Raw genomic sequence first — 56,710 nt, 5'->3', positions numbered from 1 at the left:
GACGTCCAAGCTCTCGCGTGAGCATGCGGTCGCGCGGGTCGCGCCCGGCCTGGTCGCGATCGCCGGCGGCAAGTACACCACCTACCGGGTGATGGGCGAGGACGCCGTCGACCTCGCCGCCGAGGACATCCCGGCGCGGGTGGCGCCGTCGATCACCGAGAAGGTGCCGCTGGTCGGCGCCGACGGATACTTCGCGCTCGTCAACCAGGCGGTGCATCTCGGGCAGTTGCACGGGCTGCACCCGTACCGGATCAAGCACCTGCTCGAGCGCTACGGCTCCCTGATCGACGAGGTCCTCGAACTCGCCGCCGAGTCGCCGGAATTGCGCGAGCCGATCACCGACGCCCCCGACTACCTGCAGGTGGAGGCGGTGTACGCGGCCGCGGCGGAGGGCGCGCTGCACCTCGAGGACATCCTCGCCCGGCGCACGCGCATCTCGATCGAGTACTCGCACCGCGGCGTCGACTGCGCCGAGCAGGTGGCCCGGCTCGTAGCCCCGGTACTGGGCTGGGACGAGGCCACCATCGACCGGGAGGTCGAGACGTACCGGGCGCGGGTCGAGGCCGAGATCATGTCGCAGGCGCAACCCGACGACGCCTCCGCCGACGCGCTGCGGGCCGCGGCACCCGAGGCGCGGGCGGAGATTCTCGAGCCGGTGCCGGGCACCGTTCCTAGTGGGTCAGCACGATCTTGACGATCACGATCGCGGTGGCGGCCACGGCCAATAGCCCCGCCGCGATCAGGGTGTCGCGTGAGGGCCGTTCACCGCGGAGTCGGGCGATGACGAAGACCATCGACGCGATGCGGATCAGGATCGTCACCTCGGCGATCACCTGAGCGGTGAACGGCTCGAGCCAGCCGAAGACGGCGGTCGCCAGGACGGCTATCGGCAGAACCGCCGAGCTGAGGACCGGCACCGAGTCGCGTAGTTCGGCAAGGCGATCGGCGGTCGTCAGCTGTTTCCCGGAGCGGACCGACTTCCCGACACCCTCCGCGAAGGCGTGAGCGATGAAGGTCGACACCGCGGTTCCGGCGACGACCGCGATCGTGCGGGAATCGCTGCGGGAGACGGTCTCCGGGATCAGCGCGGCGAGAATCAGGATGTTGCCGTACACGTACGCGCTGATTCGGCTGGCGGCGTTCTCCCGGTCGAGTGGAACCGAGCGACTCAACAGGGGGCGGTGCAGCAGCGAACGTAGATCCGGTTCCATGCCCCCGAGCGTTGCACAGTCAGCCCACCGGCGGCGAATAGTGGCTGGGATCGTCGCGGTGCTCGAGCGGGGCCAGATTGCGGGCCGGCGTGTGCACCAGCGGTGCGCCCACCGGCGCGCGGCCGCTGACCCGATCGAGGCCGCCGCGGGCACGCGGATGCTTGCGGCGTCGTTCGGGGACGAGACGGAAGGCCGCGTTCACCGCCCGGCCCACCAGGCGATGGACCCACGCGTCCACCGGACCCCACCGGTAGCCCAGCAGATCCCGCACCGGTTGGTCGTACAGGCCGACGGTCAGCCACACGAATCCCTTCGACACCGGGACGCGGGCGATCCGCCACAGCGGTTCGGGCAGCCACAGCAGGAACGGGGGACGGCCGATGCCGGACAGGTCGAGCACGTCGCGGGTGGCCTTGTTGTCCTCGAGGACGTCGCGGCACATGTGGTCCCAGTACTTCTGGAAGTCCTCCCACGTCTGCGGCACCGGTCGCATGCTCACCCCGTACAGCCGGTACCACTGGATGTGTTCGGTGAACAACTGCCGCTTCTGCGCCTCGGTGACGCCGCCCATGAAGTGCTCGGCCGTGAGGACCGTGCCCATGAAGAAAGTGGCGTGCGCCCAGTAGAACGTCTCCGGATCGAGTGCGTGGTAGCGCCGGCCCCTCGCGTCGACGCCCTTGATGTTCCGGTGGTAGTCGCGGACCTCCTCGGCCGTCGCCTGCGCTCGGTCACCGTCGAACACCACACCGCCGATGGGATACAGCGAGCGGAACAGGCGTTCCCACCGTTCCTCGAAGAACCGGGAATGCTGCTCGACGCCGGCGCCGAGGCCCGGGTGCATGTTCTGCATGGACCCGGCCCACAGGCCCTGCAGCATGCCCCGCCAGTCGCCGAAGTACCGCCAGGTGAGCGAGTCCGGCCCGAGAGGGATCGGTGCGGACGTGTCCGAACGAGTCACTGCGGGCCGCCTTCCGGATGGAACTGACTACACCTGTTGTCAGATTAGGATCGGGGCGGAGGACGGTCAAGGTCTGGAGGATGGGTGGGTACGCAGCGGCGGACGTGGGCGGGCACCGGTATCGAGGAACGTCGTGCCGCCCGGCGCGCCGCGCTGTTGGCCGCCGGCGTGGAGCTTCTCGGCGCGGAGGGCGGCGCCGCGGTCGGGGTGCGGTCGGTGTGCCGGGCCGCCGCGCTCACCGAACGGTACTTCTACGAGAGCTTCACCGACCGAGACGAATTCGTTCGTGCCGTGTACGACGAGGTCGGCCGGCAGGCCCACGACGCGCTCGTGGCGGCGGTCGGGTCGGCGCGCACGCCGCGGGACCGGGCGTCGGGCGCGGTGTCCGCGTTCGTGGAGTTGATGGTCGACGACCCCGCCCGCGGCCGGGTGCTGCTGTTGGCCCCGCTGACCGAGCCGGCCCTCGGCGGGCAGGGGCTCGAACTGGCCCCGGCGTTCGTGCTGCTGGTACATGGGCAACTCTCGCGGATCGTCGATCCGGACGAGCGGCAGATGACCGCGGTGGGCCTGGTGGGCGCGTTGACGAGCCTGTTCATCGGCTACCTCGACGGCACGATCGCCGCCCCCCGCGAGCGCTTCGTCGCGCACTGCGTCGGGCTGCTGGAGGCGGCGGGTCAGCGCACCGGCTGACAGTTCGGGCAGTAGAAGATCGACCGCTCCCGCCCGGGTTCCTCGCCGAACTCGGCCGCGACGATCAGCGTGCCGCAACGCAGGCACGGTCTGCCGCCGCGCCCGTACACCCAGTCCCGCCGTCCGGGCCGTCGGTCCCCGGTGGTGACGCGGACGGGGCGGTCCCGGTTGGCCCGCAGCAGTCGATGCGCGAGGTCCACCACATCGGGGAGGCCCGGGACGCGATCGGTGGGGGTGCGCGGATCGACGCCGCGCAGGAAGCAGATCTCGTTGCGGTACACGTTGCCGATGCCGGCCATGATGCGCTGATCCAGGAGCGCCTCGCCGATCGGACGGTCCCCGGCCGCCGCCAGATTCGTGGCCGCTACCGCGGCGTCCCAATCCGGGCCGAGCAGGTCCGGTCCCAGATGCCCGACGACGGTGTCCTCGTCGGTGCGGTCGATGACCTCGGTGATACCGAGCGAGAAGCCCACGGCGACAGTGTCTTCGGTTCCCAGGATGATCCGCGCCTGATGGGTCGGACGCTTCCACCGGGCGCCCCGGGCGTACACGTGCCACGTGCCCTCCATCTTCAGATGGGTGTGGATCGTGCGGTCGCCGACGTGGGTGAGCAGGTGTTTGCCCCGGGCGACGACCGAATCGACGGTCCGGCCGGACAGATCGACGGTCGCGTAGCGCGGCACCCGGATGTCGCACTCGGTCAGCGTGTGGCCGGCGAGCGCGTCGTCGAGGCGGCGCGCGGCCTGCCAGACGGTGTCGCCCTCGGGCATCGCGTCACGCCCGCAATCGGAAGCCGCGCGGCGTCGCAGAGAAGCCCACCTCGGTGAGCAACGGCGCGAAATCGTTGCCGTGGATCGTCGCCCCGTTCACCTTCTCGACGACGACCTTGTCGATGCCGCCGTGCTTGACGGTGGCGGCGAGGGATTCGGCCGCGGTGCGCAGGGCGCCGATGTCGTCGGTGAAGGTGAGCACGGTCCGCCCACCGCGTTCGACGAACAGCACCAGGTCGCCGTCGACGAGGACCACCAGGCCGCCCGCCTTGCGTCCCGGGCGATGTCTGGGCGCGTCATCACCGGCCATCGACGGTGGCCACGGCAGCGCGGCGCCGTACGGGTTCGCCGGGTCGCACGCCGCGAGCGTGACGGCGGGCGCCGCCGCGTGCCGGCCCTCGATCGAATCGCCGTACGTGCGGAGACGGTCGACCACGTCGGGGGTGGAGAACTGTGCACCGCCGAGGGTGTCGACGAAGTAGCCGCGCCGGCACCGTCCGCCGTCCTCGAAACCGGTGAGCACCTTGTACATCGACGCGAACCCGCCGGGGACTTCCTCGGCGACCACCGAACCGCGGGTGACGACGCCGTACCGCTCGAGCAGCAGGTCGGCGGTGGCGTGCGCGCGCAGCGTCGGATCCGGTTCGGGTTCGGGCAGCAGCGACCAGCGGCCGCCCGCGGTCGGCGGACCGGTGCGGGTGGGCAGGGCGGGCCGGGACAGTCGCCGGTAGGCGTGCGCGCGCGGTGCGCGGCGCGGGGTGCGGTGACTCGGGGTGGCGCGCGAGGTGTCCGACAGCAGCGCCCGCAGCGGGGCCAGGGTGTCGTTCCCGATGTACCCGGCCCACACCAGGTCCCACAGCGCGGAGGTCAGCGCGGGGTCGTCGACGCCGCGGGACGCGGCCATGCCCGCTGCGCCGAGCGTGTCGGACAGTTGCCGGAAGAAGTAGGCGCCGCCGCCGGCGAGGGTGTCGAGGACGCTGCGATGCACCTCGGTGAGATCGATATCGGCGGGCGTGGCCAGCGTCAGCGGCGACGACTCCGCCAGGTGCAGGCTCACCCAGCCGTCCTTGCCGGAGATCTGCCCCGCCCCGGACCACAGCACCTCACCGGTCGCGGTGAGTTCGTCGAGCATCGCGGGGGAGTAGTCGCGCACCCGGGAGCCGAGGATCAGCGACTCGAGCGCGGACGCGGGAACGGGAACGCCCGCAAGCTGTTCCACGACGGTCACGACGCCGTCGAGGCCGCGCAGTGAGCCGCCGACGTGCTGCCAGCTCGGCAGGAACCGGCCCAGCGTCGCGGTGCTGACCGGCTCGACCTCCTCGCGGGCCGCCGCCAGCGAGCGTCGGCGCAGGCGCCGCAGCACCTCGGCGTCGCACCACTCGCTGCCGGACGCGCCGGGCCGGAACTCGCCCTCCACGACGCGTTTCTCGTTCGCCAACCGCGCCAGTACGTCACGGGCGACGGCGGACCCGATGCCGAAGCGCTCCGCGGCCTCCGACACGGTGAACGGCCCGTGGGTGCGGGCGTACCGGCCGAGCAGGTCGCCGAGCGGATCGTCGACGGGTTCGATGAAGGCGGCCGGGGTGCCGATCGGCAACGGCACGCCCAGACCGTCCCGCAGACGGGCCGCATCCTCGATCGCGGTCCACCACTGGCGTCCGGCGAAGGAGACGTGCAGCGCGCGCCGGTGCGTGACGAGTTCGTCGAGCCACGGCCCCGGGTCCGACGTCGACCGGGCCGTGGCCTCCTCGGTGGTGAGCGGGCCCAGTAGGCGCAGCAGGTCGGCCATGCCTTCCATGTCCCTGGCGTTGCGGTCCGATTCCAACCGCTGCAGTTCCCGTTCGGCCTTCGCGATGACGTCGGCGTCGAGCAGTTCGCGCAACTCCACGCGGCCGAGCAGTTCCGCGAGCAGCGTCGAGTCGAGCGACAGTGCGGCGGCGCGCCGTTCGGCGAGCGGGCTGTCGCCCTCGTACATGAACGCGCCCACGTAGTCGAACAGCAGCGCGTTCGCGAACGGGGACGGGGTGGCGGTCTCGACCTCGACCATCCGGATCTGCCGGCGGGCGATGCGGCCGAACAGGTCCCGCAGCGCAGGCAGGTCGTAGACGTCCTGCAGACATTCGCGCACCGTCTCGAGCAGGATCGGGAACGTCGGGAACTTGCGCGCGACGTCCAGCAGTTGCGCGGAGCGCTGCCGCTGCTGCCACAGCGGGGCCCGCTTGCCGGGGGTGCGGCGCGGCAACAGCAGTGCGCGCGCGGCACATTCACGGAAGCGGGACGCGAACAGCGCCGAGCCGCCGACCTCGTCGGTGACGATGTCCTCGATCTCGTCGCGCTCGAACGCGAACAGTTCGGCGCCGGGCGGGGTGTCCTCGGTGTCGGGGAGGCGGACGATGATGCCGTCGTCGGATGCGGTGGGGGCGGCGTCCACACCGAACCGTTCCCGCAGGCGCGCCCCGATCGCGAGGGCCCACGGCGCGTGCACCCGCAGGCCGTACGGGGAGTGCAGGACCAGGCGCCAGTCCCCGAGTTCGTCGCGGAACCGCTCCACGACGAGGGTGCGGTCGGTGGGCACACGACCGGTGGCCTGCTGCTGGTCGTCGACGAGCGCCGCGAGGTTGGTGGTGGCGTTGGTGTCCAGTCCCACCGCGACGCAGCGGGCCGTCACCTCGTCCGGGGTGCTGGAGGACAACTCGCGTAGGAAGCCGCCGAGTGCCTCGCCGAGTTCGGCGGGACGACCGAGGCCGTCGCCGTGCCAGAACGGGAGCCGTCCGGGCAGGCCGTACGCGGGGCTGACGAGGACTCGGTCGAAGGTGATCTCCTCGATCCGCCAACTGGTGGCGCCGAGCGCGAACACGTCACCCACGCGGGACTCGTAGACCATCTCCTCGTCGAGTTCGCCGACCCGGGACTGCCGCTCGCCCACCATGTAGACGGCGAACAGGCCGCGGTCGGGGATGGCGCCGCCCGACGTCACGGCCAGGCGTTGCGAGCCGGGTCGGCCGGTGAGGGTGCCGCCGTCGCGGTCCCACACCAGGCGCGGGCGCAGTTCGGCGAACTCGTCGGACGGGTAGCGGCCCGCGAGCAGGTCGAGCGTCGACTCGTAGGCCGAGCGCGGCAGGGTCGCGAAGGATCCGCTGCGCCGGACCACGTCGAACCACTGTTCCACGTCGAGCGGTTCGAGCGCGGTGGCGGCGACGGTCTGCTGCGCCAGGATGTCGAGTGGATTTGCGGGGATCTCGAGCGCCTCGATCTTCCCGGAGGTCATGCGTTCGACGGTGACGGCGCAGTGGATCAGGTCGGTGCGGTGCTTGGGGAACAGCACGCCGCGGGAGATCTCGCCCACCTGGTGTCCGGCACGGCCGACGCGCTGCAGGCCGCTCGCCACCGACGGTGGCGCCTCCACCTGCACGACGAGATCGACTGCACCCATGTCGATTCCGAGCTCGAGGCTGCTGGTGGCGACGACGCAGCGCAGGCGCCCGGACTTGAGGTCGTCCTCGATGATCGCGCGCTGGTCCTTGCTGACCGAGCCGTGGTGGGCACGCGCCAGCAGCGGATCGGCGCCGTAGTTGACCTCGGTGGGCGCGCCGATCTGCGCGGGCGGCTTGCCCTGCTTCTCGACCACCCCGCCGAGCCGTTCGGCGTAGATCTCGTTGAGCCGCGCGGTGAGCTTCTCGGCGAGTCGGCGCGAGTTCGCGAACACGATCGACGAGCGGTGCTCGAGGATCAGATCCACGATTCGCTCCTCGACGTGCGGCCAGATGGACCCGGCCTGCGGGGTGGGGGAGGCCGAGTCCGGATCCGGTTCGGCGATCCCGAGTTCCGTCATGTCCTCGACCGGCACCCGCACCGTGAGATCGAACGTCTTGGCCGCCGGCGGTGCCACGATGCGGATCGGCGCCGAACCGGCGAGGAACCGGCCCACCTCCTCGTGCGGGCGCACGGTCGCCGACAGCCCGATCCGCTGCACCGGCCGCTCGCGCAGCATGTCGAGGCGTTCGAGCGACAGCGCCAGATGCGCGCCGCGCTTGGTGCCGGCGACCGCGTGCACCTCGTCGACGATCACCGTCTCCACCCCGGCGAGGGTCTCCCGGGCCGACGACGTCAGCATCAGGAACAGCGACTCGGGTGTGGTGATGAGGATGTCGGGTGGCGTCTTGATCAGCTTGCGGCGCTCGCCCGTGGGGGTGTCGCCGGAGCGGACGCCGACCCGGATCTCCGGCGGTGCGAATCCCAGACGTTTCGCGGTCTGGGTGATGCCGACCAGCGGGGCGCGCAGGTTGCGCTCGACGTCCACGCCCAGCGCCTTGAGCGGCGAGATGTAGAGGACCTTCGTCGTGCGCTTCTCGTCGGTCTCCGCAGCCGACGCCAGCCGATCCAGCGCCCACAGGAACGCCGACAGCGTCTTGCCGGACCCGGTGGGCGCGACGACGAGCGTGTGCGCGCCGCTCGCGATCGAGTCCCACGCGCCCAGTTGCGCCGCCGTCGGGGCGTCGAAGGCACCGTCGAACCACTCCCGGGTGGGCGCGGAGAAACGGGTGAGGACGGCGTCCATGCGGTCCATCTTGCCCGGACTCACCGACACGCACCGCTGCACGGCGTCACGCCCGCACCCGTAGTAGCTTCCAGATCAAACGATCGGTCTTGCTTCGGACGGGCGGGGTGTCATGGAGACAGTGAAGTTCGTGCTCGAACTCGCGGTGGTCCTCGGGGCGATCGTGATGGGCACCCGGTCCAGCGGTGTCGCCCTCGGTCTGTGGGGCGGCGCGGGCGTCGCGGTCCTCGTCTTCGTCTTCCGGGAAGACGTCGGCACCCCACCCGTCGACGCCCTGCTGATCGTGCTGTCGGTGGTGCTGGCGTCGTCGATGATGCAGGTGGCGGGCGGCATCGACTGGATGGTGACGATCGCGGCGCGGTTGATCTCGCGGCGACCGAAGCAGATCACGCTCATCGCGCCGCTGGTGTCGTTCCTGTTCTCGGTGGGTGCCGGGACGTCGAACATCCTGTACCCGCTGCTGCCGGTGATCTACGACCTCTCGTACCGCAACGGGGTGCGGCCGTCGCGCCCGCTCTCGTTGTCCGTGGTGGCGACCGGCGTCGCGCTCGCGTGCAGTCCTGTGTCGGCGGCGATGGCGGCCATGGTGACGCTCACCGACGTCGCGCCGTACAACTTCGAGTTGGTCGACATCCTCATGGTCACACTGCCCGCCGCGATCATCGGCATCGTGCTGTCGTCGTTCGTCGTCAACAAGCTCGGCAAGGAACTGCGGGACGATCCGGAGGTCCGGGCGAGGATCGAGTCGGGTGAGCTCGAGCCCGCCGGCGTGGGCGGCGCCGGTGCGGTCAAGCTCGAATCGACGGTCCAGGGTCGCAACGCCGCGCTGATCTTCCTCACCGGTGTCTTCGCGATCGTCGTGTTCGGCCTGTTCAAGGACATCCGCCCGGTCGGGGCCGACGGCAGCCCGCTGTCGATGACCCCGATCATCGAGATGATCATGTTCGTCGTCGGCACCGTGATCCTGCTGGTGTCGCGCCCGAACGTCACCGAGGTGCCCGCGTCGACCGTGTTCCGGGCCGGCATGGTGTCGGCGATCGCGCTGTTCGGCCTGGCCTGGCTCACCGACACCTTCATCAGCGCCCACAGCGAGACGATCACGAACACGGTCGGCGACTGGGTCGATGCCGCTCCGTGGATCTTCGCCCTCGGTGTCTTCCTGGTGTGCGTGCTCACCACCAGCCAGTCGACCGCGACCCGGACCATCGTGCCGATCGGTCTCGCCTCCGGCATCGCGCCGGCCGTCCTCAGCGGCATGTGGGCCGGGGCGTTCGCGGGCATTTACCTGTTGCCCACCAACGGATCCCAGATCGCCGCCGCGAACTTCGACCTGTCCGGCACCACCAAACTCGGCACCAAGCTCGTCGACCACTCGTTCTTCGTGCCGACCCTCGTCCTCGCGGTCACCACGATCGCGGCGGGTGCCGGGATCGGGGCGCTACTGAGCTGACAACCCGTCGGACGAATCACGACGGCGCCGCACCGCGTCCGTAACGTCCGCGGTCGATTCGGCGACGTGCCTGGCAGTGCACACCGACACGACACGAGGGGTGGGAAATGGGTTCGGTCAATTCAGGTTCGACGGACATCATGCGTTGGCTGCAGGAGGGTGCCGGTGCCGGCGACCCGATCAGGGGACCGCTCTACGTCGTGGCCTTCGTCGTGGGCGGCCTGCTCAGCGTGCTGAGCGGCGGCGGCATCATCTGACCGCGGTCGTCCACGGGTGATACAGACGGTGCCGCGGTCGAGAGCGACCGCGGCACCGTCGTCCGTCAGCGGTCCCGGTACGCGTCCCAACTCGCCTTGCAGGCGTGGGCGAGGCGGTCGATTCGATCCGGATCCGCCGCCGGCCAGTCGACACCCGGCGCCATGAGTTCGGTCGTCGCGGCCTCGCCGAGGAGGAACTCGCGGCGGAACTCCGCCTGCACCGCACTGAGCGCGACACCGGCGGCCTCCGCTCGGGGGCGGAGCGCGGCGAAACGGGCTCCCGCGGTGATGATCTCCTGACTGCCGAGGTACGGCTGATTGAGCAGCACGGCCTCGGGGTTCGCCGTGAAGCCCGCGAACCCCTTCCGGTGGGCGTCGGCGAGTGCACGAATGCGGTCCGGGTCCATCGTGACCGGATCGTCCCCTCGCGGATCACCGTGGTGGTCCCCGCGATTCGAGAGCGCGACGACGTCCGGCAGCAGATCGGCCGCGGGGCGCGGCACGCTCACGGCGCCGTCGCGTCGGGTCGTGTGGTTCATCGTGTCGTGGAACGACAGCGTCGCGAAGTCGGTGCCGCGTTCGAGCGCCAGTGCCGCCATCCGGTCGACCAGGCCGTCCCGCGTACGTTCGTAGACGCCGAGACCGCGCTCGGCCACCTCGGTGAAGGTGTCGGCGAGTCGCTTCCAGCCGACGTCGTCGGTGGGCTCGAGCAGCAGCGGGTAGAAGGAGAACGTGACCGGGCGGACCGCGTCGACGCCGGTGAGGTCGGCCTTGTTGCCGCGTCCGGCCTCTCGCACACGGGCGAAGGCCTCCCGCAGCGTCGCCTCGAGATCGGCCGGACGGGCCCGGTTGGGATCGCGGATCATCCGCGGATGCGGGTTCTCCACGTACACGATCCGCGGGTCGATCTCGGCCCAGCGCCGCACGATCGGCCCGGTGGACATATCGGTGAAATCGAACTGCAGGCGCCGGGTGAACTCGGGTGCGAGGAACGGTGCCAACTCCTCGGGGATCGCGAAGCCCGAATGCGGGCAGCTCACCAGGAGATCCGCGTCGGCGACGGCCTGGTCGAGCGTTCGGTTGTCGCGGTCGGCGTAGAACGTCAGGTCGTCGGAGGTGAATTCCGTTCCGGCAGCGAGGAAAAGCGGGTCGCCAGTCATGGCTCGACGATAGCGGTTCGGGATGTGCTGGCGCGGTAAGGAAATGCGGTCGAATCGGACATCGCCGAACGCTGACCGGCGGACGACGTCCCGCGTCGTCGAAACGCTCGAGATTCGATATCGAATCCCTGTTAGGCCGTACAGACCGGCCTCCACTTCACTAGTCTAGTGGATGTTCCGGACGGTCTTTGACCAGGTCGGGGCCGTCTTCCTGCAAGGATGGGAGCTCCCCGTGAAACTCCACAAGACTGCGGCCGTATCCGTGCTGGCAATCGCGGCGCTGGGCGTCGCCAGCGGTACCGCGTACGCGGAACCCGGCGCACCGCCGACCCCCGGACCGATCAGCTACCAGACCCAGATCGGTCCGAACGGAACATCGCTCGAGACCGTCCTCGACGCGGGCACCTTCCGCGTCGCCGGCAACGCGGTCGACGTCGTCGACCCCACGGGAGCCACGGTCGGCACTATCCCGCTGACCTACCAGGTGGCCGGAACCACCGTGCCGCTCGTGCCGTCGATCGACGGCGGCAGGCTCGCCCTCACCCCGGAGATCCCGGCGCAGGGAGTCGGTGCACTGCACAACGTGGACGCCCGACAGGACGCCTACGACAACATGGTCCGTCAGATCGAGCAGGGTTGGTTCAACGGCGGTGCCATGAACGCACAGATCGGCGCCGGTGTCGGTGCGGTCGTCGGATGCGTGCTGTTCCTGTTCGTCGGCTGCATTCCGGGTGCGGCGATCGGTGGCGTCATCGGCGCAGCCACGGGGATCACGAACAACAATCCCGCGGTTCAGCCGGCCATCTTCGATTTCATCGCGACCCTCAACTGAACCCGCCTCTCGGGGCGAGTCACCGGGATCCTGCCTCCGTGTCGGGGAGAGGCGGGCTCTGGCCGAGCAGCGCGCGCAGGTTGTCGGTGACGATCCGCGCCGAGATGGTGGGATCGATCGCACGCTGGATGCCCAGTCCCACACCGAGACTGAGAATGCTGCGGGCGGCGTCCTCCGGCGGGATCGGCAGCCGGGCCCCCGTCGTGGCCGTCAGTGAGTTCAGCAGCGCCAGAACCATTCCGTGGGCCATCGCCAGGGTCGAGGCCAGCGCGGTCCGGACCTCGGGATCGTTCCGGGATGCCGCGATGAACTCGAACTCGAGCATCGTCCAGCCGACGTCGCCGAGGGTTCGTTCCGCCCAGTCCTGGAAGCGCACCAGCGTCGCGTCGAGATCCGGGGTCTCGTCCAACGCCAGCAGGGTCGCGACCTCCTCGAACTTGGACGAGTGGATCAGGTCCAGGACCTCGAGACACAACTCCTTCTTGCCGCGGAAGTTGGAGTAGACCGCGCCCTTCGAGTAGCCCGCGGCCTCGGCCACCTTCTCCAGGGACGTCGCGGCGTAGCCGTCGGCGAGGAACAGGTCGCGGGCGGTCGCGAGCAACTCCGCCCGGGTGCGGGCCTGGCTCTCCGATCGAGTCAAACGTGGCATCCGGTCATTCTCTCCGAAATCTGGGGTACCGACGGTATCCGAATTCTGTTAGCTTCTGAGTATGACGTCGAGTGACACACATCTCAGTCGCGGTGTGGTGATCGGATGCGGGGGAACGCTCGGGGCGGCGTGGACCGTCGCGGCGCTGGTGGCGGTGCGCGACGCGCTCGGGTGGGACCCGCGCGGCGCCGACGTCCTGGTCGGCACGTCCGCGGGCGCCGAGTTGGTGACGATGCTCGGCGGCGGCATCGGCGTCGACGAGATCCTCGCGATGCAGCTGGGGGAGCCGACGCACCCGGTGCTGTCCGGGCACCTGGCCGGCGCGCCGGGCCGGTTCCCGCCGCTGCCGCGCCCGCGCATCGGCTCGCCCGGACTGCCGCGCCGGGGCCTGCCTGCCGTGACGGGGCTGAGCGGGCTGCTCCCCGAGGGCGGCGGTGACGCGAGCTGGCTGGACCGGCTGGCCGCCGGGGTCGCGGACGCTCGCGGCTGGGTGCCGCACCCCGAGACCTGGTTGATTGCAATGGACTACGCCACCGGCGAGCGGGTGGCATTCGGCGCGCAGGGGGCGCCGAACGCGACGCTCTCGCAGGCGCTGCGGGCGTCGTGGGCGATACCCGGTTGGATGCCGCCCGTGGAGATCGACGGCCGACGGTTCGTCGACGGCGGCGCGGCGTCCACCGCCTCCGCGGACCTGCTCGCGGGGCGCGGACTCGACGAGGTGATCGTCCTGGCGCCCATGGCCTCCCGCGGCCGGGTCCCGGGCCGCGGTCCCGCGATACTCGAACGGATGATCCTGCGGAACTGGATGAGCACCGGACTCGACGCCGAGATCGCGGCGCTCGAGGCGTCGGGCACGCGGGTGATCCGGATCGACGCGACCGCCGACGACCTCGCGGTGATGGGCCCGAACTTCATGGACGACCGCCGCCGTCTCGCGACCCTCGAGCACGCGCTGCGCAGCACCCGGGCCGCGGCCGAACGCGCCCTGACCACGACAGGAGACCACGCATGAGCCGTCATCACGAGGTGATCGTCGTCGGCGCCGGCATCTCGGGCATCGGGGCCGTGATCCGGCTGCAGCAGATGGGGATCACCGACGTCGTCGTCCTCGAGAAGGGCGAGGCGCTGGGCGGAACGTGGCGCGACAACACCTATCCCGGGTGCGCGTGCGACGTGCCGTCGGCGCTGTACTCGTACTCGTTCGCACCCAACGGCGGCTGGAGTCGACTGTTCGCGGGCCAGAACGAGATTCGCGAGTACATCGAGCGGACCGCGGGCGCGCATCGGGTCCACGAGAGGGTCCGGTTCGGCACCGAACTGCTGCGCGCGCAGTGGGACGAGGCGACCCGGCGGTGGACGTTGGAGACCTCGAACGGCGCGTTCACTGCGAACGCCGTGATCGCGGCGGCCGGGCCGTGGAACCAACCGTTGATCCCCGACATCCCCGGACTCGACGGCTTCACCGGCGAGGTGTTCCACTCGTCGCGCTGGAACCACGACTACGACCTCACCGGCAAGCGTGTCGCCGTCGTCGGAACCGGGGCGTCGGCGGTGCAGTTCGTGCCGGAGATCGCCCCGCGCGTGGGCCGACTGGACCTGTACCAGCGGACCGCGCAGTGGGTGCTGCCCAAGCCCGACACCGCGCTGCCCGGCGCCGTCCGCTCCGTGCTCGGTGCCGTCCCGGGGGCGCTGAAGGCGTTGCGGCGCATCGAGTACGGGATCATGGAGGCGCTCGGCGTGGGCTTCCGCAACCCGTGGATCCTGCGGGTGATCCAGCAGATCGGCCGCATCCAGTTGCTTGCCCAGGTGCGCGACCCGGAACTGCGCTCGGCGCTCACGCCGGACTACACGCTCGGCTGCAAACGCCTGCTCATGTCGAACACGTACTACCCGGCGCTGGGTCTTCCCAACGTCGAGGTGCACGACAACGCGGTGCAGTCGGTGCGCGGCAACGTCGTCGTCGGTGCCGACGGCGTGGAACGCGAGGTGGACGCCATCATCTTCGGCACCGGCTTCCACATCCTCGACATGCCGATCGCCGGGCGGGTGTTCGACGGGCAGGGCCGCAGCCTCGACGACCACTGGAAGGGCAGCCCGCAGGCGTACCTCGGCACCACCGTGGCGGGGTTCCCCAACGCCTTCGTGCTGCTCGGACCGGCGCTCGGCACCGGGCACACGTCCGCGTTCATGATCCTCGAGGCGCAACTGGACTACCTGACGGCCGCGATCGCCGCAGCCCGGTCGGCGGGATGGACCCGAATGGAGCCCCGCCCCGAGGTGCAGGCCGCGTTCAACGCCGAGGTGCAGCAGGCCCTCGCCACCACCGTCTACAACGCCGGCGGCTGCCAGAGCTACTTCCTGGACGTCAACGGCCGCAACAGCTTCAACTGGCCGTGGTCGACCGGACGGATGCGGGAGCGGCTGCGGCACTTCGACGAAGCGGCGTACCTGACGTCGACGGGCACGGGGGAGAGGGTGACATCGTGACGCGGTATCCCGAGATCGCGCTCGCCGGGGCGCGGGTGCTCGTGACCGGCGCCGGACGGGGCATCGGCCGGGCCACCGCGCAGGCGTTCGCCGCCCGCGGCGCGACCGTCGCTCTCGCCGACATCGACCGGGCCGCGGTGACGGACGCCGCCGCGGGTGTGGGGACCGCGCACGTGCTCGACGTGCGGTCCCGTCCGTCGTGGGACGCGTGCGTCGCCGAGGTCGGGCCGATCGACATCCTCGTCAACAACGCCGGCGTCATGCCGGTCGGCGGCTTCCTCGACGAGTCGGACGCGACCGGCGCGATGACGCTCGACGTCAACGTGTGGGGCCCGATCCGCGGGATGCGGGCGGTGGTGCCGGGCATGATCGACCGCGGGCGCGGTCACGTCGTGAACGTCGCGTCGCTGGCCGGGAAGATCGCCATTCCCGGGCTCGCCGTCTACAACGCGAGCAAGTATGCGGCCGTGGGACTTTCGGCCGCGGCCCGGCTGGAGTTCGCCGACCACGGCGTGAGCGTGTCGACGGTCCTGCCGAGCGCGGTGCGCACCACGCTCACGTCGGGCATCCCGCTCGGGAAGGGGCTGCCCACCGTGGATCCGGCGGACATCGCCGACGCCGTCGTGCGCACCGTCCGCACCCGGCGCGCCGAGACCCCGGTGCCCGGCTACCTCGCGGCCCTCGACGTCGGACTCGCGGTGGCGCCCGAGCCGCTGGTGCGGCTGATCCGACGGGTCGTCGGCGGCGGGCGCGCGCTGACGAGCGTCGACCCCACGGCGCGGGCCGACTACGACGAGCGGTTGCGGCGCACCGAGGGGGCCTGACCTCCGGTCAGGACGGCCCGAACTCCACCCCCTGCGCGAGGGGGAGTTCGTCCGAGTAGTTGACCGTGTTGGTGGCGCGGCGCATGTACGCCTTCCAGGCGTCCGAACCGGATTCGCGTCCGCCGCCGGTCTCCTTCTCGCCGCCGAACGCGCCGCCGATCTCCGCGCCGGAGGTGCCGATGTTGACGTTCGCGATGCCGCAGTCGGAGCCGTCGGCGGCGAGGAACCGCTCGGCCTCGCGCTGGTCGGTGGTGAAGATCGCCGACGACAGCCCCTGCGGGACACCGTTGTGCAGGGCGATCGCCTCGTCGAACGTGTCGTAGGCGAGCACGTAGAGGATCGGTGCGAACGTCTCGGCCCGCACGATCGCCGTCTGCGACGGCATCCGCACGATCGCGGGCCTGACGTAGAACGACGACCCCGAGCCGACCCGGTCGCCGCCGGTCACCACCGCACCGCCGTCGGCGCGCGCGGTGTCGAGGGCGGCGTGCATCGCGTGATAGGCGGCGCCGGCGATCAACGGGCCCACCAGGACGCCGTCGTCGAACGGGTTGCCCACCGTCAGCTGCCGGTAGGCGTCGGCGATCCGGTCGGTCACGTCGTCGACGATCGAGCGGTGGACGATCAGGCGCCGCAGCGTCGTGCACCGCTGTCCCGCGGTACCGGCCGCCGCGAACACCACCGCGCGCACGGTGAGATCCAGATCCGCCGACGGGGTCACCACCGCGGCGTTGTTGCCGCCCAGCTCGAGCAGGCACCGACCGAAGCGGGCCGCGACCCGTGGCGCCACCGCCCGGCCCATCCGCACCGAACCGGTCGCGCTCACCAGCGCGACCCGGGGGTCGTCCACGAGCTGCTCGCCGACGACCGCGGTCCCGAGCACCACGTGGTGCAACCCGGCGGGGGCGCCGGACTCGGCGGCGGCCCGGCGCAGCAGCGCGTCGCACGCCATCGCGGTGAGCGGGGTGGTCTCCGACGGCTTCCACACCACCGGATCGCCGCACACCAGCGCCAGCGCGGTGTTCCACGACCACACCGCCACCGGGAAGTTGAACGCCGAGATCACCGCCACCACCCCGAGCGGATGCCACGACTCCGAGAGTCGGTGTCCGGGCCGCTCCGACGCCATCGTGCGGCCGTACAGCTGCCGCGACAGGCCCACCGCGAACTCGCAGATGTCGATCATCTCCTGCACCTCGCCGAGGGCCTCGGAGCGGATCTTGCCCGCCTCGAGCGTCACCAGGTCGGCCAGATCCGACTTGTGCTCCGCGAGCAGTTCCCCGAGCCGGCGGACCACCGCGCCGCGCCGGGGTGCGGGCACCGCGCGCCAGGCGGCGAACGCGTCGTGGGCGCGTCCGACCGCCGCGTCGATACCGGCGGACGTGCTGGGGTGCAGGAACGCCAGCACCGAGCCGTCGATCGGGGTCCGCGCCGTCAGCGGGGCCGGACCGGCATCGCCGACGATCTCGGGAAGTGTTGCGCCGCAACGGTCGAGGGCGGCCATCGCGCGTCCCGCCAGCGTGCCCGTGCCGGGAAGTGTCATGATCCGTCTCCTCCTGAGCGCTCCTGCTGCCGCCCGTACAACTCGTACGGGTCGTGCACCTCGCGTCCGATCACGTCGGCCAGGGTGCCGAGGTCGTACACCGTCCCCGCCTCGCCGGCCGCGGCCGTGGTGTCGGCGTCCAGATTCGACCGGAAGATGCCCGCCGCGGACTTCGGCAGGAAGTCCTCGTAGACGATCGGCTCGCGCACCCCGCCGTGGTAGGTGAAGTACGCCATGGCCCGTTTCTCGAGCTCGTCCTCGGACGTCGGGAACCGCTTGTCCCACAGCCCGTCCGCGTTCGACGGATCGCTGCCCTGCAGCTCGTCGTACAGCGCGCGCCCGGACGGCGTGAGCGCGACGCCGCGCGCCTCCACCTCCCCGAACCGCACCCGCAGCTCGCCGTCGGTGATCGACCCGTCCGGCTCGACGAAACTGCGCGGCTCGGCCAGCGCCCGGAACGACGTCTGCCGCAGCAGCACCGCCGGACCCGTCCAGCGCGGCGGGCCCTGGATCCGGTCGATCATCGCGATCCCGCGCGCCGACATCCGCGCGTACAGGTCGTCGATGTCGAGCACCCGCGGGGTCAGGTGGTTGATGTGCGTGCTCGACACCCCGCCGATGTCCGCGGCCACCGCCGACACCGCCTCCAGTTCCCGGTACCACGCGCGGTCGACCGGCTCGCCGGACAGCTCGAACACCGCCGTCGCGAGCGAGACGAAACGCTCGGCCTGCGCCTCGTCGAGACCGCCGTCGTCCGCCGAGCGCCGGGCCAGGGCGAGCAGCACGTCGGGGAACAGGCGGCGCCGGTGCAGGAACGACTCGAGCCGCTGCTGCAGATCGGCGTCGAAGAAGCGGCGGTCCGCGGTCGTGAGCATCGAGGTGAACACCCGGAACGGGTTGCGGGCCAGCTCGTCGGGATCGATCGGGCGGAAGGCCGTCGACACCACCGGCACCGGCGGGGTGGCCTCGCGCAGGTCGTAGAAGCCGACCGGGTACATCCCGAAACCGGCGAACAGCACCGCCACGTCGTGCATCTCCGACGGCGTGCCCACCCGGATCGCGCCGTGCCGTTCCGCGGTCACCCGGGCGATGCTGCCGAGCCGCTGCGCCGTGTCCGGATTCGCCGCCAGGAAGTCCGCATTGACCTGTTCGGTGACCTCCACCAGCGTCGTGTAGGCGGGCACCTCGCGGCCGTACATGCGAGACAGCGCCGCAGCGAATCTCGACCGTAGCTCGTGGATTTCGGCCATCGCCCCTCGATCGTACGAGCCTCGATGCCCACACGTGGGCCGGAATGCTGACGTAGCCTTTGGACATGAGCACCGCGGTCCGCCCCGCGGCCGGTGACTCGGACCTCCCGGCCGGGCGCGTGCACGACGTCCTGAGAGCACACATGCTCACGGACGGGTTCGACCTCGTCCTCGACCTCGAGACCTCCAGCGGCGCCCACGTCGTCGACCTGCGCGACGGCACCACGTACCTCGACATGTTCGGTTTCTTCGCGTCGTCGGCGCTCGGCATGAACCACCCGGCCCTCGCCGACGACGGCCCGTTCCGCCACGAACTCGCGATCGCCGCGATCAACAAGCCGAGCAACTCGGACGTCTACACCGTGCCGATGGCCCGGTTCGTCGACACGTTCGCCCGCGTGCTCGGCGACCCCGCGCTGCCGCACCTGTTCTTCGTCGACGGCGGCACGCTCGCCGTCGAGAACGCGCTCAAGGTGGCGTTCGACTGGAAGAGCCGGCGCAACGAAGCGGCGGGGCGCGATCCGGCGCTCGGCACCCGCGTGCTGCACCTGACCGAGGCGTTCCACGGCCGCAGCGGCTACACCCTCTCGCTCACCAACACCGACCCCACCAAGATCGCCCGGTTCCCCAAGTTCGAGTGGCCGCGGATCGACGCGCCGTACCTCGCCGACGGGCGGGACGTGGAACAGGCCGAGGACCGCGCCCTCACGCAGGCCCGTCGCGCGTTCGCCGAACACCCGCACGACATCGCGTGCTTCATCGCCGAGCCGATCCAGGGGGAGGGCGGCGACCACCACTTCCGGCCCGAGTTCTTCGGCCGCATGCACGAGCTGTGTGTCGCGCACGACGCCCTGCTGATCTTCGACGAGGTCCAGACCGGCTGCGGGCTCACCGGCACCGCGTGGGCGTACCAGCAGCTGGGCGTCACCCCCGACGTCGTCGCGTTCGGCAAGAAGACCCAGGTGTGCGGGATCATGGCCGGCGGCCGCGTCGACGAGGTCCACGACAACGTCTTCGCGGTCAGCTCGCGGATCAACTCGACGTGGGGCGGCAACCTCACCGACATGGTCCGCGCCCGGCGCATCCTCGAGGTCATCGAGGAGGACCGGTTGATCGACCGCGCCCGCCTGTGCGGGGCGCACCTACTCGGTCGACTCGAGGAACTCGCGGCCACCCACGAGGCCGCCACCGAGCCGCGCGGCCGCGGGCTGATGTGCGGGCTCACCCTGCCGACGCCGGAGTTCCGGGACCGGGTGGTGACCGACCTGCGGGAGCACGAACACGTGCTGTTCCTGGCGACCGGTCATCGTGGAATCCGATTCCGGCCACCGCTGACGGTCACCATCGCCGAACTCGACGGGGCCGTCGACGCGCTCGACCGGGTGCTCGCCTCGGCGCGGCCGTAGGGGATTAGGTCCCCGATAACTGGTGTTCCGGCCCACATCCGTGGTGCGCCGGGTGGGTGCGGGGTCCGGTCTCGTTACGATTGTCGAGGTCTATCGAGGAGGCAGACGAGTGCAGATCACCAGCGTCGGACACGCCGGATTCCACATCCAGACCGAAGCGGGGTCGATTCTCTGCGACCCGTGGGTGAACCCCGCATACTTCGCGTCGTGGTTCCCCTTCCCGGACAACACCGGACTCGACTGGGACGCGCTCGGCAACGTCGACTACCTGTACGTCTCGCACCTGCACAAGGATCACTTCGATCCGGAGACGCTCGCCGAGCACGTCAACAAGGACGCGACCGTGCTGCTGCCGGACTACCCGGTGCCGGATCTCGAGCGCGAACTCCGCAAGCTCGGGTTCACCAAGTTCTTCGAGACGCAGGACTCCGTCAAGCACACGGTGTCCGGCCCCAAGGGCGACCTGGACGTCATGATCGTCGCGCTGCGGGCGCCCGCCGACGGCCCGATCGGCGACTCCGGCCTGGTCGTCTCCGACGGCGAGACCGTGTGCTTCAACATGAACGACGCCCGCCCGGTCGACATGGACCCGATGCTCGAGGCGTTCGGCAAGATCGACATCCACCTGCTGCAGTACTCGGGCGCCATCTGGTACCCGATGGTCTACGACATCCCGGCCGGCACCAAGCGCAACTTCGGCAAGCAGAAGCGCCAGCGCGGCATGGACCGCTGCCGCAGCTACATCGAGCAGGTGGGCGCGACGTGGGTCGTGCCGTCCGCCGGCCCGCCGGTGTTCCTCGACGACGCGCTGCGGGACCTGAACGACGATCACGGCGACGAGGGCAACATCTTCCCCGACCAGATCGTGTTCCTCGAGCAGATGCGGATCCACGGCAACGACGGCGGCCTGCTGATGATCCCCGGCTCGACGGTGGACATCCACGGCGAGAAGGCGACGCTCGCGCACCCGATCCCGGACGCCGACGTCGAGAAGATCTTCTCCGACAAGGCCGCCTACATCGAGGACATGGCACAGCGGATGGCGCCGGTCATCGCGGCCGAGAAGGCCGCGTGGGCGCCCGCCGAGGGCGAACCGCTGCTCGCCCCGCTCAAGGCCAAGTTCGAGCCGATCATGGCGCAGTCCGACCTGATCTGCGACGGCATCGGCTACCCGGTCGGCCTCGTCATGGGTGACGAGACCGTCGTCCTCGACTTCCCGAACCGCGTCGTCCGCGAGCCGCAGGAGGGCGACGGCAAGTACCGGTACGGCTTCCGCATCGCACCCGAACTGGTGCGCACCGTCCTCCGCGACGACGAGCCGGACTGGGTCAACACGATCTTCCTGTCCACCCGCTTCGAGGCGTGGCGCGTCGGCGGCTACAACGAGTTCCTCTACACCTTCTTCAAGTGCCTCACCGACGAGCGCATCGCGTACGCCGACGGCTGGTTCGCCGAGGCCCACGACGACAGCGCCTCGATCGAGGTGGGCGGCTACGAGATCCAGCGGCGCTGCCCGCACCTCAAGGCCGACCTGAGCAAGTTCGGCGTCGTCGACGGCGCCAACCTCACGTGCAACCTGCACGGCTGGCAGTGGGACCTCGAGACCGGGCGCTGCAAGACGTCCAAGGGCCACGAACTGCGGTCGAAGAAGCTGGGCTGAGCAGGCCCGCCCCGGCGACACCAACCCGGCCGTCGAAGCACCGAATGGGTGCCTCGGCGGCCGGGTTCGTCTAATTTGGGCAGATGACCACTGCGCCTGGCACGAGCATCCCGATCCTGTCCGTCCCGAACCTGCGCGAGATCGGTGGCTACCGCACCCGCGACGGCGCGACGGTCCGCTTCGGCCGCTTCTACCGGTCGACCGATCTGAGCAAGGTCACCGTGGACGACGCCCACCGGCTCGCCGAACTGGGTCTCGTGACGGTGTTCGACCTCCGGACCGTGTCCGAGCGCGACGCCGCCCCCGACCGGGCGCCGGCGTCGGCGCGCGAGGTCCCGCTCGACGTGCTGGCCGACAAGGTGCGCGGCTCGATGGCCGCCCAGCTGCAGTCCGTGCTGGACGACCCGTCGATCCTCCAGAAGTTCCTCGGCGACCAGCACGCGATGGACTCGTTCCTGCAGACCTATCGCGACCTGATCACGCTGCCGAGCGCGCTCACGTCCTACCGCGGGATGTTCACCGACCTCGCGGCGCCGGACGCCCTGCCGGCCCTCGTGCACTGCACCACCGGTAAGGACCGCACCGGCTGGGCCACGGCGTCGTTGCTCCTCCTGCTGGGCGTCGACGAAGACGACGTGTTCCACGACTACCTGCTCACCAACGAACAGCTGCTGCCGACGTTCAAGCAGGTTTTCGACAAGTTCGCCGCCGGCGGTGGCGATCCCACGTTGCTCGAACTGGTGCTCGGGGTCCGCCCCGAATACCTTCAGACCGCGCTGGCGCAGATGCGGGAGAGCTTCGGCTCGATCGAGGGCTACTTCGCCGACGGCCTCGGCATCGACGCCGCCGGTCAGGACGCGATCCGCGGCCACCTGCTCGAAGGCTGACCGTCGGGGCGGGTGCTCAGACGGGAATTCGCAGCGGCCGGGCGAGTACCCGCGCCAGCACCAGCCCGACGACGATGCCGACGGCGTCGGCCGCCGCATCCCAGATCGAACAGCTCCGCTGGATCGGTAGCGCGCCCTGCAGCACCTCCGACACCGCCGCGAACGCCAGCAGCCACGCGGCGGTCCACGCGGCCCCGATACGGGCGTAGCGGGACGTCACGGCGAGCGCGGCGAACATCAGCGCGTGGGTGACCTTGTCGCTGTTCTCCGGCCCGCTCGGAACGGTGGATCCGGGGGAGAACAGCATCACGAGCACGACGACCGTCGCGATCGCGAGCGGCACGTGACGCCTGTCGAGCCTGTCGAGCACGGTGCCGCCCTCAGCGCCCGGTGAGAGCGAGCCCGAGAGCACCCTCGGCGAAGCGGTGGACGGAGTCGGTGGCGGTCTCGAGGGCGTCGTCGTGGCCCGGCCGCGCCCAGCCGCTCAGCACGCCGTCGGAGCCGTTCGGGGTCACACCCACCTCCGCGAGCAGTTCGCCCGTCGTGGGCTCGCAGACGGCCCACGAGTAGTGCTCGTCGGCGGCCCACTGCCGCAGGCGCTCGGACACGTATCCCGGGTCGTCGATGCCACCGTCACGCAGCGCGGGGCGATCATCGACGCGTTCGTCGGCTCGCAGCGCACGCAGGTACCAGGCCCCGGCGTTGATCTCGATCGGCTCCATCAGCAGCCGCCACGTCCTCTCCTGCCGCGGAACAGAACCGCGGCCGTTGCCGGAATGAGCATGAAGAACATCCATCGAGCTTCGACGGGGACCAGGAAGAACAGCGCCAGCGCCACGAACGGAATCACCGCCATGACGGTGTTGCGCCAGCTCGTCTCGTCCTCGGCTCCGCCCGATTCCCGTGACGGTCTCGCGGGGACGGGCGGCGTGAGCGCGGGCAGGTCCGCGAAGATCTTGTCGAGTTGGCCGCGCGTCGTGGCGGCGGTGATCTGTCCGCTGCGCTCGTCGAACTCGCTGACGGTGAGTCGACCGTCGCTGAAGTGCTGTGTCAACGCCTCGAGCGCCTTCTCACGCTCGGCGGTGCCGATCCGGATGTCGGGAGCCTCGGCCATGCCTGAAGCCTACTGAGATGGCGCCCGTGTAGCACTGTGCGCGCCTCGCGAAACCGCGAGGCGCGCACAGTGGAACGAATACCGGGAACAGCTATCGCTGTCCGGACGTCACTTCAGCTCGGCGAGAACCGTGCCCTGCGTGATGGCGGCGCCGGCCTCGACGGACAGGCCCGTGACGACACCGGCCTTGTGCGCGGTGACCGGGTTCTCCATCTTCATGGCCTCGAGGACGACGATCAGATCGCCCTCGGCGACCTCCTGGCCCTCCTCGACGGCGACCTTGACGACCGTGCCCTGCATCGGGGCGGTCACGGCGTCACCCGACGCGGCACCCGCGCCGGCACCGCCGCGCTTGCGCGCCTTCGGCTTCTTGCGGATCGCGCCGGCCGGAGCACCGCTCGTGCCGATCGAGAACGAACCGGGCAGCGAGACCTCGACGCGGCGGCCACCGACCTCGACGACGACCGACTGACGGGGCAGGTTCTCCTCGTCGTCCGCGGCCGCACCCGAACCGGCGAACGGCTCGATGGTGTTGTCCCACTCGGTCTCGATCCACTTGGTGTAGACCTCGAAGCCCTCGCCGTCGCCGACGAACGCCGGGTTCTCGACGATGTGGCGGTGGAACGGGATGACCGTGGCGAGGCCGTCGACCTCGAACTCGGCGAGCGCACGAGCGGCACGCTGCAGCGCCTGCTCGCGGTTCTCACCGGTGACGATCAGCTTGGCGAGCATCGAGTCGAACTGGCCGCCGATGACGTCGCCCTGGACGACACCCGAGTCGACGCGCACGCCGGGGCCCGTCGGCTCCTTGTAGACGGTGATGGGGCCGGGGGCGGGCATGAAGCCACGGCCGGCGTCCTCGCCGTTGATGCGGAACTCGAAGGAGTGTCCACGCGGGGTGGGGTCCTCCTTGATGGTGAGCTCTTCACCGTTGGCGATGAGGAACTGCTGGCGAACCAGGTCGATGCCGGCGGTCTCCTCGGTGACCGGGTGCTCGACCTGCAGGCGGGTGTTGACCTCGAGGAACGAGACCGTGTCGCCCTGCACCAGGTACTCGACGGTGCCCGCGCCGTAGTAGCCGGCCTCCTTGCAGATGGCCTTGGCGGAAGCGTGGATGCGAGCGCGCTGCTCGTCCGTCAGGAACGGCGCCGGGGCCTCCTCGACGAGCTTCTGGAAGCGGCGCTGCAGCGAGCAGTCGCGGGTGCCGGCGACGACGACGTTGCCGTGCTGGTCGGCGATGACCTGGGCCTCGACGTGGCGGGCCTTGTCCAGGTACTGCTCGACGAAGCACTCGCCACGACCGAAGGCCGCGATGGCCTCACGGGTGGCCGACTCGAACAGCTCGGGGATCTCCTCGATGGTCTGCGCGACCTTCATGCCGCGGCCGCCGCCACCGAACGCGGCCTTGATCGCGACCGGGACGCCGTACTGCTTGGCGAACTCGACGACCTCGTCGGCGTTCTTGACCGGATCCTTGGTGCCGGCCGCCATCGGCGCGTTGGCGCGCTCGGCGATGTGGCGGGCGGTGACCTTGTCGCCCAGGTCGCGGATGGACTGCGGCGAGGGGCCGATCCAGATCAGGCCCGCGTCGATGACGGCCTGCGCGAAGTCGGCGTTCTCGGACAGGAAGCCGTAGCCGGGGTGGATCGCGTCGGCGCCGGACTTCTTGGCGGCGTCGAGGATCTTGTCGAAGACCAGGTAGGACTCGGCCGAGGTCTGGCCGCCGAGAGCGAACGCCTCGTCCGCCAGCTTCACGAACTGTGCGTCCGCGTCCGGCTCGGCGTAGACAGCGACGCTGCCGTAGCCCGCGTCCTTCGCGGCTCGGATGACCCGCACAGCGATCTCGCCGCGGTTGGCGACGAGCACCTTCGTGATCTGCGCGCTGGCATGAGTGGGCACTGAGCCTCCTGTGTTTCGCATGGTCGTCCCCGCGGTTTGCCTGTGGGCGTCACCGGCAGGTGTCTGTATTGGCATCTCATCGGAGTGTATGCACCAATCCGATAGACGATGTAACCGGATAGCGCTTACACATTAAGGGCTCGATTCGGCGCCGCAACCCTACTGACCAGTAGAGGTGAAGTTGCCCGCCGGTGACGCGGCCGATGTTCAGGCCCCGACGGCCTGTGCGACCGGAACGATGTCGGACAGTGCCTGCCGGGCCCGCGCCAGGAAGCGCAGCACATTTTCCGTGGCGGTCGGCGTCCCGGGGAACCGCGCGGAGATGTTGACGCCGTGCGGGGTTCGGTTCACCCAGACGTAGACGTCGTGCGTGTAGTGGCGGCTGCGCAGGGCGCGAGCCTCGATCTCGGGCCACTGTTGCGCCATCGGTACGAACCGCACGTCCATGAACGAGACGACGAACCGCGGCCGGATCGGCGTCGCGAGGACCTCCTCGACCCGCGCGAACGGGACCTTCGCGGCCGACTTCGTCGACGCCAGCGCCTCGGCCGCACGGGCCGCGGCCTCCCCGAAGTCCGCCGCGCCCGCGATGTCGAACTCGATGGGGGCGAGCCCGACGAACCACCCCAGCGACGTCGCCCAGTGCGGATCGCTGCGCGTGTGGACCGGCGTCACCGTCCGGAACACCGTGTTGCCGGTGAGTTCCGCGGCGGCCTCGGCCAGGCAGGCCAGCACGCCGGCGAAGAAGTTCTGGCCGGCTCGGTGGCACACCGTGTTGAAGGTGGCGGCCTGGGCGGCGTCGAACACCCACTCCGAGACGCCGCCCTGCGCCACCCGCTCCACCGGACGCGGGCCCAGGTCGAGAGGGAAGTCGGACAGTCGGCCCTTGCTGCGGACGAAGGCCGAGCGCCAGCACTCGACCGCGGGGTGCCGGTGGTCGATCGTCGACGCGGCCGCCCGCTCCTCGGCGCCGAAGTCGATGTAGCTGCCGGCGGGGACCAGCAGCGCCGGCGGGCCCGCCATCGCCTCGGTGTACAGGCTCGTGATCTCGTGAGCCACCAGCACCACCGACAGGCCGTCGATGATCGAGTGGTCGGCGGCGAAGAAGACGGTGCACTCGGGCTCGGGATCGGAATGTTCGAGCGTGACGAACAGGTATGCGGGCCAGCGGTGCGGGGAGGTGAGCTCGTCGAACAGGTCGTGGACCCGCTCGTACACGGTGTCGGCGTCGAACTCGTACTCGTGCCGGACCTCGTCCAGCTCGATGGCGCCCGGGTCGATCGTGCGGCGGGTGATGCGGCCGTCGTGGCCGAGCGCGGCGTGGCTCCGCAACGACTCGTGGCGTTCGATCCACATTCCGATCGCGGTGCGGAACGCGTCGTGGTCGAGCTGCCCCGGCAGCCGGAACGCCGCGCCCAGCCAGGACTCCCGGCCGTCGTCGTGGGTGCCGTCGGCCGTCCGCCGCAGATGCGCCTCGTGGATGTACGACGCGGGGCGTCCGTCGTCGACCCATCCTGTGGTGGCTTCGGGTAACCACTCGGTGAGCATGCCGGGGGAGATCGCGTAGTCCGCGAGCTCGGTGAATTCCATCGTGGAGAATCCAGTCTCTTGTTCCGCCGCGGGTGGCGGCGGTGAACATCGTCACAGTGAAAGGTGATCGGGGAGGGTCGCTCCCCGATCAGTCTCGGTTGGGAGGTTGCACGCTCAGCGGAGGTGCCGCTTGATACGTGCGAGCATCGCGCTCATGCCGCGCAAGCGCAGCGGGCTGACCGCGTCGGCGAGGCCGAGTGCCGCGTAGAAGTCGTCGGGAACCGCGAGAATTGTTGCGGCGCTGTGCCCGTCGAGCCCCTGATGGAGAATCGACGCGAAGCCGCGGGTCGTCGGCGCCTCGGCGGGCGCGCTGAAATGCAGACGCACCTTGTCCAGGTCGCTGCTGTCGACGGACAGGAACAGCGGCGACTGGCACTCGGGAACCGGCTCCATCGCGCCCTGCTCGAGCTCCGGCGGCAGCGGCGCCAGTTCTCGGCTGAACTCCAGCAGCAACTGCAGCTTGTCCTGACCGTCGACGGCGGCGAAGTCGTCGACGATCTCGGCGAGGCTCTCCGGCAGGCTCACGAAGCGGCTTCCTCGGCGGCGCCCGGCACGATGCCCGGCTCGTCGCCCTTGACGATGGGGACCCGCACGACATTGCCCCACTCGGTCCACGAGCCGTCGTAGTTGCGGACGCTGGGGTATCCGAGCAGATGCGTCAGCACGAACCACGTGTGGCTCGAACGTTCGCCGATCCGGCAGTACGCGACCACGTCGTCGTCGCGCGAGAAGTCCGCATAGATCTCCTCGAGCTCGGGGCGGGTACGGAAGCGTCCGTCCGCTGCCGCCGCCCGCGCCCACGGGATCGACACCGCGGTCGGGATGTGGCCGCCGCGCAGCGCGCCCTCCTCCGGGTAGTCGGGCATGTGGGTGCGCTCGCCCGTGTACTCCTGCGGGGACCGCACGTCGACCAGCGGACCGTTGCCGAGATGTGCGAGCACGTCGTCCCGGAACGCGCGGATCGTGCTGTCGTCGCGCGCCACCACCGGGTACTGCGTCGGCGCGGGAGTCGGCACGTCCAGCGTGGTGTCCCGGTTCTCCGACAGCCACGCGTCCCGGCCACCGTCGAGCAGGCGGACGTCCTGGTGGCCGAACAGCGTAAACACCCAGAGGGCGTACGCCGCCCACCAGTTGCTCTTGTCGCCGTAGATGACGACGGTGTCGTCGCGTTCGATGCCCTTGCGGCTCATCAGGTCGGCGAACGCGGCGCCGTCGATGTAGTCGCGCGTGACCGGGTCGTTGAGGTCCAGATGCCAGTCGATCTTCACCGCGCCGGGGATGTGGCCGATGTCGTAGAGCAGCACGTCCTCGTCCGACTCCACCACCTTCACACCGGGGGCGCCCAGGTTGACCGACAGCCACTCGGTCGAGACGAGTCGCTCCGGATGGGTATACGCAGCGAACGCGGGATTGGGATCGGGTGCGACGGGCACGGGTGGGCTCCTGAGGCAAGTGTGGGTGGAGGGTTGTCCACTGACGATTCTATGTGGTGATCGATCCGGCGGAGCGAGCGAGATCACCGCCCGCTACCGATGGGTAGTTCAACCGGTACCGTCGTGCACTGTGACGTGCCCAACCGACCGCCGCAGCGATCTCTCCGGCCGCGGCGACATCGACCGGATGGTCCGGGTGTTCTACCAGCGGGCACTTGCCGACCCGGTGCTGGCGCCCGCGTTCGAGACCCTGGCGGTCGTCGGGCTCGAGGAGCATCTGCCCGTCGTCGGGGACTTCTGGGAGCAGATCCTGTTCCGGACCGCGCGCTACCAGGGCGAGTTCGTGATGGTCCACCAGGCGCTCGACCGGCAGCACGGGCTGGCGGGGGAGAAGCTCACGCGCTGGCTGCACGTGTGGTGCGAGACGGTCGACGAGAATTTCACCGGACCGGACGCCGAACGCGCCAAGACGAAGGCGACCGCGATGGCGCGGGCCCTGGAGCGATCCTGGGGCGGGACGGGGAACTAGCGCACGAGCGCGTTCGCGGCCCACAACTGGGCCACCGAGACACCGACCTCGCCGAGCAGGCGCCGCACCAGCGGCAGCCCGATACCGATGACACTGGACGGGTCGCCCTCGAGTCGTTCGACGAACCAGCCGCCGAGACCGTCGAGGGTGAAGGCGCCGGCGACCTTCAACGGTTCGCCGGTGGCGAGGTACGCCTCGAGATCCTCGTCCGACGGGGACGCGAAGTGGACGACGGTGCCGCTGTGATCGGCCGCGTCCGCGACGATCGCGCCGTCGGCGATCCGCAGGACGCTGTGTCCGGTGAGCAGCGTCGCGCTGCGGCCGGCCATGGACTTCCAGCGGCGGCGGGCGACGTCGACGGTGTGCGGCTTGCCCTGCAGTTCACCGTCGATGAGCAGCATCGAGTCGCAGCCGATCACGACGGCGTCGGTGATGCCCTCGGCGATCAGAGCGGGAATCACGTCGCGGGCCTTGGCCTCGGCGAGCGTGGTGACGACCGACTCGGGGGCCGCGGACGGGCCCAGTCGGTCGATGACGGCGTCCTCGTCGACGCCGGAGACACGGACGGTGGGTTCGACCCCGGCGCCCCGCAGCACGGACAGCCGTGCCGGGGACGCCGAGGCGAGAACCAGGTGGGTCACCAGACGAACCGTTCGATCAGAACGGGCGCGGAGCGACCGGGTTGCCGAACGAATACGGGGAGAACGGCGCGTGCCCGCGGTGCATGCGGGTGGGCGCGCCCCACGTCTCGGGCGGCAGGCCGTCGCCGGCCGGCTCGCCCGCGGCGGCGGCCGCGCACAGAACCGTGACGACGGCTGCGATCTCGGCGTCCGTCGGGTTGCCCTTCACGACCTTGATCAGCGGCGACTGCGATCCCGCGGCGAGATCGGACTCCAGCCCTGCGACTGCTTCAGCCAACGCGGCTCCTTCGAGCGTCGAGCCGTCGACCGCTGCGGATGCGTCCAGCAGCTCCGCGTCGGTGAGCACGTCTTCCCGGGTTGTGGCTGTCATAGGGGGATGTTCCCATGCTTCTTGGGCGGAAGCGAAACCATCTTGCGCTCGAGCAGACGCAGAGCGGAGACGATCTGTCCGCGGGTGTGCGACGGGGGGATGACGGCGTCGATGTAACCGCGCTCGGCCGCAACGTACGGGTTCACCAGGGTGTCCTCGTACTCCTGCTGCAGCTTCAGGCGCAGCGCGTCGACGTCCTCACCGTTCTTGGCGGCCTCGAGCAGCTGCTTGCGGTAGACGAAGCCGACGGCGCCGGACGCGCCCATGACCGCGATCTGAGCGGTCGGCCACGCCAGGTTCACGTCCGCGCCCATGTGCTTGGAGCCCATGACGTCGTACGCGCCGCCGTACGCCTTGCGGGTGATGACGGTGATCTTGCCGACCGTGGCCTCACCGTACGCGTACAGCAGCTTCGCGCCGCGGCGGATGATGCCGTTGTACTCCTGCTCGGTGCCCGGGAGGAAGCCCGGGACGTCGACCAGCGTGATGATCGGGACGTTGAACGCGTCGCAGGTGCGGACGAAGCGCGCGGCCTTCTCGGACGCGTCGATGTCGAGGCAGCCCGCGAACTGCGTGGGCTGGTTCGCGACGATGCCGACGCTGCGGCCGTCGACGCGACCGTAGCCGACGATGACGTTCATGGCGCGGCCGGCCTGCACCTCGAGGAACTCGTCGTCGTCGAGGATGCGACGGATGACCTCGTGCATGTCGTACGGCTGGTTCGCCGAGTCCGGGATCAGCGTGTCGAGTTCGCGGTCCTCGTCGGTCAGCGAGTCCTCGATCGAGCCGACGATCGGATCGGACGGGGCCAGACGCGGAGCCGCGGCCTGGTTGTTGCTCGGCAGGTACGACAGCAGGTCCTTGACATAGTCGAGAGCGTCCTGCTCGCCGGAAGCGACATAGTGCGCGACACCGGACTTCGCCATGTGAGTCCGGGCGCCGCCCAGATCCTCCATGGTGACGTCCTCACCCGTGACGGTCTTGATGACGTCCGGGCCGGTGACGAACATCTGGCTGGCCTCGTCGACCATGACCACGAAGTCGGTCAGCGCGGGGGAGTAGACGTGTCCGCCGGCGGCCGGGCCCATGATCAGGGAGATCTGCGGGATGACACCCGAGGCCTGGACGTTGCGGTGGAAGATCTCGCCGTACAGGCCGAGCGAGACGACGCCCTCCTGGATACGCGCGCCGGCACCCTCGTTGATGCCGATCAGCGGGCGGCCGGTCTTGAGCGCCAGGTCCATGACCTTGACGATCTTCTCGCCGTAGATCTCGCCGAGCGAGCCGCCGAACACGGTGGCGTCCTGGCTGAAGACGCAGACGTCGCGGCCGTCGATGGTGCCGTAACCGGTGACGACGCCGTCACCGACGGGACGGTTGTCGGCGAGGCCGAAGTTGGTGCTGCGGTGCCGGGCCAGGGCGTCGAGCTCGACGAACGAGCCCTCGTCCAGGAGCGCGTGGATGCGCTCGCGCGCCGTCAGCTTGCCCTTGGCGTGGACCTTCTCGACGGCGGCTTCGCCCATGGGCTGCATTGCCTGCGCCTGGCGGCTGCGCAGGTCAGCGAGCTTTCCCGCCGTCGTGTGGATATCCGGGGTGTTCGCCGCCTCCGCCGCGGCTGGCTCCTGCACACTGGTCATGGGAAGTGAGCTTAACCAGGTCTCCGGGGCCTGCGTCGAGCGAGGTCGGGTTGCGTTGAATTATTCAACCTAAGCTACTGACGAGTCACTTTCCAAGCGCATCCTAGGCTGGACGGATGTGGACCGATCTGAACCGCCCCCCGTTCGATGTCGACGCGCTCCGGCGTGCGCTGGTTCGTGACGGGGGCGGTGACCCGGACGCGTTCTGGTCGCGGCTCGACGTGGTCGCGGAGACCGGGTCCACCAATGCCGACCTGCTGGCCCGTCCGCAGGGCCCGGACTACGCGCGCAGCGTCCTGATCGCCGAATACCAGACCGGTGGCCGCGGCCGGCACGCGCGGCCGTGGGTGAGCGCCCCGCGCGCCCTGGTCACCGTGTCCGCGGTCCTCGACATGCCCGGCATGGACCTGACGGACATCGGCTGGCTGCCGCTGCTGTCGGGCATCGCGGTGGTCGACGCGTTGCGCAAGGTGGCCGAGGTCGACGCGGAACTGAAGTGGCCCAACGACGTTCTGATCGAGGGGCGGAAGGTCGCCGGAATCCTCGCCGAGGTCGCATCGACGGCACCGGTCCCGACGATCGTCGTGGGGATCGGGCTCAACGTGAGTCTGACCGAGGACGAGCTGCCGGTGCCGACCGCGACGTCGCTCGCCCTCGAGGACGCGGTCGTCACCGACCGCACCGTCCTGGTGCGCGCGATCCTCCGTGAACTGGCCCGGCGGTGGCGCGAGTGGGAGAGCGCCGGCTGGAAGGTCGACGACCTCGCGGCCGTGTACCGGGAGCGGTGCGGCACCCTCGGTCGCCTGGTACGCGCCGAGCTCCCGGGGAACCGGGAGCTCGTGGGTGTGGCGACCGACGTCGACGCCGAGGGACGCATCGTGATCAAGGCAGAGGGTGAGTCACCGGTCGCGGTGTCGGCCGGTGACATCACCCATCTGCGTGCCGTGTGAGGGCTCAGGCCTTCTCGGTGTTCCACGTGGAAACCGCCCAGATCACCACGATGTCGAGCGCGATGATCAGGATCGACCACATCGGGTACCAGGGAATCCACAGGAAGTTCGCGATGATCGACAGGGCCGCGAGGATGATCGCGCACACGCGTGCCCACGTCGCACCCGTCAGCAGTGCCAGACCGATCAGCACGACGACGATGCCGAGGATCAGGTGGATCCAGCCCCACGTCGTCAGGTCGAACTGATACACGTACTCGGGGCCGACGACGAAGACGTCGTCCTTGGACAGCGCGGAAATGCCCTGGAAGATCTCCAGGATTCCGACGGTCATGAGAATGATCGCGGCGGCGATCGACGCACCCGCCGCGAAACCCTGTTTTGCGCCACCGCCCGAAGCGTGCGTCGTCGGTGTGGTCATTGCAGTTCCCCTTTCGATCGGTCGCGAAAACCTCGCTGGAGGAGCCAATCCGTCGGCTGCATCTTCCGATGTATTCGGCCGTGAAACCTCACCCCTGACGGGTGAAAATGCATTCGGCGTCGCGGCCCGGAAATGCTTTGTTCGCAACCGCTCGCGGAGCGTCTTTTGCTGCTACTTTGACGCTGATCCACGAAATCTCGTGCGACGGAGGAGTAGCGATGAATGCTCAACACGGAGTGTCCGAAGGTGGCAGCGGGTCATGGCTGGCCGCCGAATCTCGTGAGCTGGAGACGGCCGGCCGTGTCCTGACCGGGCTGACGGTCGTGTTCGGACTGCTCACCCTCGGCCTCGGAATTGCAGTCCTCGTCTGGCCCGATGCGACGCTGTTCGTCGTCGCGGTGCTCATCGCGATCCAGGTGTTCGCGTTCGGCATCATCCAGATCATCCGGTCCTTCGCGGAGGTCGGAGCGCCGACGGCGGCGCGCACCTTGACCGGGCTGTCGGGCGCGCTCGCGATCCTGCTCGGGTTCCTCGTCCTCCGTAGCCCGCTCCAGACGTTGGTGATCATCACCCTCGTCATCGGCGCGTGGTGGGTGTTCCGCGGTGTGCTCGACATCGTCGCGGGCGCGTCGGAGGTCCCCGGCAACCGCGCGTTCGGCATCGTCCTCGGCATCATCAGCGTCGTCGCGGGCGCGATCGTCCTGCTGCAGCCGGAACTGTCGCTCGGCGTCTTCGTCATCGTCGTCGGCGTCTGGATGATCCTCTACGGACTCATCGTCGTCGCCTCGGCGTTCCTGGCGCGCCGCGTCAGCTGACGGACCCTCCGGGTCGGGAATCGGCCTGCTCGAACGCGGATATCCAGGTCTCGCCTGACAGGTCGGCCCCGTGCCGACCTGTCACACTCTTTCCATGGGATACCCACAGGACGCCCTGGCGGCGGACGAGGAACTGGTGCTGCACCGGCATCCGCACTGGAAGATGCTGATCATTCCGTCGGCGATCTTCATCCTCGCCACCGCGATCGCGGGGTTCCTCGTGGGGCTCGCCCAGTCCGAGTTGACCGGCGGCGCCGTTCCGGTGGTGTCGCTCGTGATCGCCGCGGCGTGGTTCGCCGTCGTGGTCTGGAAGGTCCTGGTGCCGGTGCTGCGATGGAAGTCGACGCACTTCATCGTCACCGACCGGCGAGTGATGATCCGGCACGGGGTGATGACCCACACCGGCATCGATATCCCGATGAACCGGATCAGCAATGTGCAGTTCCGGCACGGGCTGGTCGACCGGATGCTGCGCACCGGAACGCTCATGATCGTCGCGTCGTCGGACGATCCCCTCGAGTTCGACGACATCCCCGAGGTCCAGAAGGTGCACTCGCTGCTGTACCACCAGGTCTTCGATTCCACGAACACGCATCGCGACCCCTACCAGGACCACTACCACGACGACCGCTTCCCGCGGCCGGACGAGGGGCCGGGCAGCGCCGGTGAGGATCGTCGGAATCACCGGAAAGGCTGGTAATAGATCCGCGCGGGCGGAACCGACCGTAGGCTGTCGTCGTGACCGCCGTACTGCTTGCCGAAGATGACGAGGCCATCGCTGCTCCGCTGTCGCGTGCACTCGGCCGCGAAGGCTACACCGTCACGATCGAACAGACCGGGCCCACCGCGCTCGAGCGTGCGCTGACCGGCGAATTCGAACTGCTCATCCTCGACCTCGGCCTGCCCGGGATGGACGGGCTCGAGGTGTGTCGTCAGTTACGCGCGCACAGCCTGGATCTGGCCGTGCTGATGCTCACCGCGCGCACCGACGAGGTGGACTTCGTCGTCGGGCTGGACGCGGGCGCCGACGACTACGTCGGCAAGCCGTTCCGGCTGGCCGAACTGATGGCGCGGGTGCGGGCGCTGCTGCGGCGCAGCGGCGGCGGGGAGGACGTCGTCGTCGAGGTGGCCGGCATCCGGCTCGAGCCCGCGGCCCGGCGGGTCCTCGTCAACGGGTCCGAGGTGGCGCTGGCCAACAAGGAGTACGAGTTGCTGCGGGTGCTGCTCGAGCACGCCGGCCAGGTCGTCTCGCGGGACACGATCCTGCGCGAGGTCTGGGGCGACGTGGAGCTGCGCGGCTCGAAGACCCTCGACATGCACATGTCCTGGCTGCGGCGCAAGATCGGGGACGAGGGCGCGGGTGCGGATCGCCGGATCGCAACCGTGCGCGGCGTCGGATTCCGAATCAACACCGACTAGGTTCCATCCACCGTGCGTCGCAGAATTCTGCAGTCGATCCTTGCGGTCGTCATCTTCACCGGTTTGCTCCTCGGTGTCCCGTTGATCTACACCGCCTGGCTGTGGGTGGAGGACTTCACCCGCAGCGACCTCCAGGGCCGACTCGACCGGATGGCCGCGGAGATCATCGTGCAGGAGGGCAGCGCCGGCGTCGTCGAGGACGGGCTGGACACCACGTCGCTGCGCCTGGTCGTCCCGGAGGGCGGGAAGCTCGTCGTCGTCTACCCGACGCCCGAGGAGGGCGCCGCGCGCCTGGACATCGGTGCGGAGTCGGTGCCGTCACCGCTCGTCGAGTCGCTGTCGATGGGGACCTCGGGCTCGTTGCGGCTCGAGGTGCCGTCGGATCGGATGCGGACCCTGCAGCGGCAGGCGGTCGGCGCGGTGACCCTGCTGGTTCTCGCGTCGATGGGTGCGGGTGCCGGCGTCGCCGTGGTCACCGCGAAACGCCTGGCCGATCCGCTCAAGGACGTCGCCGAGCGGGCCGCACGGCTGGCCGAGGGCGACTTCCGCCCCGATTCCCGCCGCCACGACATCCCCGAACTGGATCGCGTGTCCGACGTGCTGGACTCGGCGACCGTCGAGATCTCCGGGCGCCTGCAACGCGAACACGCGCTCGTCGCCGACGTGTCGCACCAGCTGCGCAGTCGCCTCACCGCGGTGCGGCTGCGACTCGACGAGCTGTCGGGACACCCGGACCCCGACGTGGTGCACGAGGCGGAGGAGGCCATGGCACAGGTCGACCGGCTCACCGTCGCCGTCGACGACCTGGTGCGATCGTCGCGTGACAGCGGTGCCGCCAACCGGGAGCCGGTGTCGGTGGTGGGGGAGCTCGCGAGCGTCGTCGCGGATTGGCAGGGCCCGTACAAGGACGCCGGCCGGGTCCTGCGGTTGCGGGGCGAGCCGAGGCTGACGTCGAAGGCGACGGGATCGCGGCTGCGTGAGGCGGTGTCGGTGCTGATCGACAACTCGCTGCAGCACGGCGCCGGCACGTGCACGGTGTCGGTGCGTCTGGTGTCGGGTCCGGCGGGTCGGGGGTCCGCCGGCGGATCACGCGTGTGCGTGGAGGTCTCCGACGAGGGGGAGGGTGTGAGCGACGAACTGGCGCCACACATCTTCGACCGGGGATTCTCGGGGGCTGGGTCGACCGGAGTCGGGCTGGCGCTGGCTCGGGCACTGGTGGAGGCCGACGGGGGCCGTCTCGAGCTGCAGCGGCGCCGTCCGGCGCTGTTCGCGGTGTTCCTGGCGCCCGCACGGGACGACGTGCCGACCCGGGTGACCGGCATCCACGAGCCGCGTTAGCCGAGCGGCGTCCCCGGTTCCTCGCCGGTGAGCTCGGCCGCGGCTTCGGGTTGCTCGATCACCTCGTGGCCGGTCTCCTCCGGGAACACCCACCGCCGGAACGACCAGAACCGGAAGATCATCTGCAGCAGGTTGCCGATGATGTAGTTCAGGACGAAGTCGACGACCACGAGCGCCGTGAGGCTCACGGACGCGCGGATGTCGAAGATGTTGTTCGCGATGAACAGCGGGGCCGCCGCGATACCGACACCGATGCCGCTGATCGTGAAGAAGAGCAGCGCCTCGTGATGCCGCTCGCGGCCACCGCGGTGCTTGAACGACCACTCCCGGTTGAGGACGTAGCTCAGGATCGTCGCCACCACACCCGAGAGGATCTTGGCGACAACGGGCTTCTGCTCGAGGATCGTCAGGCTCAGGGAGTAGAAGATGGCCAGGTCGACCACCATCGTGGTTCCGCCGACGATTGCGAACTTGATCAATTCGTGGTGGCGGAGGACGACGGCCCGGAGGGGCTGAGGAACTCGGCTCAACGCCGCGTCGACGAAAGACACAACGAGGTATTGTACGAACCCGCGATCTCGATCTCCGCGCTGGATTGCTACTTCTCGGCTTCTACACAGGTCGAGACGCCGGATGACCTCGGCAGAACCGCTCGCGAGTGAACGTGACACCATGGTGTGTCGTGACCGGCAAATCTGATTCCGAATCTCGCCCCACCCCTCCGCGTGATCTCCCGAGCGGGATGCCCGTGGTGACGATGATCGGCGGCGGTCAGCTCGCGCGCATGACGCATCAGGCCGCGGTCGAGCTGGGCCAGACGCTGCGTGTCCTCGCGGGCAGTATCGACGAGCCCGCCGCACAGGTCAGCCCCGACGTCGTGCTCGGCAGCCACACCGACCTCGCCGCTCTGCGCAAGGCCGCCCTGGGGTCGAACGCGCTGACGTTCGACCACGAACACGTCCCCACCGAGCACCTCGACGTCCTCGTCTCCGAGGGTGTCAACGTGCAGCCGCCGCCGCAGGCCCTCGTGTACGCGCAGGACAAGCTGGCGATGCGCCGCAAGCTCAGCGAGATGGGCGCACCGGTTCCGGCCTTCGCCGAGGTCACGTGGGCCGAGGACGTCGTCCGGTTCGGTACCGAACACGGCTGGCCCGTCGTCCTCAAGGCCGTGCGCGGCGGCTACGACGGCCGCGGCGTGTGGATCACCGACGACTGCGACGAGGCCGAGGCCATCGTCACCGAGCAGCTCGACAAGGGCGTCACGCTGATGGTCGAGCAGGCGATCGACTTCACCCGGGAACTCTCCGCGATGGTCGCGCGCTCGCCGTTCGGGCAGGGCGCGTCGTGGCCGGTCGTCGAGACGGTGCAGCGCAGTGGACAGTGCGCGGTCGTGCTCGCGCCGGCCCCGCAGCTGTCCGCCGAGCTCGCGGCCCAGGCCGAGCAGCTCGCGCTGCGCGTGGCGTCCGAACTCGGTGTCGTGGGCGCGATGGCCGTCGAGCTGTTCGAGACCACCGACGGCACGCTCGTCGTCAACGAACTCGCGATGCGCCCGCACAACTCCGGTCACTGGACGCAGGACGGCGCCCGCACGTCGCAGTTCGAGCAGCACCTGCGGGCCGTGCTGGACTACCCGCTCGGCGACCCGTCGCCCGTCGCCCCGGTCACGGTGATGGCGAACATCCTCGGCGCGCCCGAGGCCCCGACGATGAGCATGGACGAGCGGCTGCACCACCTGTTCGCGCGCATGCCCGACGTCAAGGTGCACCTGTACGGCAAGGGCGAGCGCAAGGACCGCAAGATCGGGCACGTCAACGTCATCGGCGGCGCGGACGGTTCACCGGACGACGCGGCGTACGTGGCGGTCGTGCGCGAGCGCGCGGAGCGGGCGGCGCACTGGATGTCGCACGCCGTATGGACTGACGGTTGGAACGAGCACACGGGAGCGGACGCGAAGTGACTGAATCGAACGGGCCCCTCGTCGGGCTGATCATGGGCAGCGACTCGGACTGGCCGACGATGGAGGCCGCCGCCGAGGCGCTCGCCGAGTTCGGCGTCCGGTTCGAGGTGGGCGTCGTGTCGGCGCACCGCACCCCGCAGCGCATGCTCGACTACGCGCGCGACGCGGCCGGACGCGGGATCAAGGTCATCATCGCGGGCGCCGGCGGCGCCGCTCACCTGCCGGGCATGGTGGCGTCGGCGACGCCGCTGCCGGTGATCGGTGTGCCGGTTCCGCTGAAGTACCTCGACGGCATGGACTCGCTGCTGTCGATCGTGCAGATGCCGGCCGGGGTCCCGGTCGCGACGGTGTCGATCGGCGGCGCCCGCAACGCGGGTCTGCTCGCGGCGCGCATCCTGGGCGCGTCGGATCCGGCACTGCTGCAGCGGATGGCGGACTTCCAGGCCGGGCTCGAGCAGATGGTGCTCGAGAAGGACCAGGCGCTGCGCACCAAGCTGCTCGGCTGAGCAGGCGTCGTCGGGACCGGATCGCGCTCTAGGCTGACGGCATGGCTCGATTTCCGGCCCGATCTCGACTGGGCGAGCGTCTCTATCGCTGGAGCGCCGCCCACGCGGTCGGTATCGACCGCGCCGAGGCGGCGCTCCTGACGCTGGTCTGTCTCCCCACCTCGCTGGAGTACGGCTGGCCCTCGGTCGTCGTTTCCCTCGGCATGACGGTGCCGCTGGCCTGGCGGCGCTCGCGCACCGTCGTGTCCGGGTTCGTGGTCGCGGCGTTCGCCGTCCTGCACCTGTTCGTCGTCGACGACATGCTGATGCCGAGCGTGATCGGGGTGCCGGTCGCGCTGTACGCGTTCGCTGCGTACGCGCCCCGGTGGAGCAGTTACACGGCGCTGGTCATCGCCATCCTCGGTGCGACGGCGGCAGGGTTCAGGTACTTCGCGAACCCGGACGCCGGGTGGGAGTCCGAGGTGGTCTCCGCGGTCTTCCTCAGCGTGTTCGTGCTCGCGGTGTGGGCGTTCGGCGACCTGCGTCGGGTGCGCATCCAGGAACTGGAGGGACTGGCCGAGCGGGCCCGGCTGCTCGAGCTCGAGCGCGCGCAGGAGGCGGAGTTGGCAGCGGTCAACGAGCGCACCCGCATCGCCCGCGAGATGCACGACATCGTCGCGCACTCGCTCACCGTCGTCATCGCCCAGGCCGACGGCGGCCGCTACGGCGCGGCGCAGGACCCGCAGGCCGCGATCACCGCGCTCGAGACCATCGCGTCGACCGGGCGTCAGGCGCTGACGGACATGCGCGCGCTGCTGTCGGTGCTGCGCGAGGACCGGCCGCGGGAGTTCGCCGCGATGCCCGGCGCCGACGACATCGAGAGCCTGGTCGCCGAGTTGCGGCGCGGCGGCCTGGACATCGGCCTCACGGTGACCGGCGAGCGGCGGGAGCTGTCGACGGGCGCGGGGCTGACCGCGTACCGCATCGTGCAGGAGTCGCTGACCAACGTCCTCAAGCACGCCGGTCCCGGGGCGCAGGCGCGGGTCGCGGTGAACTGGGGTGCGGACGACGTCGAACTCGTCGTCGCCGACGACGGACGGGGTGGTGCGGCGGCGCTGATCGAGTCGTCGCCGGGCGGCCAGGGCGTGATCGGCATGACCGAGCGGGCCAAGCTGCACGGCGGGAAGCTCACCGCAGGACCGGTGACGGGCGGCGGCTACCGGGTGCGAGGCAGGCTCCCGTACGTCGCACCCTAGGCTGGACGGCATGATTCGCGTGGCCCTCGTCGACGACCAGCAACTGGTGCGGGCCGGGTTCCGCATGGTGATCGACTCCCAGCCCGACCTCACGGTGGTGCTCGAGGCGTCGGACGGTGCCCGCGGCGTCGACGAGTTGTCGCGCACGCCCGCCGACGTCGTGCTCATGGACGTCCAGATGCCGAACATGGACGGCATCGAGGCCACCCGCCGACTGACCGCCGGTGAGGACTCGCCGAAGGTGGTGGTGCTCACCACGTTCGAGAACGACGAGTACGTGATGTCCGCGATCAGCGCCGGCGCGAGCGGCTTCCTGCTCAAGGACGTCCCGCCCGAGCAACTGCTGGACGCCATCCGCACCGTGCACCGCGGGGACGCGGTCATCGAGGCGCGCTCGACCCGCAAGCTGCTGCAGCACGTCGGGCCGATGCTGGGTACGTCGGTGCAACCGTCGTTGCCCGAGGACCTCACGCCGCGCGAGGTCGAGGTGCTCGAGGCGATGGCCCACGGACTGTCGAACGCCGAGATCGCCGAGGAGTTCGTGGTCTCCGAGGCAACGGTGAAAACCCATGTGGGACGGGTGCTCTCGAAGACGGGCTCACGGGACCGTGTGCAGGCGGTGCTGTACGCGTTCCAGGTCGGTCTGGTCCGGCCGCAGGACCTGCTCGGCTCCGACTGACTTCGGCCTCACCGCCCATTCCTTCGCGGTAGAGGCGTAAACCTGCGCTGATCGGCGAGGGAATGGGCACCCGGGCTGATGCCGGGTCCTACCCGGGTATGACGCCGGCGTTCGCGAAGATCGCCCCGCGCTCCGATGTGGAAGGGCCCTGACCAGCAATACCGTCGACGGCATGAGAACTGAGGACCAGAAGGTGCGGGCGCGGGCCCTGACCAAGACGTACGGTGCCGGCGAGACCGCCGTCCATGCCCTCCGCGGCGTGGACGTGGATTTCGGGGCCGGGAAGTTCACCGCGATCATGGGGCCGTCCGGTTCGGGCAAGTCGACGCTCATGCACTGCCTCGCCGGACTCGACGTCGCGACCTCGGGCACGGTGCACGTGGGCGGCACCGAGATCACGGCGTTGGCAGATCGGGAGCTGACCGAACTGCGCCGGGAGCGAATCGGATTCGTGTTCCAGGCGTTCAACCTGCTGCCGGTGCTCTCGGCGGAGGAGAACATGCTGCTGCCGATGCGACTGGCCGGACGGGTCCCCGAGCGCGGTTGGCGGGACGAGGTGGTGCGTCGCCTGGGTCTGACCGACCGGCTGAGACACCGCCCGCACGAGTTGTCCGGCGGCCAGCAGCAGCGGGTTGCCGTCGCGCGGGCGTTGCTGCCGCAGCCCGACGTCGTCTTCGCCGACGAGCCCACCGGAAACCTGGACTCGCGCACGGGCGCCGAGGTTCTGGACCTGTTGCGCACGAGCGTCCGGGAGACCGGGCAGACGGTCGTCATGGTGACGCACGATCCGGTCGCCGCGTCGTACGCGGACCGGGTGGTGTTGATCGCCGACGGCAGCATCGCCGGCGAGATCGACCGCCCCACCACCGATTCGGTGATCGAGACGATGCGTTCCCTCGGTGCCGACGACCTCAGCAGGACCCACTGATGCGGGGGCTGGCGTGGGCGCAGATGCGGGCCCACGCGGGACGGTATCTCGCGTCGGTGCTCGCGGGCGTGATCTCGGTCGCGTTCGTCGTGGCGACGCTGACGTTGAACTCGACGCTCGACAAGGGCGTCACGGGTTCGCTCGCGGGGCAGTACGCGTCGACGGACGTCGTCGTCACCGGCGCCGTCGACCCGGCGACGGTTGCGGCGATCCCGGGTGTGCGGGCGGTCGCCGAGGACAGCTCGGCCAGTGTGAAGGTGCGGCGCGACGGGGAGGGCTCGTCGTACGGGTCGGCCCTGTCGCTGTCACCGGATCCCGGGCTGCGCTGGCAGAAGCTGCAGGACGGCCGATTCCCGGAGGCGCTCGGGGAGGTCGCGGTCGGGTCCGGGTCGGGCATCCCGGTGGGGACCGACCTGACGGTGACGGTGCTGGGCGGCGACACTCCGACGACGGAGACCGCGAAGGTGGTCGGCGTCGTCGATCTGGCGGGCACGGCGCAGAGCCTGAACGGTACGACGGTCTTCGCGACGCCCGCGCAGCTGGGGGAGTGGGAGTCGGGTTCGCCGGTGCGGGAGGTCCGCGTCGCCGGTGACGGCACGCTGTCGCAGGAACAGCTGGCCCAGCGGGTGCAATCGATGCTGCCGGCGGATGTCACGGTGGAAACCGGTGTCCGGCAGGCGGAGCTGGAGTCGCAGCGGTTCCTCGGCGACTCCGACGTCCTCGCGAGCGTGCTGCTCGCGTTCGGTGCGATCGCGGTCGTCGTCGCGGGCCTCGTCATCGCCAACACGTTCGCGGTCCTGCTCGCCGCCCGCACCCAGGAACTGGCGCTGCTGCGCTGCGTGGGCGCGACCGCCGCACAGGTCCGCCGCAGCGTGCGGGCCGAGGCGGCCGGTGTCGGCGCGGTGGCGTCGCTGCTGGGTGTCGGCCTCGGTGTCGCCGTCGCCTGGCTGGTGGCACAGATCGCGACGGCGGCCGACGTGCCGATCCCGTTGCAGGACCTGAGCGTGACGCCGCTGACGGTGCTGGTCGGTCTCGTGGTGGGCATCGCGATGACCATGGTGGCGGCGTCGGCCCCCGGCCGGGCCGCGACCCGGGTGTCGCCGCTGGCCGCGCTGCAGCCGCTGGAATCCGCGCCGGAAGCGGTGGTGGTGTCGCGGACCCGGCGGATCGGCGGAACCCTCGCGCTCGTCGTGGGCGTCGGCGTCCTGGGGATGGGTGTCGCCGGCGCGCAGGTGATGATCGCGTGCCTCGGCGGGCTGCTCACGTTCGTGGCGATCGTGATGCTCGGACAGCGGATCATCCCGGCCGTGGTCTCCAGGGTCGGTGCTCTGGTGGCGCGTCTGGGCGGCCCGGTGGGCGAGTTGGCGGCGGGCAATGCCGGGCGCAACCCGCGCCGCACCGCGGCGACCGCGACGGCGCTGCTGATCGGTGTCACGCTCACCAGCACCCTCGTCGTCGGGATCGCGGTGACCAAGGCCAGCGCGCCCGGCGCCGTCGACGACCAGTTCCCGGTGGACGTGAGCATCAGCACCACGGAGGCCGCGGGACTGCCGACCGGCCTCGCCGACCGGGTGCGCGGCCTCGACGGTGTCGCGGCGGTCGCTCCGCTCGGCGCCGCCGACCTCGCCCTGCCCGACGGGCGCACCATCACGGTCACCGGTGTGGACGTCGCGGCCGTCCGCGCGACGCTGCGCACGGAGATCGACCTGCCGGGTCCGCGGCAACTGCTGCTGGGGCCGGACGAGCGCCGCGAGTTCGGCCTCGCGGACGGCGACACGGTGTCGCTCAGCGGCAACGCCGGCCGCGCCGAACTGACGGTCGGCAGCGCCGAGTTCGGCACCCCCGTGCTGGCCGACGCGCAGATCCTCGCGGCGCTGTCGTCGCAGGTGACGCAGGACCAGGTGTGGATCCGGCTCGACGACGGACTCGCCGACAACCAGTCGGTGCAGGACGAGATCGCCTCGCTCGCGGAGCAGTCGGCGCCGGGCAGCGACGTCGGCGGGTCGCTCGTGATGCGCGCGACGCTGGACACGATCCTCGACACGCTGCTGCTGATCGTCGCCGGCCTGCTGTCGGTGGCGGTGGTGATCGCGCTGATCGGTGTCGGCAACACGATGGCGCTGTCGGTGCTCGAACGCCGCCGGGAATCCGGGCTGCTGCGGGCGTTGGGGCTGACCCGGTCGGGGCTGCGGTCGCTGCTGCTGTGGGAGGCGCTGCTGATCGCGGGTGTCGCGTCGGCGCTCGGCGTGGTCCTGGGCCTGGCGTTCGGCATCACCGGATCGGCGTCGGTGTTCGGATTCGACGATGTCGTGCTGAGCACGTTGCCGTGGGCGACGCTCGCGGCGATCGTGGTGGGCGGCGGTGCGGCCGGCATGATCGCGGCGCTGCTCCCGGCGCGGCGGGCGGCCGGGACCGCTCCGGTGGCCGCGCTGGCGTGAGAGCGTGAGGAAGACACGAGAGGCCCGGGTTCGGCAGGCGATGCCGACCCGGGCCTCTCGGACGGCGGCTAGACGTCGAGTCGAGCGGTGACCTTCTCGGAGTCGATGCGGCGCGCGAGGGCGGCGGCGTCCGGGTTGGACACCTGCACCAGCGAGGCGCCGACCGCGAGCACCGAGACGAGTCCGGCGATCAGTTCGTCCACGGTGGCCCACGGGCGCGTCGAGAGCACCCGGTCCGACGCGGTCAGGTTCCGCTCGGCGGCGACGGTGCGGGCCGACGCGAGCACGTCGTCGACGCCGCGCCCGTCGAGCGCGGCGGAACCGGCCTCGGCGCCGCGGAACTGGTCGCCGTGCACGCGCACGGCCGTCGCGTAGTCGGTCACCCCGACCGGCAGGTCGGGGACGGGGCGGCCGAACGCATCGAGCGAGAGGACCGCGACCTCGGGGACGTCGGCGACGTCGTCGAGGCGGTCGACGGTGACGAGCGCGGCCTCCGCGTCGGGGTCGGCGTCGAGTGTCACCTCGAGGCCCGCCCACCAGGCGCCGAGGAGGACGGCCGCGGTCTGCCAGTGTGCGGGCAGCAGCACCGACACCCGCGCGCCGGGCATCAGCGCGAACTCGTCGCACAGGAGGTTCGCGGTCTTCGCGGCCCAGTTCGCGAGGGTCACCGCAGACAACTCGATGCGCTCACCGGTGGCGTCGTCGTAGTAGGTGATTCGCGGGCCGGCCGGGTCGGTTCCGAGGATCGGATCGAGCAGCGCGGTGGTCAGGTTGGGCACGGGGGTGTTCCGTTCTTGTCACGAGATGCGATCGTCGAGTCGCCGTGCGGATCGACAGCACTCGCCAATGTACTGCGACGGATTCGGGCCAGGTCGGCTGGTTCCCCGCGCGCAGGCAGGACACCGCGATCGGTGTCCCGCCTGCGTGGACCGCGGCCTCACGAGGCCGCGGGTACCGGAGTCGGTCGGACGTCAGGATCCGAAGTTGAACCCGCCGTTGGCGCCACCGTTGGCACCGCCGCCGGCCTGAGCGCTGGAGCCGATCGAACCGCCGTCCGAGCCGAGTCCGAAATCGGCGCCGAACATCGCGGACAGCAGTGCCGAGAAGAGAGCGGAGAAGGACATGATGTGCTCCTGTGTGTCACTCGATCCAGATCGACACCGGTTGGTGCCAAGAGTGATTGGATCGTGCGCCGGGCCGCCGAGGTGAGTGATCGGCGCCGGATTAGGGGGCGATTAGGGGATGGTTAGGGGCTCCCTATCCGGCGACGGCCGAGACCGCCCCGTCAGCTGGCGGGGTCGTAATGGAACGCGCGCACCTCCTGCGCGCACCGGCAGGCAACCGCGAGCTTCGCGGCCCATTCCAGTGCCGCCTCGTGGGAGGGCAACTCCAGCACGGTGTAGCCACCTTCGAGCTGCTTCGTCTGCGGGTACGTGCCCTCGGTCACCGTGCCGTCTCCGTCGACGAGGACGGGCGGCACGCTCTCGTCGATCCCACCGCCGAACACCCAGACGCCGGCGTCCTTCGCCTCCTGCACCACGGCGTGCGCCGCATCCGACGCCGCCTGCAGATCCTCGTCGGACAGGTCCATGGCGCCACTCGGGAACGAGATCAGGTACTTCGTCATCGCGTCGACTCCTTACTTCCCACTTCCGGGCTCGGCCCCAGTCGCTGGGTCACGACCCCGCCTCCGGTCAATTGACGCAGTGCGGTCCCTTGTTGCCGGCGTCGATCGGCGGGCCGGGTTCGACGGGGGTCGGCGAGGTGCCGGCGCTCGAGATGCCGCCCGAGGCCGACGCGCCCGACGAGGACGACGATCCGGACGGGCTCTTGTAGTCGCCGGCGAGGACGACGCGGACCTCTCCGGCCGAGAGGGACGCGTCGCTTTCGATCGGCAGGCCGCCCAGGGCCACGGAGACGGCCTGCGCGGCGTCGCCGTCGGACTTGTTCGCGAACACCGTGGTTCGGGTGACGGACTTTCCGGTGTTGTTGCCGACGGTGCCGAGGCCGAATCCCTCGTTCTCGAGGGCGGTGGCGACGCTCGAAGCGAGGCCGCCGATGCTGCTGTCGTTGGCGACGTCGACGGTCACGGACGAGACGTCGATGTCGGGCATCGTCGTCGGGACGGCCGAGGTGGTCGTCTCGGTGTCGTCGTCCTGCGGTTCCTCGCCGACGAGTCCGGCGACGTACTTGCGGACCGCCTTGGGGTCGACCTGGACGATCGACTCGCCGTAGTCGGTCATGGCGTTGATGTCGACGACCGGGATGGTCTCGAACTTGACGTCGCCACCGGCGAGATCCTGCAGCTGGGTGGCGAAATCGATGATGTCCCAGTCGGAGTCGAGCACCACGGACCGCTGGACCGCGGCGGTCAGCTGGTTCAGCTTGCCCGGGTTGGTCAGCGTCTTCGCGCTCAGCACCTGCTGCACGAGGGACGCCATGAACACCTGCTGCCGGACGATCCGGTCGAGGTCACCGCGGGGCAGGTCGTGCCGTTGGCGGACGAAGCTGAGGGCGTCGGAACCGCTCAGCGTCTGCTCGCCGGCCGGGAACTTCGCGCCCGAGAGCGGTTCGTCGACGGCCGCGTTGAGGCACACGTCGACCCCCCCGACGGCGTCGGTGAGCAGGACGAATCCGAGCAGGCCGATCTCCGCGTAGTGGTCGACGGTGATGCCGGTGAGCTTCGCCACCGACTCGATGAGCGCCTCGCGGCCGGCCTGGGTGGATTCCTTGTCGACCGTGGACTCCGATTCGCCGTCCTCGATCAGCTTCTGCCGTTCGATCTCCTTGGTGGCGCCGTACGCCGCGTTGATCTTCGACATCCCGATCCCGGGCACGTCGACGTAGGCGTCGCGGGGGATCGAGATCGCGGTGGCCGAACTGCCGTCGATGGGGACACGGACGAGCACGATCGTGTCGGTGTTGGACGCGACCTCCTCGCCGGCACGGAGTGCGGCCAGTTCGGACTGGCTGAGGGGATTTCCGTGTGCGTCGGTGCGGCTGTCGGTGCCGACGAGCAGAATGTCGACGGCGCCGTCCTTCGTTCCGCCCAGCCCGAGGCCACCGGCCGTGGCGAGGCTCGAGCGCAGCGAATCGACACTGCGCCAAGCGAATCCGGTGACCACCAGCACGAGGACCGCCGCGATTGCGATGGCGATCTGGATGCGCGAGACCGGGGCCGGCGGTCTCGGCACCTCCCGTGTGGTGGGCTCCTGTGGCACGTGTGCGCCTCCGTGACGGTCGGTTCTCATACTGTCCTCAAGGCTACTGGTCTTCTCCGCTCGGCACGCGATACAGCTGTCCGGCGTGCCAGACTCGGCGGCTGTGACAACTCTTCTTGTGGCGGGCGCGCGCGGGCAGTTGGGAAGCCAGTTGCTGCAGTGCGCGGAGGCCGCCGACGTCCCCGTGTCCGGGGTGGGTTCGGCCGAACTCGACATCACCGATCGTGGTGCCGTGGATTCGTGGGTCCGACCGGGTTCGGTGGTCGTCAACTGTGCCGCGTACACGGCGGTCGACGCGGCCGAGTCCGACGAGGAGGCCGCCGCGGCGGTCAACGAGATCGGGGTGCGGAACCTGGCGTCGGCGTGTGCGCGAGCGGGTGCGCGTCTCGTCCACGTCTCGACCGACTACGTGTTCGCGGGTGACGCGGACACGCCGTACGAGCCGGATGCTCCGACCGGGCCGCGGACGGCGTACGGGCGGACCAAGCTCGCCGGCGAGCGGGCGATCCGTGAGGTGTCGGCGGACGCGCAGATCGTCCGGACGGCATGGGTGTACACCGGCACCGGCACCGACTTCGTCGCGACGATGCTGCGCCTCGAACGCGAGCGCGACACCGTCCAGGTCGTGAACGACCAGACGGGCTCGCCGACGTACTCGGCGGACCTGGCGGCCGGGCTGTTCGAACTCGCCCGTACCGGGATCGACGGACCCGCGGGCGTCACGACGCTGCACGCGACCAACACCGGTTCCGCGACGTGGTTCGACCTGGCCCGCGCGGTGTTCGAAGGGGTCGGAGCCGACCCCGAGCGTGTGTTGCCTTGCACCAGTGCGGAGTTCGTGCGCCTGGCGCCGAGGCCGTCGTATTCGGTGCTCTCGCCGGCGGCGTGGGCGGCCGCCGGACTCACGCCGCTGCGGCCCTGGCGGGACGCGCTGGCCGACGCGCTGTCGCGGCTCGAGTGAGGACGAAGCGGGCTTTCGGGCTACGCTTGCCCGCGTGAGTTCGAAGCTGGCCGTGGTGACGGTGACCTACTCGCCCGGCGAGCATCTGGAGCATTTCCTGAGCACGCTGGTCGACGCGACGGTCGAGAAACCGCAGGTCATTCTGGCAGACAACGGGTCCACCGACGGTGCACCCGAGGCTGCCGCGGCTGCTCATGAGCATGTCCGGTTGCTTCGCACCGGCGGAAACATCGGCTACGGCGGCGCGATCAACCGTGCCGTTGCCGAGGTGGACCCCGACATCGAGTTCGTCGTCGTCGTCAATCCCGACGTGCGCTGGTCGCCGGGTTCCATCGACCAGCTGCTGGCCGCGGCGGAGCGGTGGCCGCGGGCCGGGGCCCTCGGCCCGATGGTCCGCGAGCCCGACGGCAGCGTGTACCCGTCGGCGCGTCGGGTGCCCGATCTGGCGTCCGGGGCCGGGCACGCCGTTCTCGGCTCGGTGTGGCCGTCCAACCCGTGGACGCAGGCCTACCTCCAGGAGAACGAGACGATCGCCGAGCGTCCGGCGGGCTGGCTGTCGGGTTCGTGCCTGTTGCTGCGACGGGCCGCCTTCGACTCGATCGACGGGTTCGACTCCCGCTACTTCATGTACATGGAGGACGTCGACCTGGGGGACCGGCTCGGCAAGGCGGGCTGGCTCAACGTCTTCGTGCCGTCGGCCGAGGTGACCCACGCCAAGGGGCACGCTGCGGGCCGGCATCCCGAGTTGATGCTGCCCGCCCATCACCAGAGCGCCTATCGATTCCAGGCCGACCGCCATCCCGCGTGGTGGCAGGCGCCGCTGCGGTGGGCGCTGCGGGGCGGGCTCGCCCTGCGTTCAAAGCTCGCGGTCGCGGCCGCCGTTCGTCGGCGCAGCGCGGACGAGCGTCGAGAAATCGAGATTGAGGGGAAAGCATGACAACTGCTTCGGCGACCGATGCCGTCATTCTGGTGGGAGGCCAGGGCACCCGGCTGCGTCCGCTGACGCTCTCCGCGCCCAAGCCGATGCTCCCCACCGCGGGCGTCCCCTTCCTGACGCACCTGCTCGCTCGCATCAAGCAGGCCGGCATCACGCACGTCGTGCTCGGTACCTCCTTCAAGGCCGAGGTCTTCGAGGAGCACTTCGGCGACGGCAGCGACCTGGGACTCGAGATCGAGTACGTCACCGAGGTCGAGCCGATGGGCACCGGCGGCGGTATCCGCAACGTGCTGCCCAGCCTGCGGGCCGACAACATCATGGTCTTCAACGGCGACGTCCTGGGCGGCACCGACCTGGGCGCAGTCCTCGACACCCACCACCGGACCAACGCGGACGTCACTCTGCACCTCGTGCGGGTCGGCGATCCCCGCGCCTTCGGTTGCGTGCCCACCGACGACGACGGCCGCGTCAAGGCGTTCCTCGAGAAGACGCAGGATCCGCCGACCGACCAGATCAACGCGGGCTGCTACGTGTTCCGCCGCGAGATCATCGAGAAGATCCCGTCGGATCGTCCGGTCTCCGTCGAGCGCGAGGTGTTCCCCGCGCTGCTCACCGACGGCGCGCGCGTGTTCGGTCACGTCGACAGTTCCTACTGGCGCGACATGGGCACCCCTGACGACTTCGTGCGCGGCTCCGCTGATCTGGTGCGCGGCATCGCGCCGTCGCCCGCGCTCGACGGTCCGCGCGGCGAGTCGCTCGTGCACCCCGGCGCCGGTGTGGCGCCCGGCGCGCTGCTGATCGGCGGCACCGTCGTCGGCCGCGGCGCCGAGGTCGGCGCCGGCGCTCGACTCGACGGTGCGGTGCTGTTCGACGGCGCTCAGGTGGAGGCCGGTGCGGTGATCGAGCGGTCGATCATCGGCTTCGGCGCCCGCATCGGTCCGCGTGCACTGGTGCGCGACGCGGTGATCGGTGACGGCGCGGACATCGGTGCCCGCTGCGAACTGATCAGCGGTGCGCGGGTGTGGCCCGGTGTCGCGCTCCCGGACGGCGGCGTGCGGTTCAGCACCGACGTGTGATTGCGCACGGATCCGGCTTCTTTAGCTCTGCTACTGAAATACTGGGGGCATGATGTCGCAGGAACCCGTCTTCCACCGGTACGTCGCCCTGGGTGACTCGTTCACCGAGGGCGTCGGCGACCCCGACCCGACCCGCCCGAACGGCCTGCGCGGCTGGGCGGATCGGGTGGCCGAGGAACTGGCCCAGCGCAGCGCCGACTTCGGGTATGCGAACCTCGCGGTCCGGGGCCGGCTGCTGGGTCCGATCGTCGACGAGCAGCTCGACGCGGCGATCGCGCTCCAGCCGGACCTGGTGACCGTCTACGCCGGCGGCAACGACTTCATGCGGCCGAAGGTCGACATCGACGCCCTGGTGGCGCGCTACGACGAGGCGATCGGCAAGCTCACCGCCACCGGCGCCACGGTGTTGATGTGGACGGCGTACGACGCGGGTTGGGCGACGGTGTTCGGCAAGCTGCGCGGGCGTTCGGCGATCTACAACGAGCTGGTCCGCGAGGTCGCCGACCGGCACGGCGCGAAGGTCGTCGACTTCTGGCGGTTCGACGAGTACCAGGACCTGCGCATGTGGGACTGGGACCGGCTGCACATGTCGACGCCGGGCCACCAGAACATGGCCATCCGCGTGCTAGAGACGCTCGGCGTCGAGCACCACATCGTGATGGATTCGCTCGGCCCGGACCTGCCCACCGACAAGGCGGCGCGGCGCAGCGCCGATCTGAAGTGGACCAGGGAATTCCTGATCCCGTGGATCGGCCGGCGGGTGCGTGGCACGTCGTCCGGTGACGGCATCACCGCCAAGCGGCCGACCCTCGCGCCCATCCGCTGACACCCGTTCACTGACGACGAAGGCCGACCGGACGAATCCGGTCGGCCTTCGTCGTCGAGTCCGCGTCGTCAGTCGGTGCCGAGGTTGCGGGTCGAGGAGATCGCGACGAGGCCGATCAGGCCGACGAGTGCGAAGGCGTAGAAGCCCCACGGCACGGCGTATCCGGCGCCTAGCAGCGCGCCGCCGAGGATCGGGCCGCAGATCGCGCCCACGCGGCCGACGCCCGCCGACCAGCCCAGCGCGGTCGCGCGGATGTTCGCGGGGTGGTTGGCGCTGGTGAAGGCGTACACCAGCACCTGGGCGCTGAAGACGAAGCAGCCGGCCAGGAAGACCATCACGTAGATGCCGCCGGCGACGTCGATGCTGAGCAGCGCGAGGAACAGGGCCGCACCGGCGAACCACACGATGGCGGCGGTGCGGGGGCCGACCTTGTCGGCGACGCGTCCGGCGATCAGGAGTCCGACGACGGCGCCGGCGTTGAGGATCAGCAGGAACGTCAGGGCGGCGCCCAGCTCGTAGCCGGCCTCGCGCATGATCGTCGGCAGCCACGTGTTGAGGCCGTACACCAGCAGCAGGCCCATGAACGAGGTGACCCAGATGGCGATGCTGTTGCGCAGGAACTTGGGTGAGAAGAGCGACTTGACGGGATCGGTGGCCGTGGCGACGGCCGTGTCGGCGGCCGGTGCCGCCTCGAGCACGAGACCGTACTGCGCGGCGACGTCCTCGGCCTCCTCGCGACGGCCCTTGGACAGCAGGTACGACGGCGATTCGGGGAGGTACTTGATCATCAGCGGGATCAGCACGATGGCCGGTGCGGCGCCGACGACGAACATCGAGTGCCAGCCGAACGGGTCGATGAGCACCAGGGCCAGGGCCGCGGTCGCCACCGCGCCGACGTGGTAGCCGGTCATCAGCATGGTCGACGCGGAGCCGCCGCCCTGCTTCTTGGAGAACTCGTTGACCAGCGCCAGGGCGGTGGGTAGCGCGCCACCCAGGCCGACACCGGCGAGGAAGCGGAGCAGGCCGAAGACGAACGGGTTGGGGGCGACCGCGCACAGCAACGTGAGCACCGAGAACGCCGCGACCGCGTAGATCAGCGCCCGGCGCCGTCCGATGACGTCGGTGAGGGTGCCGATGACGAGGGCGCCGATCGTCATGCCGACCAGCCCGAACGTCGAGATGGTCGTGATCGCGCTGGTGCTCAGGTTCCAGTCGCCGTACTCGCGCAGCGAGGGGATCACCGCACCCAGGACCACGAGATCGAATCCGTCCAGGAGGACGGCGATCCAACACAGCGGGGCCACCCACATCGCGGCTCGACCGCGCGTCGCGGGTCGTTCGATGGTGCTCATTCGATCTCCAGAAGCCCAAGGTGTTCGCAATGCGAACCACCGTTCAATTCAAGAACGCGGCAATTGTTGGTTGGATCACACGGCAAAGTCAAACCGCAGACCCTCGGGTCCGGTCGAACCCGGCCGTGCGGTCGTGCGGGCGCCGGGCGGCGACACTGGACGGGTGACTGACGCGAACGAAGCCGGCCGCAGCATGCTCGGACGGGCATTTCATGTGCTGGACACCTTCTCGGCCGAGCGGCCACGGCTGACGCAGTCCGAGCTGAGCCGCCGCACCGGGCTTCCGCTCCCGACCGTGCACAGGCTGTGCGCGCAACTGGTGGAACGCGGTGCCCTCGAACGAGACAGCGAGGGGCGGTACGAGATCGGTGTCCGGCTGTGGGAGTTGGGGGCGCTCGCGCCGCGTGCGCACGGTCTGCGGCAGGTCGCGATGCCGTATCTGGAAGACCTCTACGAGGCGACCCGCGAAAACGTGCAGTTGATCGTCCGGGACGGGCTCGAGGCCCTCTATGTGGAACGGCTGTCGGCGCGGGGTGCGGTGGCGGTGGTCGGCCGGGCCGGTGGCCGCCTGCCGCTGCACGCGTCGAGCGGTGGTCTCGTGCTCCTCGCGCACGGCGGCCCCGAGCTGCTGCGGGAGGTGCTGGCCGCAGGCCTCGAGCGGTTCACGCCCAACACCATCACGACGGAGCATCGGTTGCGGCAAACGCTCGCCGAGATCCGGCGGACCGGGTTCATCGTCTGCCGCGAGCACCTCAACATCGGAACGCTGGCGGTCGCGGCCCCGGTCCTGCGCCCGGCCGGCGAGGTGGTCGCGTCGATCTCGGTCGTCGTCGGCGCGGCCGCGGATCCTGCGCCGCTGATCCCCGCGCTGCGGGCGGCGGCACGGGGAATCTCGCGCAATCTCGCGTGACGCACGCCTCGTTCCCGGATTCGTCTTTCACTCAGTGAAAGTCCGTCTGTCGGCTGGGGCGAAACGCCGGGACAGTGTTGGCGATCACGATCTACCGAGGAGATGACCATGACCATTTCGAGCACCCAGGTCGGCATCGTCGGCGCCGGCCCGGCCGGACTGATGCTGTCCCATCTGCTGCACCTGCGGGGCATCGAATCCGTGGTCCTCGAGGCCCGGACCAGGGAAGAAGTGGAAGGCACCATCCGGGCCGGTGTGCTCGAGCAGAACACCGTCGACCTCATGACCTCGACCGGCCTCGGTGACCGGGTCAAGGCCGTGGGCCTCGAACACCACGGCATCGAACTGCGCTTCGGCGGCCGCGGCCACCGCATCGCGTTCGACGAGCTGACGGGCGGCCGCGCCGTCACGGTCTACCCGCAGCACGAGGTGCTCGTGGACCTCATCGCCAAGCGTCTCGCCGACGGCGGCGACATCCGGTTCGGAGTCTCGGATACCCAGGTGCACGACCACACCACCGACAACCCGTACATCACCTACGTCGACGCGGACGGCAGCGAGCAGACGCTGAAGTGCGCGCTCGTCGGCGGCTGCGACGGCTCCCGCACCCAGACGCGCAAGCTGATCCCGGAGCCGTCGATCCGTCGGGACCACTTCCGGCAGTACCCGTTCGCGTGGTTCGGCATCCTCGCCGAGGCGCCGCCGTCGTCGGAGGAGCTCATCTACGCCAATCATCCGCGTGGCTTCGCGCTCATCAGCACCCGCACGCCGGAGGTGCAGCGCCACTACCTGCAGGTCGATCCGGACGATTCGGTGGACAACTGGTCCGACGACCGCATCTGGTCGGAGCTGCACGCCCGGGTGGACGGCGAGGGCGCGGAGATCAAGGACGGCAAGATCTTCGAGAAGTCGATCCTGCAGTTCCGCAGCTTCGTCTGCGAGCCGATGCAGCACGGCAACCTGTTCCTCGCGGGCGACGCCGCCCACACCGTGCCGCCGACCGGTGCCAAGGGGCTCAATCTCGCCGTCGCCGACGTCTACGTGCTGTCGAAGGGCATGGCCGAGTTCTTCGAGACCGGCAACCGCGGCCCGCTCGACGGGTACACCGAGACGGTGATGCCGCGGATCTGGCGCACGCAGCACTTCTCGTGGTGGATGTCGTCGATGCTGCACCGCCTGCCCGACGCTTCCGGCTTCGACCACGAGCGGCAGCTCGCCGAGCTCGACATGGTGACCCGATCGGTCGCCGGTCGTACCCTGATCGCCGAGAACTACGTGGGTACGCCGCTCGGCTGATCCGCGGCCGGAACGTGCACACCGCCCGAGATCGAACGGGCCCGATTTCTCGCTCGGTGAGAAACGGGGGATGCCGGTGGGGGTGTCGCCCTTAGGTTCGTGAGAGCTGTACCGCTCCACCTACAGAAGAGGCATTCCATGAAGATCCTGATCGTCGGCGGCACCGGCATGATCGGTGCCCACACGGCAATCCACCTCCGTGAGGCCGGCAACGACGTCACCGTTGCCGCGCGGAACCCGCTCGCCGACGATTCTCCGGTGCGGGACTTCCCGGTGTTGCTCGGCGACTACACGGAGCAGACGTTCACGGCCGACCAGCTGGCACCGTTCGACGGCATCGTCTTCGCCGCCGGCCAGGACATCCGGCACATGGGCCGTGACCTGGATGCCGCCGCCGAGGCCGAGTTCTGGGAGAAGACGCAGTCCGGCGGCGTGCCGCGTTTCGCGGCCCTCGCGAAGGAGGCCGGGGTCTCCCGCTTCGTCCAGGTCGGCAGCTACTACCACCACCTGCGGCCGGAGTACGCCGAGACGATGCCGTACGTGGCGGCCCGTAAGGCGGCGGACGAGGGTGCCCGCGCTCTGGCCGACGACACCTTCAACGTCTCGACGCTGAACCCGCCGTCGATCCTCGGCGTGATCAGCGGCGTGTCCGCCAAGCGCTACGCCAAGATGTTCTCGTGGGCCGCGGGCAACGAGCCGCAGATCCCGGACTTCGCTCCGGCGGGTGGCACGAACTACATGTCGGTGCGGTCGCTGGCGCAGGCGATCTGGGGTGCGATGCAGCACGCCGAGTCCGGCAAGGCCTACCTGATCGGCGACCAGAACCTCACCTTCGCCGAGTACTTCCAGTTGCTGGTCGACGCCGCCGGCGGCAACCGCACCATCGAGTCGCGCGACGAGGAGCATCCGCTGCTGCCGGACAGCTTCATCGTGCAGGGCCGCGGCAACGCCATCTCCTACGAGACCGATCCGGACGAGACCGCCCTGCTCGGCTACACCAAGGGCGACTGCGCACGCGCACTCGCCGAGATGTACGAGGTCGTGCAGGCGACTTCCACCCACTGATCGTCACGAAAAGACCGGCCCCGCAGAGCGCTTCGCAGGGCCGGTCTTTTCGTCGTATCCGGGATCAGGCGATGCGCTCGAACACCGCGGCCAGTCCCTGGCCGCCGCCGATGCACATCGTCTCGAGGCCGTAGCGGGCCTCGCGGCGATCCATCTCGCGCAGCAGCGTCGCGAGGATGCGCGCACCGGTCGCGCCCACCGGATGGCCGAGCGAGATGCCCGAGCCGTTGGGGTTCAGGCGCGCGTCGTCGGGTTCGAGGCCCCACGTGCGGGTCACCGCGAGGGCCTGCGCGGCGAACGCCTCGTTGAGTTCGATGACGTCCATGTCGGCGAGCGTGAGACCCAGGCGACCGAGCGCCTTCTCGCTCGAGGGGACCGGTCCGATCCCCATCGTGCGCGGCGGGACACCGGCCACGGCCCAGCTCGCGAGCCGGGCGAGGGGGCGCAGGCCGAGCGCCTTCGCCTTCTCCGGGGTGGTGACGATCGCGATGGCGGCGCCGTCGTTCTGGCCGCTCGCATTGCCGGCCGTCACCGTGGAATCGGGGTCGACCTTGCCGCGGATCGCCCGCAGCTTG

Annotated in this window: 55 protein-coding genes (2 of these 55 running past the window's edge); 29 read left to right on the top strand and 26 right to left on the bottom strand. The window is 70.1% G+C overall.

The window, feature by feature from the left end; all coding sequences use genetic code 11:
- A protein-coding gene (locus EGT67_RS03225) for a glycerol-3-phosphate dehydrogenase/oxidase (RefSeq protein ID WP_127914559.1) crosses the window boundary here: on the top strand, positions 1-694 show its final stretch. It extends 1,061 nt beyond the left edge of the window; only the last 694 of its 1,755 coding nucleotides appear in the window; its start codon lies off the left edge, out of view; its stop codon occupies positions 692-694.
- Here the strand turns inward: EGT67_RS03225 and EGT67_RS03220 are convergent.
- Entirely contained in the window at positions 672-1,211 is a 540-nt protein-coding gene (locus EGT67_RS03220; RefSeq protein WP_127914558.1) for a hypothetical protein, read from the bottom strand. The genes EGT67_RS03225 and EGT67_RS03220 overlap by 23 nt on opposite strands.
- Before the next feature lie 19 nt (positions 1,212-1,230).
- Positions 1,231-2,169: an oxygenase MpaB family protein gene (locus tag EGT67_RS03215; protein ID WP_127914557.1), complete on the bottom strand. Its 939-nt coding sequence runs from the start codon at positions 2,167-2,169 to the stop codon at positions 1,231-1,233.
- Positions 2,170-2,253: 84 nt separating this feature from the next.
- Between EGT67_RS03215 and EGT67_RS03210 the strand changes: the two genes are divergently transcribed.
- Entirely contained in the window at positions 2,254-2,859 is a 606-nt protein-coding gene (locus EGT67_RS03210) for a TetR/AcrR family transcriptional regulator (protein WP_127914556.1), read from the top strand.
- On the opposite strand, the gene EGT67_RS03205 is transcribed toward EGT67_RS03210, so the two are convergent.
- Both EGT67_RS03205 and EGT67_RS03200 read right to left on the bottom strand, forming a co-directional pair.
- Positions 2,844-3,629, bottom strand: a complete 786-nt coding sequence (locus EGT67_RS03205; RefSeq protein ID WP_127914555.1) for a DNA-formamidopyrimidine glycosylase family protein — start codon at positions 3,627-3,629, stop codon at positions 2,844-2,846. The two genes, EGT67_RS03210 and EGT67_RS03205, sit on opposite strands and share 16 nt — an antisense overlap.
- A gap of 4 nt (positions 3,630-3,633) precedes the next feature.
- Positions 3,634-8,187, bottom strand: coding sequence for an ATP-dependent helicase (locus EGT67_RS03200; RefSeq protein ID WP_127914766.1), 4,554 nt, complete (start codon positions 8,185-8,187; stop codon positions 3,634-3,636).
- A gap of 112 nt (positions 8,188-8,299) precedes the next feature.
- Here EGT67_RS03200 and EGT67_RS03195 point away from each other — a divergent pair, with 112 nt between their 5' ends.
- A complete protein-coding gene (locus EGT67_RS03195; RefSeq protein ID WP_127914554.1) occupies positions 8,300-9,637 on the top strand; it encodes an anaerobic C4-dicarboxylate transporter in 1,338 nt (445 codons plus the stop codon).
- A gap of 322 nt (positions 9,638-9,959) precedes the next feature.
- Here the strand turns inward: EGT67_RS03195 and EGT67_RS03190 are convergent, their stop codons facing one another.
- Positions 9,960-11,054: an N-formylglutamate amidohydrolase gene (locus tag EGT67_RS03190; RefSeq protein ID WP_127914553.1), complete on the bottom strand. Its 1,095-nt coding sequence runs from the start codon at positions 11,052-11,054 to the stop codon at positions 9,960-9,962.
- Positions 11,055-11,286: 232 nt separating this feature from the next.
- Between EGT67_RS03190 and EGT67_RS03185 the strand changes: the two genes are divergently transcribed.
- On the top strand, positions 11,287-11,886 hold the full coding sequence (locus EGT67_RS03185) for a DUF8020 domain-containing protein (protein ID WP_127914552.1): 600 nt from the start codon (positions 11,287-11,289) through the stop codon (positions 11,884-11,886).
- A gap of 19 nt (positions 11,887-11,905) precedes the next feature.
- Here the strand turns inward: EGT67_RS03185 and EGT67_RS03180 are convergent, their stop codons facing one another.
- Positions 11,906-12,535, bottom strand: a complete 630-nt coding sequence (locus EGT67_RS03180) for a TetR/AcrR family transcriptional regulator (protein WP_127914551.1) — start codon at positions 12,533-12,535, stop codon at positions 11,906-11,908.
- A 61-nt stretch (positions 12,536-12,596) separates the two neighbouring features.
- On the opposite strand from EGT67_RS03180, the gene EGT67_RS03175 reads away from it, so the two are divergent.
- The 3 genes from EGT67_RS03175 to EGT67_RS03165 are packed head-to-tail and all read left to right on the top strand — an operon-like array spanning position 12,597 to position 15,846.
- Positions 12,597-13,547 carry a patatin-like phospholipase family protein gene (locus tag EGT67_RS03175; RefSeq protein ID WP_127914550.1) on the top strand — a complete coding sequence of 317 codons (951 nt, stop codon included), beginning with the start codon at positions 12,597-12,599 and terminating at the stop codon, positions 13,545-13,547.
- Complete coding sequence (locus tag EGT67_RS03170) at positions 13,544-15,022, top strand: flavin-containing monooxygenase (RefSeq protein ID WP_127914549.1); 1,479 nt, start codon at positions 13,544-13,546, stop codon at positions 15,020-15,022. The genes EGT67_RS03175 and EGT67_RS03170 overlap by 4 nt, the downstream gene beginning before the upstream one ends.
- Entirely contained in the window at positions 15,019-15,846 is an 828-nt protein-coding gene (locus tag EGT67_RS03165; RefSeq protein ID WP_127914548.1) for an SDR family oxidoreductase, read from the top strand. Before EGT67_RS03170 ends, EGT67_RS03165 begins: the two co-directional genes overlap by 4 nt.
- 7 nt (positions 15,847-15,853) lie before the next feature.
- On the opposite strand, the gene amaB is transcribed toward EGT67_RS03165, so the two are convergent.
- Together amaB and hglS are read right to left on the bottom strand one after the other, a co-directional pair.
- Entirely contained in the window at positions 15,854-17,389 is a 1,536-nt protein-coding gene (gene amaB, locus EGT67_RS03160) for an L-piperidine-6-carboxylate dehydrogenase (protein ID WP_127914547.1), read from the bottom strand.
- Entirely contained in the window at positions 17,386-18,639 is a 1,254-nt protein-coding gene (gene hglS / locus EGT67_RS03155; RefSeq protein WP_127914546.1) for a 2-oxoadipate dioxygenase/decarboxylase, read from the bottom strand. Before hglS ends, amaB begins: the two co-directional genes overlap by 4 nt.
- Positions 18,640-18,704: 65 nt before the next feature.
- Between hglS and lat the strand changes: the two genes are divergently transcribed.
- From lat to EGT67_RS03140, 3 genes are all read left to right on the top strand, one after another.
- Complete coding sequence (gene lat / locus EGT67_RS03150; RefSeq protein ID WP_127914545.1) at positions 18,705-20,045, top strand: L-lysine 6-transaminase; 1,341 nt, start codon at positions 18,705-18,707, stop codon at positions 20,043-20,045.
- A gap of 109 nt (positions 20,046-20,154) precedes the next feature.
- Complete coding sequence (locus EGT67_RS03145; protein ID WP_127914544.1) at positions 20,155-21,705, top strand: MBL fold metallo-hydrolase; 1,551 nt, start codon at positions 20,155-20,157, stop codon at positions 21,703-21,705.
- An 83-nt stretch (positions 21,706-21,788) separates the two neighbouring features.
- On the top strand, positions 21,789-22,592 hold the full coding sequence (locus EGT67_RS03140) for a tyrosine-protein phosphatase (RefSeq protein ID WP_127914543.1): 804 nt from the start codon (positions 21,789-21,791) through the stop codon (positions 22,590-22,592).
- 16 nt (positions 22,593-22,608) lie between these two features.
- On the opposite strand, the gene EGT67_RS03135 is transcribed toward EGT67_RS03140, so the two are convergent.
- The 7 genes from EGT67_RS03135 to EGT67_RS03105 all read right to left on the bottom strand — a co-directional run bounded on the left by EGT67_RS03135 (position 22,609) and on the right by EGT67_RS03105 (position 28,628).
- On the bottom strand, positions 22,609-22,962 hold the full coding sequence (locus tag EGT67_RS03135; protein WP_206612268.1) for a VanZ family protein: 354 nt from the start codon (positions 22,960-22,962) through the stop codon (positions 22,609-22,611).
- A gap of 10 nt (positions 22,963-22,972) precedes the next feature.
- Positions 22,973-23,314 (bottom strand): hypothetical protein, encoded by a 342-nt coding sequence (locus EGT67_RS03130; RefSeq protein ID WP_127914542.1) that lies wholly within the window; start codon positions 23,312-23,314, stop codon positions 22,973-22,975.
- On the bottom strand, positions 23,314-23,706 hold the full coding sequence (locus tag EGT67_RS03125; RefSeq protein ID WP_127914541.1) for a DUF1707 SHOCT-like domain-containing protein: 393 nt from the start codon (positions 23,704-23,706) through the stop codon (positions 23,314-23,316). Before EGT67_RS03125 ends, EGT67_RS03130 begins: the two co-directional genes overlap by 1 nt.
- A 108-nt stretch (positions 23,707-23,814) precedes the next feature.
- On the bottom strand, positions 23,815-25,605 hold the full coding sequence (locus tag EGT67_RS03120) for an acetyl/propionyl/methylcrotonyl-CoA carboxylase subunit alpha (RefSeq protein WP_127914540.1): 1,791 nt from the start codon (positions 25,603-25,605) through the stop codon (positions 23,815-23,817).
- 207 nt (positions 25,606-25,812) lie between these two features.
- A complete protein-coding gene (locus EGT67_RS03115) occupies positions 25,813-27,195 on the bottom strand; it encodes a condensation domain-containing protein (RefSeq protein WP_127914539.1) in 1,383 nt (460 codons plus the stop codon).
- Positions 27,196-27,309: 114 nt separating this feature from the next.
- A complete protein-coding gene (locus EGT67_RS03110; protein WP_127914538.1) occupies positions 27,310-27,720 on the bottom strand; it encodes a SufE family protein in 411 nt (136 codons plus the stop codon).
- Positions 27,717-28,628 carry a sulfurtransferase gene (locus tag EGT67_RS03105; RefSeq protein ID WP_127914537.1) on the bottom strand — a complete coding sequence of 304 codons (912 nt, stop codon included), beginning with the start codon at positions 28,626-28,628 and terminating at the stop codon, positions 27,717-27,719. The genes EGT67_RS03110 and EGT67_RS03105 overlap by 4 nt, the downstream gene beginning before the upstream one ends.
- A gap of 130 nt (positions 28,629-28,758) precedes the next feature.
- Here EGT67_RS03105 and EGT67_RS03100 point away from each other — a divergent pair, with 130 nt between their 5' ends.
- The gene (locus tag EGT67_RS03100; RefSeq protein WP_206612267.1) at positions 28,759-29,157 is read left to right on the top strand and encodes a group III truncated hemoglobin; all 399 of its coding nucleotides are present in this window, start codon (positions 28,759-28,761) and stop codon (positions 29,155-29,157) included.
- Here EGT67_RS03100 and EGT67_RS03095 read toward each other — a convergent pair.
- From EGT67_RS03095 to EGT67_RS03085, 3 genes are read right to left on the bottom strand one after another with little or no spacing between them, the layout of a single operon-like run.
- Positions 29,154-29,798 carry a Maf family protein gene (locus EGT67_RS03095; protein WP_127914536.1) on the bottom strand — a complete coding sequence of 215 codons (645 nt, stop codon included), beginning with the start codon at positions 29,796-29,798 and terminating at the stop codon, positions 29,154-29,156. The genes EGT67_RS03100 and EGT67_RS03095 overlap by 4 nt on opposite strands.
- A gap of 16 nt (positions 29,799-29,814) precedes the next feature.
- Positions 29,815-30,168, bottom strand: a complete 354-nt coding sequence (locus EGT67_RS03090) for an acyl-CoA carboxylase subunit epsilon (protein WP_127914535.1) — start codon at positions 30,166-30,168, stop codon at positions 29,815-29,817.
- On the bottom strand, positions 30,165-31,805 hold the full coding sequence (locus EGT67_RS03085) for an acyl-CoA carboxylase subunit beta (RefSeq protein ID WP_127914534.1): 1,641 nt from the start codon (positions 31,803-31,805) through the stop codon (positions 30,165-30,167). The genes EGT67_RS03090 and EGT67_RS03085 overlap by 4 nt, the downstream gene beginning before the upstream one ends.
- Positions 31,806-31,921: 116 nt before the next feature.
- Here EGT67_RS03085 and EGT67_RS03080 point away from each other — a divergent pair, with 116 nt between their 5' ends.
- Complete coding sequence (locus tag EGT67_RS03080; RefSeq protein ID WP_127914533.1) at positions 31,922-32,755, top strand: biotin--[acetyl-CoA-carboxylase] ligase; 834 nt, start codon at positions 31,922-31,924, stop codon at positions 32,753-32,755.
- 4 nt (positions 32,756-32,759) lie between these two features.
- Here EGT67_RS03080 and EGT67_RS03075 read toward each other — a convergent pair whose 3' ends face one another.
- Positions 32,760-33,176, bottom strand: coding sequence for a DUF7144 family membrane protein (locus EGT67_RS03075; RefSeq protein ID WP_127914532.1), 417 nt, complete (start codon positions 33,174-33,176; stop codon positions 32,760-32,762).
- 218 nt (positions 33,177-33,394) lie between these two features.
- On the opposite strand from EGT67_RS03075, the gene EGT67_RS03070 reads away from it, so the two are divergent.
- The 4 genes from EGT67_RS03070 (at position 33,395) to EGT67_RS03055 (ending at position 36,748) form a co-directional block, all read left to right on the top strand.
- A complete protein-coding gene (locus EGT67_RS03070) occupies positions 33,395-33,991 on the top strand; it encodes an HdeD family acid-resistance protein (protein ID WP_127914531.1) in 597 nt (198 codons plus the stop codon).
- Positions 33,992-34,085: 94 nt separating this feature from the next.
- Positions 34,086-34,691 (top strand): PH domain-containing protein, encoded by a 606-nt coding sequence (locus EGT67_RS03065; RefSeq protein WP_127914530.1) that lies wholly within the window; start codon positions 34,086-34,088, stop codon positions 34,689-34,691.
- Positions 34,692-34,729: 38 nt separating this feature from the next.
- Positions 34,730-35,410 (top strand): response regulator transcription factor, encoded by a 681-nt coding sequence (locus EGT67_RS03060; RefSeq protein WP_127914529.1) that lies wholly within the window; start codon positions 34,730-34,732, stop codon positions 35,408-35,410.
- Positions 35,411-35,422: 12 nt separating this feature from the next.
- On the top strand, positions 35,423-36,748 hold the full coding sequence (locus EGT67_RS03055; RefSeq protein WP_127914528.1) for a sensor histidine kinase: 1,326 nt from the start codon (positions 35,423-35,425) through the stop codon (positions 36,746-36,748).
- Here EGT67_RS03055 and EGT67_RS03050 read toward each other — a convergent pair.
- Positions 36,745-37,299, bottom strand: a complete 555-nt coding sequence (locus tag EGT67_RS03050) for a GtrA family protein (protein WP_127914527.1) — start codon at positions 37,297-37,299, stop codon at positions 36,745-36,747. The genes EGT67_RS03055 and EGT67_RS03050 overlap by 4 nt on opposite strands.
- 131 nt (positions 37,300-37,430) lie before the next feature.
- On the opposite strand from EGT67_RS03050, the gene EGT67_RS03045 reads away from it, so the two are divergent.
- From EGT67_RS03045 to EGT67_RS03020, 6 genes are all read left to right on the top strand, one after another.
- The gene (locus EGT67_RS03045) at positions 37,431-38,705 is read left to right on the top strand and encodes a 5-(carboxyamino)imidazole ribonucleotide synthase (protein WP_127914526.1); all 1,275 of its coding nucleotides are present in this window, start codon (positions 37,431-37,433) and stop codon (positions 38,703-38,705) included.
- A 32-nt stretch (positions 38,706-38,737) separates the two neighbouring features.
- Complete coding sequence (gene purE, locus EGT67_RS03040; protein WP_127914763.1) at positions 38,738-39,211, top strand: 5-(carboxyamino)imidazole ribonucleotide mutase; 474 nt, start codon at positions 38,738-38,740, stop codon at positions 39,209-39,211.
- 41 nt (positions 39,212-39,252) lie between these two features.
- Positions 39,253-40,446 carry a sensor histidine kinase gene (locus EGT67_RS03035; RefSeq protein WP_127914525.1) on the top strand — a complete coding sequence of 398 codons (1,194 nt, stop codon included), beginning with the start codon at positions 39,253-39,255 and terminating at the stop codon, positions 40,444-40,446.
- A gap of 10 nt (positions 40,447-40,456) precedes the next feature.
- Positions 40,457-41,125, top strand: a complete 669-nt coding sequence (locus EGT67_RS03030) for a response regulator (protein ID WP_127914524.1) — start codon at positions 40,457-40,459, stop codon at positions 41,123-41,125.
- A 172-nt stretch (positions 41,126-41,297) separates the two neighbouring features.
- A complete protein-coding gene (locus EGT67_RS03025) occupies positions 41,298-42,053 on the top strand; it encodes an ABC transporter ATP-binding protein (RefSeq protein ID WP_127914523.1) in 756 nt (251 codons plus the stop codon).
- A complete protein-coding gene (locus tag EGT67_RS03020) occupies positions 42,053-44,491 on the top strand; it encodes an ABC transporter permease (protein ID WP_127914522.1) in 2,439 nt (812 codons plus the stop codon). The genes EGT67_RS03025 and EGT67_RS03020 overlap by 1 nt, the downstream gene beginning before the upstream one ends.
- Before the next feature lie 68 nt (positions 44,492-44,559).
- On the opposite strand, the gene EGT67_RS03015 is transcribed toward EGT67_RS03020, so the two are convergent.
- The 4 genes from EGT67_RS03015 to EGT67_RS03005 all read right to left on the bottom strand — a co-directional run bounded on the left by EGT67_RS03015 (position 44,560) and on the right by EGT67_RS03005 (position 47,742).
- Positions 44,560-45,270, bottom strand: coding sequence for a TIGR03089 family protein (locus EGT67_RS03015; RefSeq protein WP_127914521.1), 711 nt, complete (start codon positions 45,268-45,270; stop codon positions 44,560-44,562).
- A 192-nt stretch (positions 45,271-45,462) separates the two neighbouring features.
- Entirely contained in the window at positions 45,463-45,615 is a 153-nt protein-coding gene (locus EGT67_RS24995) for a hypothetical protein (RefSeq protein ID WP_164877467.1), read from the bottom strand.
- A 161-nt stretch (positions 45,616-45,776) separates the two neighbouring features.
- Positions 45,777-46,118, bottom strand: a complete 342-nt coding sequence (locus EGT67_RS03010; protein WP_127914520.1) for a YciI family protein — start codon at positions 46,116-46,118, stop codon at positions 45,777-45,779.
- 67 nt (positions 46,119-46,185) lie between these two features.
- Positions 46,186-47,742 carry an LCP family protein gene (locus tag EGT67_RS03005; RefSeq protein ID WP_164877466.1) on the bottom strand — a complete coding sequence of 519 codons (1,557 nt, stop codon included), beginning with the start codon at positions 47,740-47,742 and terminating at the stop codon, positions 46,186-46,188.
- A gap of 73 nt (positions 47,743-47,815) precedes the next feature.
- Here EGT67_RS03005 and rfbD point away from each other — a divergent pair, with 73 nt between their 5' ends.
- The 4 genes from rfbD to EGT67_RS02985 are packed head-to-tail and all read left to right on the top strand — an operon-like array spanning position 47,816 to position 51,512.
- Positions 47,816-48,673, top strand: a complete 858-nt coding sequence (rfbD, locus tag EGT67_RS03000) for a dTDP-4-dehydrorhamnose reductase (RefSeq protein ID WP_127914518.1) — start codon at positions 47,816-47,818, stop codon at positions 48,671-48,673.
- Positions 48,674-48,707: 34 nt separating this feature from the next.
- Positions 48,708-49,610 carry a glycosyltransferase family 2 protein gene (locus EGT67_RS02995; RefSeq protein WP_127914517.1) on the top strand — a complete coding sequence of 301 codons (903 nt, stop codon included), beginning with the start codon at positions 48,708-48,710 and terminating at the stop codon, positions 49,608-49,610.
- Positions 49,607-50,686, top strand: a complete 1,080-nt coding sequence (gene manB / locus EGT67_RS02990; protein ID WP_127914516.1) for a mannose-1-phosphate guanylyltransferase — start codon at positions 49,607-49,609, stop codon at positions 50,684-50,686. Before EGT67_RS02995 ends, manB begins: the two co-directional genes overlap by 4 nt.
- 49 nt (positions 50,687-50,735) lie before the next feature.
- Complete coding sequence (locus tag EGT67_RS02985; protein WP_127914515.1) at positions 50,736-51,512, top strand: SGNH/GDSL hydrolase family protein; 777 nt, start codon at positions 50,736-50,738, stop codon at positions 51,510-51,512.
- Positions 51,513-51,580: 68 nt separating this feature from the next.
- Here EGT67_RS02985 and EGT67_RS02980 read toward each other — a convergent pair whose 3' ends face one another.
- The gene (locus EGT67_RS02980; protein WP_127914514.1) at positions 51,581-52,864 is read right to left on the bottom strand and encodes an MFS transporter; all 1,284 of its coding nucleotides are present in this window, start codon (positions 52,862-52,864) and stop codon (positions 51,581-51,583) included.
- 193 nt (positions 52,865-53,057) lie between these two features.
- On the opposite strand from EGT67_RS02980, the gene EGT67_RS02975 reads away from it, so the two are divergent.
- The 3 genes from EGT67_RS02975 to EGT67_RS02965 all read left to right on the top strand — a co-directional run bounded on the left by EGT67_RS02975 (position 53,058) and on the right by EGT67_RS02965 (position 56,135).
- Positions 53,058-53,774: an IclR family transcriptional regulator gene (locus tag EGT67_RS02975; RefSeq protein ID WP_127914762.1), complete on the top strand. Its 717-nt coding sequence runs from the start codon at positions 53,058-53,060 to the stop codon at positions 53,772-53,774.
- A gap of 108 nt (positions 53,775-53,882) precedes the next feature.
- Positions 53,883-55,070: a 4-hydroxybenzoate 3-monooxygenase gene (locus EGT67_RS02970; protein ID WP_127914513.1), complete on the top strand. Its 1,188-nt coding sequence runs from the start codon at positions 53,883-53,885 to the stop codon at positions 55,068-55,070.
- Positions 55,071-55,208: 138 nt separating this feature from the next.
- Complete coding sequence (locus EGT67_RS02965) at positions 55,209-56,135, top strand: NAD-dependent epimerase/dehydratase family protein (RefSeq protein ID WP_127914512.1); 927 nt, start codon at positions 55,209-55,211, stop codon at positions 56,133-56,135.
- A 64-nt stretch (positions 56,136-56,199) separates the two neighbouring features.
- Here the strand turns inward: EGT67_RS02965 and EGT67_RS02960 are convergent, their stop codons facing one another.
- On the bottom strand, positions 56,200-56,710 hold the 3' portion of the coding sequence (locus EGT67_RS02960) for an acetyl-CoA C-acetyltransferase (protein ID WP_127914511.1). It continues 701 nt past the right edge of the window; only the last 511 of its 1,212 coding nucleotides appear in the window; its start codon lies off the right edge, out of view — the gene reads right to left on this strand; it ends in the stop codon at positions 56,200-56,202.

It is taken from the genome of Prescottella agglutinans (assembly GCF_004011865.1).
Taxonomy (GTDB): Bacteria; Actinomycetota; Actinomycetes; order Mycobacteriales; family Mycobacteriaceae; genus Prescottella; species Prescottella agglutinans.
This window is presented reverse-complemented; position numbering and strand designations above follow the sequence as displayed.

Bases quoted from the DNA above. Each gene is read 5' to 3' on its own strand.
- EGT67_RS03220 (WP_127914558.1), bottom strand. From the start codon at position 1,211: ATGGAACCGGATCTACGTTCGCTGCTGCACCGCCCCCTGTTGAGTCGC.
- EGT67_RS03205 (WP_127914555.1), bottom strand. From the start codon at position 3,629: ATGCCCGAGGGCGACACCGTCTGGCAGGCCGCGCGCCGCCTCGACGAC.
- EGT67_RS03200 (WP_127914766.1), bottom strand. From the start codon at position 8,187: ATGGACGCCGTCCTCACCCGTTTCTCCGCGCCCACCCGGGAGTGGTTC.
- EGT67_RS03195 (WP_127914554.1), top strand. From the start codon at position 8,300: ATGGAGACAGTGAAGTTCGTGCTCGAACTCGCGGTGGTCCTCGGGGCG.
- EGT67_RS03190 (WP_127914553.1), bottom strand. From the start codon at position 11,054: ATGACTGGCGACCCGCTTTTCCTCGCTGCCGGAACGGAATTCACCTCC.
- EGT67_RS03180 (WP_127914551.1), bottom strand. From the start codon at position 12,535: ATGCCACGTTTGACTCGATCGGAGAGCCAGGCCCGCACCCGGGCGGAG.
- EGT67_RS03175 (WP_127914550.1), top strand. From the start codon at position 12,597: ATGACGTCGAGTGACACACATCTCAGTCGCGGTGTGGTGATCGGATGC.
- EGT67_RS03170 (WP_127914549.1), top strand. From the start codon at position 13,544: ATGAGCCGTCATCACGAGGTGATCGTCGTCGGCGCCGGCATCTCGGGC.
- amaB (WP_127914547.1), bottom strand. From the start codon at position 17,389: ATGACACTTCCCGGCACGGGCACGCTGGCGGGACGCGCGATGGCCGCC.
- hglS (WP_127914546.1), bottom strand. From the start codon at position 18,639: ATGGCCGAAATCCACGAGCTACGGTCGAGATTCGCTGCGGCGCTGTCT.
- lat (WP_127914545.1), top strand. From the start codon at position 18,705: ATGAGCACCGCGGTCCGCCCCGCGGCCGGTGACTCGGACCTCCCGGCC.
- EGT67_RS03140 (WP_127914543.1), top strand. From the start codon at position 21,789: ATGACCACTGCGCCTGGCACGAGCATCCCGATCCTGTCCGTCCCGAAC.
- EGT67_RS03130 (WP_127914542.1), bottom strand. From the start codon at position 23,314: ATGGAGCCGATCGAGATCAACGCCGGGGCCTGGTACCTGCGTGCGCTG.
- EGT67_RS03125 (WP_127914541.1), bottom strand. From the start codon at position 23,706: ATGGCCGAGGCTCCCGACATCCGGATCGGCACCGCCGAGCGTGAGAAG.
- EGT67_RS03115 (WP_127914539.1), bottom strand. From the start codon at position 27,195: ATGGAATTCACCGAGCTCGCGGACTACGCGATCTCCCCCGGCATGCTC.
- EGT67_RS03090 (WP_127914535.1), bottom strand. From the start codon at position 30,168: ATGACAGCCACAACCCGGGAAGACGTGCTCACCGACGCGGAGCTGCTG.
- EGT67_RS03085 (WP_127914534.1), bottom strand. From the start codon at position 31,805: ATGACCAGTGTGCAGGAGCCAGCCGCGGCGGAGGCGGCGAACACCCCG.
- EGT67_RS03080 (WP_127914533.1), top strand. From the start codon at position 31,922: ATGTGGACCGATCTGAACCGCCCCCCGTTCGATGTCGACGCGCTCCGG.
- EGT67_RS03075 (WP_127914532.1), bottom strand. From the start codon at position 33,176: ATGACCACACCGACGACGCACGCTTCGGGCGGTGGCGCAAAACAGGGT.
- EGT67_RS03070 (WP_127914531.1), top strand. From the start codon at position 33,395: ATGAATGCTCAACACGGAGTGTCCGAAGGTGGCAGCGGGTCATGGCTG.
- EGT67_RS03065 (WP_127914530.1), top strand. From the start codon at position 34,086: ATGGGATACCCACAGGACGCCCTGGCGGCGGACGAGGAACTGGTGCTG.
- purE (WP_127914763.1), top strand. From the start codon at position 38,738: ATGGGCAGCGACTCGGACTGGCCGACGATGGAGGCCGCCGCCGAGGCG.
- EGT67_RS03035 (WP_127914525.1), top strand. From the start codon at position 39,253: ATGGCTCGATTTCCGGCCCGATCTCGACTGGGCGAGCGTCTCTATCGC.
- EGT67_RS03030 (WP_127914524.1), top strand. From the start codon at position 40,457: ATGATTCGCGTGGCCCTCGTCGACGACCAGCAACTGGTGCGGGCCGGG.
- EGT67_RS03025 (WP_127914523.1), top strand. From the start codon at position 41,298: ATGAGAACTGAGGACCAGAAGGTGCGGGCGCGGGCCCTGACCAAGACG.
- EGT67_RS03020 (WP_127914522.1), top strand. From the start codon at position 42,053: ATGCGGGGGCTGGCGTGGGCGCAGATGCGGGCCCACGCGGGACGGTAT.
- EGT67_RS24995 (WP_164877467.1), bottom strand. From the start codon at position 45,615: ATGTCCTTCTCCGCTCTCTTCTCGGCACTGCTGTCCGCGATGTTCGGC.
- EGT67_RS03010 (WP_127914520.1), bottom strand. From the start codon at position 46,118: ATGACGAAGTACCTGATCTCGTTCCCGAGTGGCGCCATGGACCTGTCC.
- EGT67_RS03005 (WP_164877466.1), bottom strand. From the start codon at position 47,742: ATGAGAACCGACCGTCACGGAGGCGCACACGTGCCACAGGAGCCCACC.
- manB (WP_127914516.1), top strand. From the start codon at position 49,607: ATGACAACTGCTTCGGCGACCGATGCCGTCATTCTGGTGGGAGGCCAG.
- EGT67_RS02985 (WP_127914515.1), top strand. From the start codon at position 50,736: ATGATGTCGCAGGAACCCGTCTTCCACCGGTACGTCGCCCTGGGTGAC.
- EGT67_RS02980 (WP_127914514.1), bottom strand. From the start codon at position 52,864: ATGAGCACCATCGAACGACCCGCGACGCGCGGTCGAGCCGCGATGTGG.
- EGT67_RS02975 (WP_127914762.1), top strand. From the start codon at position 53,058: ATGCTCGGACGGGCATTTCATGTGCTGGACACCTTCTCGGCCGAGCGG.
- EGT67_RS02970 (WP_127914513.1), top strand. From the start codon at position 53,883: ATGACCATTTCGAGCACCCAGGTCGGCATCGTCGGCGCCGGCCCGGCC.
- EGT67_RS02965 (WP_127914512.1), top strand. From the start codon at position 55,209: ATGAAGATCCTGATCGTCGGCGGCACCGGCATGATCGGTGCCCACACG.